Genomic DNA, 45900 nt, shown 5'->3' on the forward strand with positions numbered 1-45900 from the left:
CAGGACTGGGCGACCTGGATCGCCGCCAAGTCCATCGTCACCGCCTATGCCAAGGCCCGCTCCGACGATTACGCCAAGATCGCCGAATATATCCGTGGCTCGCGCTTGCGGTTGGACGGCTCCAAGGGCGTGCAGCTCAATTTCCGGCCTTGGGACGGCCAGATGCGCATGCCGATCGTGCTGGCGACCCACAACGCCGTCATCGCAGAGGCCCCGCTTGACGGGTTCCTGCACGAAACCAATACTCTCGACACCCTGGGCACTGACGAGCCGGAGCAGCAATGCCTCTAACCCTCAGCCATCTGTGGTTGGGGCTTTACGCCGTAACCTGGCGCGAGATCGCCAAATTCTTGCGCCAGACCGAGCGGCTGTTGTCGGCGATCGTTCGCCCGGCTTTATGGCTGCTGGTGTTCGCCACCGGCCTGCATGACCTGCTGGGCGTCTCCATCGTGCAGCCCTACAAGACCTACACGCCCTATCAGGAATATATCCTGCCAGGGCTAATGGGCATCGTGATCCTGTTCCAATGCATGCAGTCGGCGCTGTCCATGATCTATGACCGTGAGGCCGGCGTCATGCGGGTGATGCTGGTGTCGCCCTTGCCGCGCAGCTATCTGCTGTTCGCCAAGATCGCCGGGGCCACCATCCTCTCACTGCTGCAGGTCTTCGCGTTCCTCCTGCTAGCCCGCATTTTCGGTTATCAGTTCCCCGGCTGGGGCAGCCTTTATGCCGTCCCCGCGGTGGTGTGCGCCGGCCTCATGCTGGGTTCCATCGGGCTGCTGGTCTCGGTCTATACGCCGCAGATCGAGAACTTCGCCGGCATGATGAACTTCGTCGTGTTCCCCATGTTCTTCCTGTCCTCGGCGCTCTATCCTCTGTGGAAACTGCGCGAGGCGGGCGCCGATGTGGTGTATTACCTGTCGCTGGCCAATCCGTTTACCCACGCGGTCGAGTTGATCCGCTACGCCGCCTATGGCGAGATGAACTGGATTTCGCTGGCGGTGGTGACCGGATGTGGCCTCGCGGCGTTCGGATTGGCCGCGCACGGCTATGATCCACAGGCGGGCGCCATCAAGACGCTCAAGCGCAACTGATCGAGGCGGCATGGACGACGATAACGGCCTGATTGCTATTGATCCGCACGCCGAGCGCAGTGTGGAAACCTTGCTTTGGGACCGGCCCAGCCAGCCCAAGGCCGAAATCACGCTACATCAACTGCGTATCTTTTGGGCCATCGCCCGTTCCGACACGCTGACCAAGGCCGCCAAGCAATTGGGGCTGGCGCAGCCATCGTTGTCCCAGCAATTATCCAAGCTGGAGGCCACAGTCGGCGCGCGTCTGTTCCACCGCCGCTCCAATGAACTGGTGCTGACCGAGGCCGGCAATTATCTGCTGCCCAAGGCTGAAAACATTCTGCGCAGCATGCGCGAACTCGACGACGGCCTCGTTCATTTCAGCGAAGGCAAGCGGGTCACCTTGCGCCTGGCCGGGATCAATTCGGTGCTGCGCACAGTGCTGCCCAATGCCGTGGGGCACATGCACCAGCAATATCCGCAGACCGATTTTGACATCCAGGAAAGCGCACCGGCCGATATCCTGGAACTGCTGTATGCCCGGCGCATCAGCATCGGGCTGCTGGCCGCTAATTCCGTAGCGCAGGCCGGCGTCGGCTTCGTGCAGGTGCCGCTCTTCGAAGACCCCTACGTGCTGGTGGTGCCCGAGGCACTCGATCTCGGCCAGGTCAAAAACCCCGAGCGCGACCTGGCGCAGGCCCAGTTCGAACTGCTGAACCGATCGATCCAGTTCACCTTCGGCACCCAACATGCCAAGCGGGTTGAGGACTGGTACGCCCAGGCATTGCCGCAGCCCCGCACCGTCGCCCAATGCCGCAGTTTCGAGGTTGCGGTGGGCCTGGTGCGTGCGGGTTTGGGCGTTTGCCTCGCACCGGCCCTGTCCACCGTCGCCGGCGCGCAAGCGCCCGAAGGCGTCCGGCTCTATCGCGTCAATGCCGGGCGGCGCGATATCGTGGCTCTGGTCCCCTCGCAATATCGCCACGTGCAACCCTATGCGAGCCTCTTGGATGCCCTTCAGGCAACCGGCGCCGCGCTCACTCCGCCCACTATTCTGCCGACGCCGCCGTTTCTCGATCGCGAGCCGTTTGCCGAACTGTAAACACCTGACGGTGATAGACAAATCCTTGGCAAGGTATTGATGGACGCGATGGCTTTTTCGCGGTTCAACTCAGGCCAACATGATTGCGCTTTACCGGTTTCTTTTCCTCATTTTCCTGATTGTCCTATGGTGGGTGATTTCGCTCAATGTGCGGGCCAATTTCATCCCCAGCCCATGGGCCACGCTGCTTGCGGCGCAAAAACTGCTGGCCGACGGCAAGCTGATCGTCGCGCTTGGCGATAGCCTGATCACCTTTGCCGGCGGCTATGCACTGGGCATTCTGGTCGCGATTCCGGTTGGTCTGGTGATGGGCGTGTTCCTGCCGGTCGGCAAGACGCTCGAAATCTACGTCTATGCGCTGGCCGCCATGCCGCGCGTCGCCTTCATTCCGCTGATCATCGTGTTCCTGGGGCTGGGCTTTCCCGCCAAGATTTTCATCGTCTTTCTCGGGGCGGTGATGCCGGTCCTGATCAATACCTATGCCGGGGTGTTGGCGGTCGACCAGGAACTGATCGAAATGGCCCGTTCGGTGCGCGCCGGCCGGATGCAGATTTTCGCCCGCATCGTGCTGCCCAGTGCTGTGCCGTTCATCATTGTCGGCCTGCGGCTGGGCGCCACCATCGCGTTGATCAACACTGTGGTGGCCGAACTTTATACCGCCGTACGTGGCCTTGGGGGCCTGCTGGCCATCTACGGCAATACGTTCCGCATGGCCGAGTATTTCGTCATCGTGATCGTGCTCGCCATTATCGGCGTCATCGTCTCCGAAGGCCTGCGACATCTCGAAAAACGCCTGGTGCGCTGGAAGACCAGCGATTGAATTTTACGCATAAGCCCCGATGGGCAATGGAGGAGATGAACATGCACACCCCAATCAAGGGCCTGTTACGCACCGCGGCCGCGGCACTGCTGCTCGCCGGGATGAGCCTTGCCGCCCATGCCGATCCGTTTCGCCTGATCGTCACTCATCTGGAGCCGCCGCTGGTGCCCAATTCGGTGATGGATCTGGCCGTCGAGCTTGGCTATTTCAAGCGCGAAGGCGTCGATGTGGAACTGGTGCGCGTGCAGCAGACCCCATCGGCTATCGCCGCCATCCAGTCGGGTGAGGGCGAAATGGCCAATATCGGGCTCGATGCGCTGAGCCAGCTCGTCGCCACCGGCACCACCGATCTCAAGGCCGTCGTCTCGCCCAACAAGTCGCTGCCCTATCTGATCGCCTCCAAGGACAGCATCACCACCACCGCCGACCTCGCCGGCAAAAGCTTCGGCATCGGCCGTCCGGGGAGCCTCGATCATTCGCTATCAAGCCGCGTGCTGACCGCCGATGGCGTTGATCTCGCCAAGGTCGATTTCGTCGCCATCGGCCAGCCCGATATCCGCATTCAGGCGCTGGCCGCCGGCCAGATCGATGCCACCACGGTGTCGATTGGCGTCTGGCAGTCCTTGCCCGACAAGACGGGCCTGCATATCCTGGTTTCGCAGGATGATTATTACGCGGCCGCACCGGTGATCAACAAGGTCAACATCGTCAGCCAGAAAGCCCTCGAAGAGCGGCATGACGACGTGGTCAAGGTGATCACGGCTTTGGTCAAGATTTCGCGCGATTTCGCCAAGGACCCCAGCAAATGGGTTGATGCCATCGCGCCGTTCCAGCCCAATGTCAGCCGCGCCGATCTCGAAACGTTGGCCGCGTCCTTCGCTAAAAGCTGGAGCGTCAATGGCGGCATGAGCGCCAAGGAACTGCAATATTCAACCGACTGGCTCTACCAGACCGAGGACTTCAAGGACCTCAAGCCCGTCGAAATGTCGAGCTGGGCCGATCTGAGCCTGGTCGGCGATGTGCTCAAGTCTCTCGGCACCGACGCCAGCATGGATGCTCCATGACATCTGGGAATTCCTCCGGCGAGGCGGCCGCTGCCGCCTCCGCAAAGATCGTCCTGTCGGGCGTGTCCAAGGCTTTCGAACGGCGCAATTCGGGCACGCCCACCATGGCGCTGCAACACCTCGACATGAGCGTTCCAGAAGGCCATTTCGTCTCGATATTGGGGCCGTCCGGCTGCGGCAAGACCACGGTCCTGCGGCTGGTCGATGGCCTGGTGCCGCCCGATAGCGGCAGCGTGGTAGTCGCCGGCCAGGCGCCACGACCGGGCCCCGAGATGGGCTTTGTGTTCCAGGCCTTTCGCCTCATTCCCTGGGCCACGGTGCAGGCCAATGTCGAATTCGCCCTGACCGCGACGGGCCTCAATAAGCACGAGCGCGCTGAACGCGCCGCGCGCTATATCGCGCTGGTCGGGCTGCAACGTTTCGCCCAGTCCTATCCAGGTGAACTTTCGGGCGGCATGAAGCAGCGCGTGGCTTTGGCCCGCGCCTTCGCAAGCGAGCCGTCCATTCTGTTGATGGACGAACCCTTTGCCAGCATCGACGCGCAGACGCGCGAGCTGATGCAGGTGGAACTGATGAAGCTCTGGGCGCAGCATCGCGCCACCGTACTGTTCGTCACGCACAGCGTCGACGAGGCGATTATGCTGGCAGATCGTGTGGTGCTGATGAGCCCGCGTCCCGGCCGGGTGATCGAGGAAATCGAGGTCGATCTGCCCCATCCGCGCTGGCAATATGACATCCGCGCCACGCCGCGCTTCGTCGAATTGCGCAGCTATTTATGGGCGGCAATCAAAGATCTCGTGCTCAATGACCCGTCGTCGGACTTCTACGCGCCGACATCGGGGAACGCCGGTACGCCCGCCGATTAGTAGCTGTGTTCCAGCGCCGGGGTCAGCAACTCGGTCAGCTTGCGCTCCATGACCTCGCCCAGATCGCGATCATAGCGACCCATGCGGAACGCCTGCATGATCTCGGCGACCTTGTCGGCCCGGCGCCGATAGGCATCGAGGCTCTCGCCTTCGAACCGCTTGGTTTTGATCGGGGCCCATTCGTCCGTCACTGCACGTCTCCTGCAAGTAGCCGCCGCCAAAGGAGGCTGCGTTGAATGCAGGTTAGGCCGCTCGCATTAGATGGCGTTGAGCGTTTGGTTAGAATTTGGATAGAAAGCTCAGGCCCCGGCGGCGGGCGTCGCCGAAATCATGTAGCCGATGCCGCGCACGGTCTGGATCAGCGATGGCCCTTCGGCACTGTCGATCTTCTGGCGCAGGTAGCGCACATAGACATCGACGATTTTTGTGCCCGGATCGAAACCATATTCCCACACCCCATTGAGCAGCCGCTCGCGGCTGACGACGCGGTCGGCATTGATCATCAGATAGCGTAGCAGCTCGAATTCACGCACCGTCAGGCTGATCGGTGCGCCATTTCGCGCCACGCGCCGCGACTCCGAGTCCAGCGTCAGCGTGCCGACACGCAACAGGCTGCGCTCGTCCTGCCCGGGGCCACGCCGACGCATGGCAATGATGCGCGCCAGCAGTTCGTCGAAGGCGAACGGCTTGGTCAGGTAGTCGTCGGCGCCACCCTTGAGGCCATCGATCTTGTCCTGCAAACTGTCCTTGGCGGTCAGCATCAGGATCAGCACCGGAAAGCGCTCCTCACGGATCAGCCGGCAGATTTCGAGGCCATCAATGTAGGGCAGCATGCGGTCGAGGATCACGAGGTCGAAGGCGTCATTGCGCAGTCGGTCCAGCCCGTCGCGGCCGTCGGGCTCCAGCGTGACCTGATAGCCCTCGGCCACCAGCCCACGCTCTAGAAACCCGCCGATCCGGCGGTCGTCTTCGATGACGAGAATTTTCATTTGCCCGCCCCCAGCAGCGGCAGGGTGATGGTGAGCACCGCCCCGGTTTCCGCCCCATTGCCGATAGCGATGCTGCCGCCATGCCGCTCGACGATGTCCTTGGCGATGGAGAGGCCAATCCCCAGCCCCCCGCTGATCGGATCGCCGCCGTTGCGGCCGCGATAAAACCGGTCGAACACATGATCTTCATCGCCTTCGGCAAGGCCGGGGCCATGATCGATGATGCGGATCAGGACGTGATCGTTTTCAAGTTCGGAGACGATGCCGATGCTCTCTCCCGGCGGCGAATGCTTGATCGCATTGTCGATGCCGATAATGAACGCCTGCTTGAGGCGGCGGAAATCCGCATCGATATGGGCGGCAGCATCGGCGAGTTTGAGAGTGATGCTGACTTCGCGCGGCTCGGCCAAGGTTTCGCCCTCCTGCGCGGCGGCGGCGATGACGTCCTCCAGCCGGGTTTCGGCCAGCAAAAGGTCCTGAGGTTCGGCGTCCGAGCGGGCAAAGCTGATCAGGTCATCGAGCAATTGCCCTAGCTCCGCCGCCTGTCCCTGGATGCGTTCCAGCGACTGGCGCTGTTCTGTCGGATCCGCCTTTACCCGCAGCGCGACATCGGCCTCGCCACGCAGGATAGTCAGTGGTGTGCGCAATTCATGGCTGACATCGGCGAGAAACTGCGCCCGCCGGCGATCGAGGTCCCGCAGCCGCTCATTGGCCTGTTGCAACTGGCGTGTCCGCCCCTCCATTTCCGCCTGGAGATGCTCGTAAGCCTGGGCCGAGCGCAATTGCTGCTCTCTGGCCCGCAGCAGCCACGCTACGGCAAACCCAACCGAGCCGGTCGCCAGCACTGCGCTGACCAGTGCCAGCCAGAGCAGCGTGCTGCGCGTGCGTTCCGCCTGGGCCAGTTGCCCGGCCAGCTCGTTGCGCTCTCCCTGCATGCCGCCTTGCACCAAAGCCGCGAATTCGTTGTCAATGCGGAACTGCACATCGCGTTGAAACAGCGCCAAGCCCTCGGCGCCCCCGCCATCGCGCTGTGCCACCAGCGCCCGCGCGGCCGACAGGTCGATGGCGTGATAAAGCTCCAACATGCGCCGAGTGTCTTCGACCTCCGAAAGCTGGTCCTCCATCGCCTCCATCCCGGCCAGCAAGGACACCTGGTCGCGGGTGATCTGGGCCAGTTTCGCGAACGCCCGCTCCAGCCCCAGCCGCGCCGTTTGCAGCGCCGGCATCGCGGCGCGCCCAAACAGCAGCACTTCGGCCACCTTGCCGGAATAGCCGTTCGCCAAGCCGTCGACCTCGATCAGGCTTTGCAGCCGCTGGTGCAGGCTATCGATGCGCTGCACCGTTTGGCCCGCCTGGCCGAAGGCGATGACCCCGAGGCCGATAAAATAGGCCAGCCAGAGTAGCAGCAGCGTCACGAGGACCAGCGAGCGCTGGCGAAGCGTCATGCCCACTGCGCGGTCGCTCGCTCTGACATGTCCATTCCTTCAATGCTTGAAGCTGTTTAGCTGGCGCCAACCTAGTCCGCGGATGGTCGCTTGTCATCCAGCACGCTGGATAGCTTGCACCCGGCTGGGTTGAGCGCTAGACACTATCATTCGCCTCGGACCCGGTGCAATTCCGGGTGGCTCTTCCGGCCGCCAATCCGCCGGACAACGCATCGCCCGTACTGCCAATTCGCGACGGGTCTCTGCGGAATTCTCTCCATCATGATCACTATGTCCTCCATCCGGCGTGACTGGTTCGGCAATATTCGTGCCGATGTGCTGTCCGGCATCGTCGTTGCGCTGGCTCTCATTCCCGAAGCCATCGGCTTTTCGGTGATCGCCGGTGTCGATCCCAAGGTCGGGCTCTACGCCTCGGTGGTCATCGCCTGCGTGATCGCGTTTACCGGCGGTCGCCCGGCGATGATTTCGGCGGCTACCGCATCGACGGCGGTGCTGATGACGGGCCTCGTGCGTGACCACGGCATTCAGTATCTGTTTGCCGCCACCATCCTGATGGGCGTGATCCAGATCATCGCCGGGCTGCTCAAGCTGGGGCGGTTGATGCGGTTCGTCTCGCAATCGGTGATGACGGGCTTCGTCAACGCGCTGGCCATCCTGATTTTCCTCGCGCAATTGCCGCAATTGCTCAATGTGCCGCCCGCGACCTATGGGCTGATCGCCGTGGGTCTGGCGATCATCTACATCCTGCCGCGCTTCACCAAGGTGATCCCGTCCCCGCTGGTCGCCATCGCCGTGCTGACCATGGTCGCCTTCTTCTTTCATTTCGATGTGCGCACCGTTGCCGATCTTGGCGAATTGCCGTCGACGCTGCCCAGCCTTGGCCTGCCGGATGTGCCTTGGACCTTGGAGACCCTGCAAATTCTGCTACCGGTATCGCTGACCCTGGCGGCGGTGGGGCTGCTGGAATCGCTGTTGACGGCGCAGATCGTCGATGACCTGACCGATACGCCCAGTAACAAGAACCGCGAAAGCATGGGGCAGGGGGTGGCTAATATGGCCTCCGCCGTGTTCGGCGGCATGGGCGGCTGCGCCATGATCGGCCAGTCGATCATCAATGTCACCTCGGGCGGGCGCGGGCGGCTGTCGAGTCTGGTGGCCGGGGTGTTCCTCCTGATCCTCTTGGTATCATTGCAAGGCTTGCTGGCCATCGTGCCGGTCGCCGCGCTGACGGCGGTGATGATCATGGTGTCGATCAACACTTTCTCCTGGCAATCGGTGATCAAGCTGCGCGTCAATCCGTGGCAGTCCTCTATTGTCATGCTGGCGACGGTGGCCACGGTCGTCGTGACATCCGACCTCGCCAAGGGCGTGCTGGTCGGCGTGTTGTTGTCCGGCGTTTTCTTCGCGGGCAAAGTGTCGCGGTTGAGCCGGGTCACCTCGACCCTGTCGCCCGATGGGCTGACGCGAACCTATGCGGTGGAGGGCCAGGTGTTCTTCGCCTCGGCTGCTACCTTCACAGAGGCCGTGGACCTGATCGAGCCGGTCGAACGCATCGTCATCGATGTCGGCGCCGCCCATTTCTGGGATATTTCCGCAGTCGGCGCGCTGGATCGCATCGTGCTTAAGGGCCGTGCCCGCGGCAAGATCATGGAAGTCGCCGGCCTCAACGCCGCCAGCGCCACCATGGTCGAACGCTTCGCCACCCATGACAAGGTCGCTCCCTGATCCCCACGCCGGGTTAAACATGATCTTCCCGTTCACGTTCCGATGATCTAAGTTGACTTGAGTATTCATATTTTATTACCTGCCCGCACGTCCTGCGTCGGGACGCCTCAGGAGGCAAAATTGAAAACAACTTTCGCAGCACTGGCCAAGGGTCTGGCCGTTGGCGTGGCGTTCGCCGCCCTCTCCGTTTCGGCTTTCGCGCAGGATGCTGGCATCACCGTCTATAATGCCCAGCATGAATCGCTGGCGCAGGAATGGGCCGATGCCTTCACCAAGGAAACCGGCATTGCGGTGACCATCCGCCAGGGCAGCGACCTCGAGGTTGGCAACCAGCTGATCCAGGAAGGCGCCAATTCGCCCGCCGACGTGTTCCTCACCGAAAATTCGCCCGCCATGGTGCTGGTCGACAATGCCGGCCTGTTCGAGCCCCTGCCAGCCGACATCATCGAGCAGGTTCCCGCGCAATACCGCCCGGAAAACGGCCACTGGACCGGCATCGCTGCCCGTTCGACTGTGTTTGCCTACGACACGCGCAAGCTGACCGAAGATACTCTGCCCAAGACCATGGACGAGCTGGCCGATCCCGCCTGGAAGGGCCGTTGGGCTTCCTCGCCATCAGGCGCTGACTTCCAGGCCATCGTCGCCGCTTACTATGCGCTCAAGGGCGAAGAAGCGACCGTTGCCTGGCTCAAGGGCATGAAGGAAAATACCGTCGTCGTGCGCGGCAACCGCGCCGCCATGGCGGCTGCCAATAATGGCGAAGTCGAAGGCGCGCTGATCTATCATTATTACTGGTTCGGCGATCAGGCCGGCACCAAGGAAAGCAGCGCCAATGTAGCGCTGCACTACTTCAAGCACCAAGACCCGGGCGCGTTCGTCTCGATCTCGGGCGGCGGCGTTCTGGCCTCAAGCAAGCATAAGGAAGACGCGCTGAAGTTCCTCAAGTTCGTCACCGGTGCTGCCGGGCAGACCGTGCTGCGCGATGGCACTTCGTTCGAATACGCCGTCGGCGTCGATGCCGCGTCCAACGCCGCGCTGACCCCGCTCGCCGATCTCGATGCGCCCCATGTCGATCCCACCCAGCTTGACAATATCAAGGCCTCCGAGTTGATGACGGCGGCCGGTTTGCTGTAAGCCGGGCTGAAATTTACGATCAAACGCCGCCGGTGGTTTTAGCCTCCGGCGGCACTGTCTTTGAAAGGCGGGGCATTGAGCCTGGCAGTATCACCGGCGCAGACGATGGAGACGAAGCGGCACGCGCCGCTCCATCTGCCGATGATCATCCCCGCCATCATCATTTCGCTGCTGAGCCTGATCCCGCTCGGCTTCATCGTGTGGATCGCCATTGCCAGCGGCTGGGATACAGTTCGTGACTTGGTGCTGCGGCCCAAGGTCGCCGAACTGCTGTTCAATACGCTGATCCTGGTCGCGCTGACCCTGCCGATCGCCATTGCGCTGACGGTGAGTCTCGCCTGGCTGATCGAGCGCACCAATCTGCCCTTCGCGCGGGTGTGGTCGTGGCTGATGGTGGCGCCGCTCGCCATTCCGGCTTTCGTGCACAGTTATGCCTGGGCGAGCGTCATGCCAACTTTGCATGGCCTGTCGGGCGCGGTGATGGTGTCGATCCTCGCCTATTTTCCCTTCCTCTACCTGCCGATCGCCGCGCAATTGCGCCGGCTGGATCCGACTTTGGAAGAGACTGCCGCCTCGCTCGGCCATACGCCCATTGCCATTTTCGTCACCGTCATCCTGCCGCAACTGCGCCTCGCCATTTGCGGCGGCGCGCTGCTGATCGGCCTGCACCTGCTGGCCGAATACGGCCTGTTCGTGCTGATGCGCTTTGACACCTTCGCGACCGCCATCGTCGACCAGTTCCAGGCGGTTTATAACGGCCCGGCCGCTAATCTGCTCGGCGGCGTGCTGGTGCTGCTATGCCTCGTGCTGTTGCGGCTCGAGGTCTTTGCGCGGGGCGACGAACGCTATGCGCGCGTTGGCTCGGGTGCCGCGCGCCATGCGCCAAAATGGCGTCTCGGCGCCCTCACCTGGCTTGCCGCCTTGCTGCCGGCCGCGCTGACCCTGCTGGCCGTCGGCGTGCCCATTTTCACCCTGGCGCGCTGGCTGATCAGCGGGGGTGCCGGGGTGTGGCGGCTTGATGGCATCGGCCCGGCGCTGTGGCAGACGGCGTGCCTTTCGTTGGGCGGCGCACTGATCACCACGCTGGCGGCGCTCCCCATCGCCTGGCTGTCCATCCGGGCCCCCAGCCGGGTGCAGCGGTTGCTGGAGGCCTGCCACTATTATGTCGGCGCGCTGCCCGGCGTTATCGTCGCACTGGCGCTGGTCACCATCACCGTCCGCGTCGCCCTGCCGCTGTACCAGACCATGGCGACGCTATTGCTCGCCTACCTGCTGATGTTCCTGCCGCGTGCGCTTGTCGGCCTGCGCGCCAGCATTGCCCAGGCCCCGATCGAGCTGGAACGCGCCGCCGTCAGCCTCGGCAAGCCGCCGCTGGTGGCGATCTGGAAAACCACCCTGCGTCTTGCCGCGCCCGGTGCTGCCGCCAGCGCGGCCCTTGTCGCCCTCGGCATCGCCAACGAACTGACCGGCACGCTGATGTTGGCGCCCAATGGCACAAGGACCTTGGCGATGCGCTTCTGGTCCTATACCAGCGAGCTCAACTTTGCCGCCGCCGCGCCCTATGCGGTGCTGATGGTGGTGCTGTCCCTGCCGCTAGTCCTGCTGCTCCGGCTGGAATCCGATCGAGAATCCAAGCCATGAGTTTCCTCAAACTGGACAATGTCACCAAGCGCTACGGCAAGTCCGCCGCGGTGACCGGCCTCAATCTCACCGTGCCCGCCGGCAGCCGCACCGCCATTGTGGGTCCCTCCGGCTCCGGCAAGACCACGCTATTGCGCCTCATCGCCGGCTTTGAATCGCCCGACCAGGGCAGCATCGCGCTGGGCGATACGCTGCTGGCCCAAGGCACCATGTCCGTGCCTGCCCATCGTCGCGGCATCGGCTATGTGGCTCAGGAAGGCGCGCTGTTCCCGCATTTGACCTTGGCCGCCAATATCGGCTTCGGCATCGCCCGCAACAGCCCCAACCGCCACGCCCGCATTACCGAACTGATGCAGCAGGTGGGCCTCGCGCCCTCGATGCACGACCGCCGCCCGCATCAGCTTTCCGGCGGCCAGCAGCAGCGTGTCGCCCTCGCTCGCGCCATGGCGCGCCAGCCCAAGCTGATGCTGCTCGACGAGCCGTTCTCCGCCCTCGACGCCGGCCTGCGCGAAGCCATGCGCGACATGGTGGGCGACGTGCTCAGCACCGCCGGCATCACCACCATCCTCGTCACTCACGACCAGGCCGAGGCGCTGTCCTTCGCCGATCATCTGGCGGTGCTGCGTGATGGCGTCGTGGTCCAGGCCGGCCCGCCCCAGGATCTCTACCTGCGGCCCAAGGACGCACAAACCGCCCGGTTCCTGGGCGATGCAATCATCCTGCAGGCCCGCCTTGAGGATGGCTTCGCTCACACCATTCTGGGCAGCGTCCCCACCGATACGGTCAGCAGTCGCGGCAGCGCGACCATCATGCTGCGCCCCGAGCAGCTGGAGCTGACCTCGGCCAGCCAGACCGATCCCTCATCCACCACCAGCCTGGGCCGCATTGTCGGGCGTACCTTCCGGGGCTCGACTTGGCGGCTGCTGATCGAGCATTTGCCCGCCAGCAGCGCGGGCCTGCGCTTTCCGAGCCTCGCGCTCGAAACCTCGAGCATTTTCACCATCGAAACGCCCAGCCTGGCCCCGCTGGAGATCGGCGCGACCGTGGGCATTCAAATCGTTGGCACGGCTCATATTCTGGCCTGATCACGGCGAAGTTCGCCGCGCACCCCAACGTTACCGCAAATTAAATGTTCAGCGCCCGGCGCTTGAGGCATGATTGCGTCGTGGCCCCCTCCCGGCGCGCCGCAATGTCCATTGGAATAAGGATTTCCCCGCGTTGATCCGTCAATTGCTGATCTGTCTGGTTATCCTGGTGCTGGCCGTTGCCGGCTGGGTGCTGTTTGTCCCCGGCGCCGAGCAGACGCTTGCCAGCATGGGCATCACCCTGCCGATTTCGGCGCCGGCGCAAGGCGCCGAAACGCAGGTCGCCAGTGTTGCGCCACAAGGTGCGACGCCGGGCGCTCCAGGCCAGCAACCGGGCGCGCAGCCCGGGGCCCGGCCGGGCGGGCAGGGCGGTGGTCGTGGCGGATTTAGCGGCCGCGCCCGCACGTCCTCGGTCGTCACCAGCCCCGTCGTGATGGCGACCATCAACGATAGCCTCTCGGCCATCGGGCAGGGCAATGCCGTGCGCTCGGTTACAGTGGCGGCGCCTGCCGGCGGCACGTTGGAAGACTTGCTGGTCGCGCCGGGCGATCACGTCACGGCCGGCCAGATCATCGGCCGCCTCGATGCCGAAAGCGAACAGATCGCCTTCGACAAGGCCACATTGGCCGATACCGATGCCCAGGCCACGCTGACCCGGAACCTGGGCCTGGCCCAATCCAACGTGGTCGCCAACTCGGCCCTCGCCACCATCCAACTCGCCGCCGACAATGCGCGGCTCGAGCTGCGCAATGCGCAAGTCGCGCTGCAGAAACGCACCATCACCAGCCCCATCGCCGGCACCGCCGGCTTGATGCAGGTCACGCCGGGCAATTACCTTTCGGCGCAAACCGCCGTCACCACGATTGAGGATTCTTCCTCCATCCTCATCACCTTCTGGGTGCCCGAGCGCTATGCGACGACAGTCGTTGTCGGCATGCCGGTGACCGCCTCGGCCATCGCCCTGCCGGGCCGCTCCTTCGCGGGGGTAGTCAGCGCGGTGGATAACCGTATCGATCCGGAAAGCCGTACCCTGCAGATCCAGGCGCGCATTCCCAACGAGGACAATGCGGTTCGCCCCGGCATGTCCTTCACCATCGCGCTGCAATTTGCCGGCGAACAGTTCCCCGCCGTCAATCCGCTGTCGATCCAGTGGTCGGCCGATGGCTCCTATGTGTGGGCCTATGTGGAGGGCAAGGCCCACAAGGTCATGGCCGAGATCGTCCAGCGCAACAGCGATGGCGTGCTGGTGCGCGGCGACATCAAGCCGGGCGACGCCGTCATTTCCGAAGGCGTGCTGCAATTGAGCGAGGGCACGGCGGTCACCCTGCTCGATGGGCCCGGCAAAGAGGCGCCGGTTGAGGCCGCCGCCGCTCCCGCCAAGCCCAACAGTTAGGCCGCGCTCATGTCCATCCAGCAGCAGCAGAACCAACGCGGCGGCATGCTGGCGGCGCTGTTCGTGCGCCGTCCGGTCCTGGCTTTGGTTATCAATGCCCTCATCATGGTCGGCGGTCTCGCCGCCATTCTGGGCGTCGAAATCCGCGAACTGCCCAGCGTCGAGCAGCCGGTGCTCTCGATCAACACCACCTTCACCGGCGCTGCCGCCGAAACCGTCGATCGCGAAATCACCTCCGTGGTCGAGGGTGCCGTCGCCCGCGTTCAGGGTGTGGCGGGGATTTCCTCGACCTCCTCGACCGGCCAGAGCCGCGTCACGCTGGCCTTCAACGACGGCACCAATCTCGATGCGGCCACTTCCGATGTGCGCGACGCCCTCAGCCGCATCTCCCGCGACCTGCCCGATAGCGTCGACGACCCCACCATCGTCAAGGCCGACAGCAATGCCCAGGCCTCGATCCAGCTTGCGGTGACCTCCGACACCATGAGCATCGCCGATCTCAGCAAGCTGGTCGAAAACGATATCTCGGAGCGCCTCGCCGCCGTCCCCGGCGTCGCCGATGTGCAGGTCAACGGCACCCGCGATACCGTCTTCGAAGTCGACGTCGACCAGGACAAGCTGGCCAGCCTCGGACTGACGGTTGCCGATATCCACACCGCCCTGTCCACCATCGCCTTCGATTCCCCCGCCGGCTCGATCAATGGCGCCAACCAGAACATCTCCGTGCGCGCCGTTGCCGACGTCAACACGCCCGCCGAATTCGAAAACCTCATCATCAAGGGCAAGACCCGCCTGGGCGATGTCGCCACTGTGGTCTTTGACGCCGCCGCCAGCACATCGGGCCTGCGCTCGGATGGCAAGCCCGGCATTGGCCTGGGCATCGTGCGGCAGGCGCAGTCCAATTCGATCGAGATTTCCAACGGCATCAAGGCTGCCGTCGCCACGCTGAACGAAATCCTGCCCCCGGGCGTCGATATCAAGATTTCCAGCGACGACGCCGTCTTCATCGAAGGCGCGCTGCATGAGGTCGAGGTCGCGCTCGGCGTCGCGCTGATCGTGGTGACAGCTATTATCTACCTGTTCCTGCTCGATTGGCGCGCCACGCTCATCCCGGCGCTCTCCATGCCGATCGCCCTCTTGGGCGCTGTCGCCGGCATCTATCTCGCGGGCTTCTCGCTCAACATCCTGACCCTGCTCGCCTTGGTGCTCGCCACCGGCCTCGTGGTCGATGACGCCATCGTCGTGCTCGAAAACATCGTCCGACGACGTTCCATGGGCGTCGGCAACCGCGCCGCCGCTGTGCTGGGCACCCAGGAAGTGTTCTTCGCCGTCATCGCCACCACGCTGACCCTCGTGGCCGTCTTCGTGCCGCTATCGTTCCTGCAAGGCCAGACCGGCCGGCTGTTCCGCGAATTTGGTTTCACCCTGGCCATCGCCGTGCTGGCCTCCTCGGTCGTCGCCCTTACGCTGGGGCCGATGCTGGCCTCGCGCCTGCTCAAATCGGGGGAGGATACCAAGCACCACACCGGCGGCCCGCTCGGCTGGCTCGGCCGCAAGCTCGGCGGGTTTTATCGCCGCACGCTGCATCTGGCGCTCAACAACCCGATGGTGATCCTGCTGATCGCCGCGATCTTCGCCGCTGCCTCCTATGGCATTTTCACCCAACTGCGCCAGGAGATCACGCCCAACGAGGATCGCGCCCAGATCAACCTGCGTATTTCGGCGCCCTCCACGGTCAGCCTCGATTTCGTCCGCTCGCAGATGCAGCGGCTCGAGGGCCTGCTGCAGCCCTTCGTCAAGAGCGGCGAGGTCAATTCCATCTTCGTGCTGTCCGGCTTCGGCAATGGCGGCTTCATCAGCCTGCGCCTGGCGCCCTGGGATCAGCGCGCGCGCAGCCAGGCCGAGATCGTCACCGACATCAACAAGATCCTACCCCTCGTGCCGGGCATTCGCGCCTCGGTGCAGCAGGGCAATAGCCTGGGCATTCGCGGCGGCGGCAACGGCCTGCAATTCGCGGTGGTCGGCGACAATTACGCCGATCTGGCCACCACTGCCCAAACCGTGGCCGACAAGCTGGAGGAAAATCCGGCCTTTGGCGATGTGACCGTCAATTACGACACCACCCAGCCCCAACTCACCCTGACCGTGGACCGTGAGCGCGCCGGCGCTCTTGGCATCGACATCAATGGCCTTGCGACCACGCTGCAGGCGATGATCGACGGCGCCGATGTGGGCAATGTCTTCATCAACGACACCAGCTATGACGTGCGCATGGTCTCGACCAAAAGCCCGATCAACGACCCCCATGATCTGGAAAGCATCTTCGTCAAGACCGCCGACGGCCGCTACGTGCCGATGTCCACCATTGCCACCGTCGTCGAGGCCCCGATTTCGCCCAATCTGGGCCGCGAAGGCCAGCGTCGCGCCGTCACCGTTACGGCCAGCCTCGATGGGCTGGCGCTCGGCGATGCCTATACCCAGGCCGTGGAACTCGCCAAACCACTGCTGCCCGAAGGCACCGCCATCATCCCGCTGGCCGAGGCCAAGACCATCGGCGAGGCCAATAATGGCCTGCTGATCACCTTTGGCTTCGCCATCGTCATCATCTTCCTGGTGCTGGCGGCGCAGTTCGAAAGCGTCTGGAGCGGCATTATCGTCATGGTCACCGTGCCGTTCGGCATCGCGGCCTCGATCTATGCGCTGTTCCTCACCGCAGGGAGTCTCAATATCTATAGCGAGATTGGCCTCGTGCTGGTGGTCGGCATCATGGCCAAGAACGGCATCCTGATCGTCGAATTCGCCAACCAGTTGCGCGATCGCGGCTTCAGCGTACGCGAGGCGATCGAGGAAGCCGCCAATATCCGCCTGCGTCCGGTGCTGATGACCATGATCGCCACCATTCTGGGCGGCGTGCCGCTGGTGCTGGCCAGCGGGGCAGGGGCGGAGGCTCGCCAGGCCCTGGGCTGGGTCATCGTCGGCGGCCTCTCCATCGCCGCCATCTCGACGCTTTATCTGACCCCGGTTGCCTACCTGCTGATGGCCCGCTTCACCAAGGCCCATATCGAGGAACAGCAGCGGATCACCAACGAACTCGATGCTGCAAGTCAGATCGAGGCACCGGTGGCTGCCGCGGCGGAATAGCCCTTTCCGGGCTCTCGGCTTGTCGATAGTTACCCCCACCCTAGCCCTCCCCCTTGAGGGGAGGGCTAGGGTGGGGGGAGCTTCCAACGCGAGTGGAGCCAATCATAACCACCCCCATTAGAATGTCCTTCCAACAACACCCCTCATTACGCACAAACGTAACTCGACTGGATCGATAGAGTAATGGAAACTTAAGGAATGCAGGGCGGTCCCCGTCGCTCTGGAACGATCAATGTGGAGGAACTCGCAGTGATTCACTTTTTCGGAATTCTTGAGCTTGGCAACCGCCGTCGCGTGACCGATGCCGAAGCGCCCAATAAGACCAGCCTGTTCAGCTTCGGCGATGATGAACTGCCCACGCGCCATGAGCTGCTGTCGCCCGCCGAGCAGGATGCCCTTATCCTGACCGGCAAGCAGCCTGAAGACTCGGCCGAAGAGCGCCGCTTCACCTATTCGCTGGCTTTCCACGCGCATTGAAACCACTTATTGGGGCACCATGAGCGCCTCACAACACGGCCGTCCATCGGTCACCATTATCGGCGGCGGCGCCAGCGGCGTATTGCTGGCCGCGCACCTGTTGCGAGACCCGGATACCGATATCCGCGTCACGCTGATCGAGCGGCGCGGCCAGTTCGGGCAGGGGGTCGCCTATTCGGCCCGCTCGCGCGATCACCTGGTCAATGTCCCCGCCAGCGGCATGAGCGCTTTTGCCGATGATCCCGAGCATTTCTGGCGCTGGCTGCAAACCAAGGGGTTTCCGGCCCCGCAAGGCGCCTGGGTCTTTGCCCCACGCCGCCTCTATGGCGCCTATCTGGGCGATGTCCTCGCCGCCGCCGGCCAGTCGCATCCGGGCCGCCTGATCGTCCTCGCCGAGGAGGTCCTGTCGGTTCAGCAAACCAAATCCGGCGTCGAAACCGTTCTCGCCAATGGCACCAGCGTCATCAGCCACCACGCCGTGCTCGCCGTCGGCCACGAAACCCAGCCGGCACGCGGCCGTGGTCTCGCTGTCACCGTGGGCTCGGATCGCGATACGCCGCTCGATCGCGACGCCGAGGTGATGATCCTGGGCTCGGGCCTGTCCATGGTCGACGCCTGGCTGACCCTGGCGCAGGCCGAGCATCGCGGGCCCATTTTGGTGGTCTCGCGCAACGGCTTCCTGCCCAAGGGCCACAAGAACGTACCCCCGCTCAGCATCGACGCGGCCGACGTGCCCTTCGGCACCAATATCAATTATCTCCTGCGCTGGTTCCGCGACCTCGTCGCCACCACCATCGCCGAGGGTGGCGATTGGCGCCAGGTCGTCGATGGCCTCCGCCCCTACAACCAGCGGCTCTGGCAAAGCTGGTCGCTACACTCCAAGCGCCAGTTCCTGCGCCATCTGCGCCCTTGGTGGAATATTCACCGCCATCGCCTGCCGCCGGACCTGCATCAGCGCATGACCCGCGCCGTCGCCACCGGCCAGGTCCAGTTGATCGCCGGCAATTTCACCGGCATCGAGCGCCATGGCTCCGGCGTCCGTGCCACCATCCGCCGCCGGGGCACGACCGAACTGCAAACCCTCGACGTCGCCCGCGTCTATGATTGCGGCGGCGTCAGTGTCGATGTTGCGGCCAGCTCCAATCCTGTGATTCGCGACCTCGTCGCCACCAGCCATGCCCGGCCGGACACGCTGCATATCGGGCTCGATGTTTCCGACGACTGCGCCGTCATCGATGCCGACGGCAAAACCTCGCCGCGCCTGCTGGTCGCTGGCCCACTGACGCGCGGCAAATTCTTTGAAATCGAAGCCATTCCCGACATCCGCCTGCAATGCGCACGGATTGCGAAAAGGCTGTTGGAAGCCAAGCTGCAGGATGCTGGGTAGGCCGGGCAGGGCCGTCCTTACAACAGCGTCATCATCATCGCGCCGGCCACCGCCACGATGCCGAACGCCGTCAGCCCCGCCACCAGCACCATCAGCTGTGCCCGCTGCACATGACTGGCCACGCGTGCCTTGCTGCGCACCACCGCAATACCGTCGTCAATATCTGCCATCGGATTGTCCCCTCGTGCCGCCACAGAATGCGCCGGTCAATCGAATGGGGTAGCCGCCTTGAAAGGCTGTTTCTCACCCTGCCCAGGCAAGGTAGTCTGACCCCGGGGAGGTGCGGATAACTTCCCGGCAACGCAGTTAATTTACATAAAATGCCACACATCCAAATCTTGTATGGTAGATATTGATCTGCTTGCCCGTTCGTGCCACACCTTTGCCATGACCTTCCCAGCCCATCTGCATCCCGATCGCTTGTTCCCCGCCGCCGAGCCCGCCCGCTCCATCGCCCGCGAGCTTTATCCCGCGGTCAAGGACTTGCCGCTGATCAGCCCGCATGGCCATACCGATCCGGCCTGGTTCGCCAACAACCAGCGCTTTTCCGATGCCGCCAGCATGTTCCTCACCCCCGATCATTACGTGCTGCGCCTGCTGCGCAGCCGGGGACTGAGCTATGACGATCTCGGCGTGCCCCGCAAGGACGGCACGCCCGTTGCCGATGGTCGCGCCGCCTGGCACCTGTTCGCCGCCAATTATCACCTCTTCGCCGCCACGCCATCCAAGCTGTGGATCGATCACTCGCTGCAGTTCGCCTTCGGCATCGATACCGAACTGACGCCTGCCACCGCCGACGCCATTTTCGACACCATTGGCGCCCGCCTCGCCGATCCCGACCTCTTGCCGCGCGCCATTTTGGACCGCGCCAATGTCGAGGTCATCGCCACCACCGAATTCGCGCTCGACCCGCTCAAGCATCATCAGTCCATGTTGGCCGATGGCTATATCGGCCGCGTGCGCACTACCTATCGCCCCGATGACGTGACTGATCCCAGCCGCGCCGCCATCGTGGAAAACCTGCAGCGGTTTGGCGAAATCACCGGCGAAAACATCGCCACTTGGGCCGGCCTGATCGACGCCCACCGCAATCGCCGCGAATATTTCCGCCGCTTCGGCGCTGTCGCTACGGACCACGGTGTGCCGACCGCCATGACCGCCGACCTGCCGCTGGTAGAAAAGCAGGCATTGCTCGACAAGGTCTTGTCTGGCCGTCACGACGCCGCCGATGCTGAACTGTTCCGCGCCCAGATGATGACCGAAATGGCTCTACTATCGGTCGAGGACGGCATGGTCATGCAGATCCATGCCGGCTCGCGCCGTAATACCGATCCTCTTCTGATGAATGAACGCGGCACCGATCTTGGCGCCGATATTCCCGGCACCACCGACTACGTCAACGGGCTCCGCGCTCTGCTCGGCCGCGCCGGCAATGAGCCAAACCTGCGCCTGATCATGTTCGTGCTCGACGAAACCACCTACGCGCGCGAGCTGGCGCCGATGGCGGGGTATTGGCCGTCTTTGATGATCGGCCCGCCCTGGTGGTTCCACGATAGCCCGCAGGGCATTCGCCGCTATCTCGATCAGGTGGTGGAAACCGCCGGCTTCTATAACCTCGCCGGCTTCAACGATGACACGCGCGCTTTGCTGTCGATCCCCGCCCGCCATGACGTCTGGCGCCGCGAAGTCTGCGGCTTTCTCGCCAATTGGGTCGCCGATCACCGCCTGACGCGGTCATCTGCCGAAGACATCGCCAGGCACCTGAGTTATCAGGCGGCCAAGGACGCCTATCGGATCAAGTAGTTTAACGCGCCTTCCACAACACCACGATCAACACCACAATGCCGATCCCCAGCAGCGCCAGCAATCCGCCGGCGCTGGTGGCCACTTGCCGCCCGAACGAGCGGTGCACTTCGTCGGCGGCCAGAATATCCTTGTAGCGGCGTTTGGCGCCGTGCTCGTCCGCTGTCTGCTGCATCATGATCAGTCCCTCCCCTGGGCTCTGTCTTGCGTCAGCACAGGCTAGACCCGTCAGGTTAACCGGCGTCTTGTCCGTCCCGGCTTCCTGCCGTTAAGGTTGCCATCGTCCAAAAAGCTATCCTTACCCAAGTGCAAACAGGCCGCAGCCCGATCAAGTTTTGCGTGATATTGCCGGCAAAGGTCGACGGCGGGCGCCATTTTGCTTTAATGGCGCCATGATGAATCAGTCGCCCATCGAAACCGCCCTGAACCGCGCCATGATCCGCTGGTCGCTGACCAAGTCGACGCCGATTGCCGAAACACCGCGCAGCTGGATTTTCCGTGTCGAGCAGAATGGGCGCAATTTCGCCGTTCTCAAGATCCTCAAGCCCAGGGTCGCGGTCGAGGAGGGGCGCGGCGCCAAACTGATGAGCTGGTATGGCGGCGATGGCGCGGCCACCATTTTCGACATCCATGGCGATACCATATTTATGGAATGGCTCGATGGCGGCACCCTGGGTGACGCCGCGCGAAACGGTCATGACGACGAGGCGAGCATCGCCATCTGCACCGTTGTCGCCAATCTGCATCGCCCCAGGACCGACGCTGCTCCGGATGGCCTTTTGTCCGTCCGCGAGCGCTTCGACGCGCTGTTCACCACCGACATCCGGATCTGGCCCCACACGGCGCGCGACCTCTACGCCCGCGCCAGCGGCATCGCCTACAAGCTGTTCGACAAGCCGACGGCGGCAATCCCCCTGCATGGCGACCTGCATCACGACAACATCCTGAGCTCGGACCGGGGCTGGTTGGCGATCGATCCCAAAGGGCTGCTGGGCGATCCAACCTACGATGTGGCCAACGTCTTCCTCAACCCTTTCGGGGCCACCGAACTGTCGGCCAACCCGCGCCGCATCAATGCGCTGGCCGATATATTTAGCGCCCGCCTTGGCTTTGACCGCAAGCGCGTCCTGGGCTTCGCCGCCGCGCATTCGGGCCTCAGTGCCTGCTGGAATCTGGCGGATAGTCTGCCGATCACTCACGAACTCGCCCTCCTGCCGCTCCTGCTTAGTGCCTACGATCAAGCCTAGTCCCAACCGGATGCCCCCATGCTCGATTTAACCCGCCGCAGTTTCCTCGTCCTCGGTGCAGCCACCGCACTCAGCGCCTGCGCCTCCACCATGCCCTTGCTGCCAGCGTCCGCCAGTGCGCACCCCGCTGAACTCACCCGCGAGCAGATCATTGTGGCCATCAATGCGGTGCGCGCCGCCAATGGCGCTCCCGCCTGGAGCTACAATTCGCAGCTGGAAGACGCCGCCCGCTCGCAGGCGCGCCTGATGGCCTCGAAAAACACCATGAGCCACAATCTCGGTGTCACCCTGCGCGAGCGCGTCACCACCGCCGGCTATATGGGCGCCGTGGGCGAAAATGTCGGCAAGGGTTATGCCAGCCTGCAGGATGTCATCCAAGGCTGGATGAATTCCCCCAGCCACCGCAAGACGCTGCTGTCATCGAAGTTCGTGGAATTCGGCCTCGCCACCACGACCGCCTCGAGCGGCAAACGCTACTGGGCCATGATCGCCGGTGGCAGTTTTGATGCCTGGCGGGTGTATCAGTAGGGGCGGCTCGACGGCGGACATGCCGGCGTTCGCGGCCGTCACCCCCTCCCAGCCTCCCCCATCAAGGGGGAGGTGTCTGCCGATGGGTTGACCGAATTTGGTCAAACGAGTGGAGCGGCCACCTCCCCCCTTGATGGGGGATGAGGGAGGGGTGGCGTTTAGCCCCGATCCGTCACCTCAGCTCAACAACGTCCGCCTCACCGCCAAATCCCAACCCTTCACCTTCCGCTTGCGCTCGGCAGCCGCCATCTTCGGCTCAAACCGCTCATCGCGCGCCCAGCTTTCCCCAAACGCCTTCGCGTCCGGCCACACCCCGGCACGATACCCCGCCAACCACGCCGCCCCCAGCGCCGTGGTTTCCAAAATCACCGGCCGGTCGACCGGCGCGTCGAGAATGTCGGCCAGAAACTGCATGGTCCAGTCCGACGCCACCATGCCGCCATCCACCCGCAGCACCGTCTCGCCGCCGGCCTTCCAGTCCTTGCGCATGGCCTCCAGCAGGTCGCGCGTCTGGTAGCAAACCGCCTCCAGCGCCGCCTTGGCGATTTCCGCCGGCCCCGAATTGCGCGTCAGCCCATAGATGGCGCCGCGCGCTTCAGCGTCCCACCACGGCGCACCCAGCCCGACAAAGGCCGGCACCATATAGACATTCTGGCTCGGGTCGGCGGTCAGCGCCAGCGGCCCGGTTTCCTTGGCCTCTTTGACCAGCTTCAGCCCATCGCGAATCCACTGCACCGCCGCTCCGGCGATGAAGATCGAGCCTTCCAGCGCATATGTTGTCTTGCCATCCAGCCGATAGGCGATCGTCGTCAACAGCCGGTTCTTGCTCCGCACCAGGTCCGCCCCGGTATTGAGCACCGCAAAGCACCCCGTGCCGTAGGTCGATTTCAGCATCCCCGGCGCAAAGCATGCCTGTCCGATGGTGGCTGCATGCTGGTCGCCCGCCACGCCCAAAATCGGGATCGCCGCGCCGAACAACTCCGCCTCCGTCACCCCAAAGTCATCGGCACAATCCTTGACCTCGGGCAGCAGCGCCGCCGGCACGTCCAACAGCTTCAGCAGCGCCTTGTCCCACTCATTGCTCTCGATGTTGAACAGCAGCGTCCGGCTCGCATTGGTGGCGTCCGTCGCGTGCACCTTGCCGCCGGTCAGCTGCCAGATCAAAAAGCTGTCTATCGTCCCGAATGCCAGCTCGCCCGCCTCGGCCCGTTTGCGCGCACCCTTCACATTATCCAGCAGCCATTTGATCTTGGTGCCCGAAAAATACGGGTCGAGCAGCAGCCCCGTTTTCTTGCTCACGATCTTCTCGTGCCCGGCCTTGCGCAGTTTCGCGCATAGCCCCGCCGTCCGCCGATCCTGCCACACGATGGCGTTATGAATGGGCTTGCCCGTCGCCCGGTCCCAGATCAGCGTCGTTTCGCGCTGATTGGTGATGCCGATCGCCGCGATATCCTTGGCCGTCAGCTTGGCACTCTTGAGCGCGGTTTTCACCGCCCAGACCACTGAGTCCCAGATTTCCTCCGGATCATGCTCCACCCAGCCATCCTGCGGAAAATACTGGGTAAATTCCTTCTGCCCGCTCCCGGCAATGGTGCGGTCCGGTGCAAACACGATGGCCCGGGTCGATGTGGTGCCTTGATCGATTGCCAGAATGTATTTGGTCATCAAATTCTCCTCCGAGGCCGGCTTCCCGGTTCTGTCGTCTCCCTTCCCCTTGTGGGGAGGCTCGAGGGCGAGGGCATTTCCGAGCTCTACTCTCGGCCCCACCCCCTCCCATCCTCCCCCATCAAGGGGGAGGTGCCGTCTTGTGGGTTGAACCCTATCGAGTTCAAAGAGTGGAGAGAAACCTCCCCCTTGATGGGGGAGGTAGGAGGGGGTGATGGGTTAGCCCTGACCTAGGTGGCACTGGCCAAATATCCCTCCAGCCGCGCCACATCCTCCGGCCCGACCCTCAGCCCCACCTTCGTGCGCCGCCAGAGCACATCCTGCGCCGTGCGCGCCCATTCATTGGCGACTAGGTGATCCACCTCGCGCCCATAAAGGTCCGCCCCGAAATGCGGCTCCAGTTCCTCCAACGACCCGGCATTCCCCAAAATCACCCGCGCCCGCGTGCCGTACAACCGGGTCAGCCGATAGGCCAGCTTCGGCGGCAGCCACGCATAATCCTTCACCAGCCGCCGCACTTCGGCATCGAACGCCAGCGGCCCGAAATCCCCACCCGGAAACTTCGCCACCTTCGTCCAAGCCGGGCCCTTCTTGCCCAGCACCTCCTCGATCTTCTCCAGCACCGACTCCGCCAGCCGCCGCGAGGTCGTCAGCTTGCCGCCGAACACGTTGATCGCCGCGCCCTCGGCCATGCTGCCATCTACCTTGAGCACATAGTCGCGCGTCGCTTCCTGCGCAGCGCTGGCGCCATCGTCGAACAGCGGCCGCACGCCCGAATAGGTCCAGACGATCTCGGCCCGCGTCACGGGCTTGGTGAAATATTCGCTGGCCGCCGCGCACAGGTAATCGATCTCGTCTTCGCTGATTTTGACGTCTTTCGGATCGTCCTTGTAGTCGAGGTCGGTCGTGCCAATCAGCGTATAATCCTGCTCATAGGGGATGGCGAAGATGATCCGCCCGTCGGCATTCTGGAAAATATAGCAGCGGTCGTGGTCATAGAGCTTGTTGACGACGATGTGGCTGCCCTTGACCAGCCGCACATTGTGGCCGCCATTCTTGCCCATCACGCCATTGATGACGCCATCCACCCACGGCCCCGCCGCGTTGACGATCAGGCTGGCGCGTACCTTGGTCACGACGCCGGCCTCATCGCGCATCTCAATCGCCCATTGCCCGCCATCACGGCGCACGCTGGTCACCTTGGTGCGCACCCGCACCTCTGCCCCTCGGTCGGCCGCGTCGCGGGCGTTCATCACCACGAAGCGCGCATCGTCGACCCAGCAATCGGAATATTCGAAACCGGTGCGATAGTCACCCTTGAGCGGCTTGCCGGTCACATCGGTGCGCAGGTCCAGCGTCTTGGTGGGCGGCAGCAGCCGGCGCCCGCCCATATAGTCATACATCGCCAGCCCGGCGCGCAGCACCAAGGCGGGCCGCAGCCCCTTGTGATGCGGCAGCACGAAGCGCAGCGGCCGGATGATATGCGGCGCATTGGCCCACAGCACTTCGCGCTCCGCCAGCGCCTCATGCACCAGGCGGAATTCGTAATGCTCCAGGTACCGCAGCCCGCCATGCACCAGCTTGGTCGCCGCCGACGAGGTGCCGGAGGCGAGATCGTTCATCTCCGCCAGCATCACCGAATAGCCACGGCCCACTGCGTCGCGCGCCACGCTGGTTCCGTTGATGCCCCCGCCGATGACGAAAATATCGAAGGTTTTGCCAGCGGCCATCTGCATCTGCTCCAAGGAGTTATGTTTCGTTTTATACGCGAACTGAGATTAATCCGAAAGATTTTAGTTTCGTTATCCGGCGTCGGCCGGCCTATGCACTAACCACAACGTATCTTCCATACTAGCGCCATTGACCCAATTGTCTGAGGGGGTTAGGGCAGGGCGTCTTTCGGCCCCGGATCCCGGCCATGCTCAGCATCCTCAGCGTTATTGCACCGATTTTTGCGCTGATGGCGTTCGGCTTTGGCGCGGTGCGCTTCAAGCTGTTTCCCGCCGAGGGCATTAAAAGCTTAATCGCTTTCGTGAACAACTTTGCGACGCCCTGCCTGCTGTTCCACTCCATCCTCACCAGCGATTTCCGCTCGGCGTTCAATCCCGCGATCATCGGCCCGTTCTATATCGGCGCGCTGATCTGCTTCGCGGTTGGCATCGTCATCGCGATAAAACTGTTCGGCAACCGTCCGGGCGAGGGCGTCTCGGTCGGCTTCTCCGGCACCTTCACCAATACGGTGCTGGTCGGCCTGCCCATCATCCAGCGCGCCTATGGCACCGATGCGCTGCCGGTGACGCTCTCCATCATCGGGCTGCATGGCGCCATCCTGCTCACCATGGGCATGGTCACCATGGAACTGGTGCGCCGCGACGGCCAGCCCTTGGGCAAGACACTGATCGTCGCCGCGCGCCGCGTGTTGTCCAATCCCCTGATCTGGGGCATCGCCGCCGGCTTCATCGCCTCGGCAATCAACCTTCAACTGATCGAGCCCGCCGAAGCTTTCTTCGTCATGATGAGCCAGGCCGTGGTCCCTGCCGCTCTGTTCGGCATCGGCGGCGCGCTAAACGAATACAAGCTCTCCGAAAGCTGGAAGCAGGCTCTGGTCGCCTCGCTGATCAAGCTCGTCCTGCACCCGGCGCTGGCCTACATCCTGATGATCTGGGTGCTGCACGTCCCCATGGACATCGCCCGCTACGGTATCCTGCTGTCCGCCATGCCCGCCGGCGTCAACGTCTACATCTTCGCCACCTACTACCAGCGCGCCGAAAGCGTCGCCGCCAACACCATCCTGATCGCCACCATCGCCTCGGCCGCGACGATCACCGCGTGGCTGTACGTTCTAAGTTTATGAAGCCGCCCCCTATGCAAGTTTACCGCCGGCGCGAATGGTCGGATGCTGCAGTTCTGTTCCTACTCGGACCCGGTGGCGCCGGCAAATCGACCTTGGGCAAAGCCCTGTCCGCGCATTTGGGCTGGCCGAAATGGCCGAGATGCTGGCGCGTGAGCTCGGTATTCAGACGCCAACCTAGCTGACGACCTCGACGCTGACGCCGATTTCCTTCGGCCCGTCCCCGGCCGGAACAGCGCGCAGCGGCTGCGCCGATAGCCCGTCCAATCCTACCGCCAGCCGCACGTGCCGGTCGGTCGGGCACAGCCCAAGCATCGCGTCGAACCCGACCCAGCCCAGCGCCTCGTCATAGGCCTCGGCCCAAGCGTGAAAGGCGGCCGGGTCGTCCTCGTCGCCCACCAGATAGCCGGTGATATAGCGCGCCGGAATATCCAGTGCCCGCGCCGCGCCTATAAAGGCATGGGCATAATCGGTCGCCGGCGGCCGCGGCAATTCCGGGGCAACTTCTTCGCCTTCCGCCGCGGTCGGCCCGCCCTGCGACTGGCTCTGCGATTGCCCGTCTTGGCTCTGGCTTTGCACCTGCGCCGGGCTGTGCAAGACCTCGCCCACCCGCGCCATCAGCGCATGCAGCACGTCGATCCGGCTATCCTTGCTGCCGCGAAATTTCCCATAGAGCGATACCGGCGCCTTGGTCAGCGGCGTCACCCGCTTGAACAGCGCCGGCACCGGGCCGGGTCCCACGCGCCCGAACACGCCGTGCCGGTCCACCGTGGTCACCACGCCCTCGATCGTCACCACCAGCTCGCCCTCGGGTGGCCTCTGGTTCACCAGGTGCACGCTATTGCCATAAGCGTCGGTGAACCGTTCGGCATTGCCGATGCCCGCCATCTCCACGCTCCAGCTCTCCACCGTCTGCGTCGGCCCGCTCTGCGGCGTCAGTAGCAATTGCAGCACCGCATTGGGGCTGCCTGCAGGAGGCGTGGTGCTCAATTGGTGGCGAATGGAAATGCGCATGGGTCTCAATAAAAGTTGTAGCTGGCCGACAGGCTTTCGGAGACCGCATTGTTGCGCGCGATGAATTCGGTCAAAAACTCATGCAGCCCATGGGCAAAGATGGTCTCCATATTGGTCCCCTCCACCATGGCTCGCAACTTCGTCGCTGCCTCGTGGCACCCCTCGCGCTTGCCGTAAATGTCCGCGAGGCTATCCAGCGTCTCCTCGATATAGCGCGCGCAAAAGATCAGCGAGCGCGGCATTTCCGGCCGCAACATCAGGAAATCGGCGATATTATGCGCCTTGTAGCGGTCGTGATAAACGTGCCGATAGGAGCGATGCGCCGACGCCGCCCGCAGGATCAGCGTCCATTGCTGGATGTCGAGATCGCCCCCCACCATCTTGGCGCGCGGTAGCAGGACGTAATATTTGACGTCGAGAATGCGCGCCGTGTTGTCCGCCCGCTCGACGAAATTGCCCGCCTGCGAAAACGCGAAGCCGTCATCGCGCAGGATCGTCCCCAGCAGCGCGCCGCGGAACTCGTGGCTCAATTGCTTGACCCAGCTCAGCAGCCCCAGAAGCTTGGCCCCGCGCACGTCGCGCGGCTTGATCTGGGAAAACTCAAGCCAGCCGGCATTGAGGCTTTCCCACATATCGATCGTGATGGCCGTGCGCACCGAACGCGCATTGGTCCGCGCCGCCAGGAGACACGAATAGACCGAGGACGCATTGCCCGGATCGAACATCATGTAATGGGCGACCGTATCGAGATCGGCCTGCCGCCCAGTGGCCTCGAACGCCTCATCCACCTCCGCCGCCCGCATCATCGAGACCAGGTGTTCGCTCGCCCCGCCTTCACGGCGGGATGTGAGACTCATCCGATAGCCCACTTCAAGCAGGCGAGCCATGTTTTCGGCCCGCTCGACATAGCGCGAGAGCCAGAACAGATTTTGTGCCGTCCGTCCGAGCATGCTCAATCTTCCAGCACCCACGTATCTTTCGTGCCGCCGCCCTGGCTGGAATTGACCACCAGAGAGCCCTTCTTCAGCGCCACGCGCGTCAACCCGCCGGGGGTGATCCGCACTTCCTCGCCCATCAGCACATAGGGCCGCAAATCCACATGCCGTGGCGCGATCCCCGCATTGACGTAGGTGGGGCAGGTGCTCAGCGCCAGCGTCGGCTGCACGATGTAATTGTCCGGCCGCGCCTCGATCTTGCGCTTGAATTCGGCATGCTGGGCCTTGGTAGAGGTCGGCCCCACCATCATGCCGTAGCCGCCCGAGCCGTGCACTTCCTTGACCACCAGGTCGGCGATATTGGCCAGCACCCAGTTGCGCTCTTCCTCGTCGACGCAGTTGTAGGTCGGGACATTGTTCAACAGCGCCTTCTCGCCGAGATAAAATTCAATGATCTCAGGCACATAAGTATAAACCGCCTTGTCGTCCGCAATCCCGGTGCCCGGCGCATTGACCAGCGTCACATTCCCCGCCCGATAGGCGTTGAACAGCCCGGGTACGCCCAGCATCGAATCCGGCCGGAACGTGAGTGGATCGATATAATCGTCATCGATCCGGCGATAGATCACGTCGACCCGCTCCGGCCCGGTCGTCGTGCGCATGTAAACCTTGCCGCCATCCACAAACAGGTCCGGCCCTTCGCACAGCTGCGCGCCCATCTGGTCGGCCAGGAACGAATGCTCGAAATAGGCCGAGTTATAAATCCCGGGCGTCAGCACGGCGATATTGGGCGTGCCACTGACCCCGGCCGGCGCTACGCTTTCCAGCGTCCGTCGCAGATTTTCCGGATAATTCTCGACCGGCGCCACCTTGATGCGTGAAAACAGGTCCGGCGCCAGTTGCATCATCGCCTCGCGGTCCTCCAGCATATAGCTGACCCCCGAGGGCGTGCGCAGGTTGTCTTCCAGCACGTAGAATTCATCCGGCCCCACCCGCACGATATCGGTGCCGATAATGTGGGCATAAACCCCGCGCGCCGGCTCCAGCCCCATCATTTCGGGACAGAACGCCGAATTCTGCAGGATCAGCTTTTCGGGGATTCGCCCGGCTTTGAGAATTTCCTGGCGGTGATAGATGTCATAAAGGAAGGCGTTGAGCGCGCGCACCCGCTGCTCGATCCCCTTGCTGAGCTTGCGCCATTCCATGGCCGAAATGATCCGCGGGATCACATCGAAGGGAATGACCTTTTCGGTGCCTTCCTCCGAGCCATAGACCGCGAAAGTGATGCCCAGCTTGCGGAAAATCGCTTCCGCATCCGATTGCATCAGCGTCAGCGCCTTGTCGGGCTGCTCGTCGAGCCATTGGGCCAGGGCCCGATAAGGTTCACGGACCGAACCGTCCGCATTGTGCATTTCGTCAAACGGCGTTGTATCGCCCATTATGCTCCGAAGGTAATACGGCTCATCCCATCGCCTTCACATTGCTACACATTTGTGGGGCGGCGTCCAGCGCCTCCCGCATGCAACAGCCCGGCTTTTTCCGTAAACGGGTCGACTTGAATGGTAGTGCAGGCTATTTCTTTGGCCCCGCCGCCTTCCAATGCCCGCGAGTCCCCATGCCCATCGATATCCTGCAGACCGGAAAACTCCACGCCAGTTGCGAGGCAGCCCTCGCCGAACGCTATACCGTCCACAAGCTGCATGAGGCGACCGACAAGGAGACGTTTTTGGCCGGAGTCGCCCCCCGCATTCGCGCCCATGCGGGCAGCGGCGTAGGAGCCGATCTCATCGCCAAACTGCCCAAGCTCGAAATCATCGCCGGCTTCGGCGTCGGCACCGACAGCATCGATCTCGCTGCCGCCAAGGCCGCCGGCGTTCGCGTCACCAATACCCCCGATGTGCTCAACGACGCGGTGGCCGAACTCACGATCGGCATGATGATTTCGCTCGCGCGCCGCATTCCCCAGGGCGATCGCTTCGTGCGCGACGGCAAATGGCTCAAGGGCAATATGGGTCTGTTTTCCGAACTCACCGGCAAGACGGTGGGCATTTTGGGCCTCGGCCGTATCGGCAAGGAAATTGCCACCCGCGCCCAGGCCATGAAGATGCGCGTTGTCTATCACGGTCGCCACCGCCAGGAAAACGTGCCCTATGTCTACTACGACAAGCTCATCGACATGGCCCGCGACGTCGATTGGCTCGTGCTCATCGCCCCCGGCGGCAAAAGCACCGACCGCATCGTCTCGCGCGAAGTGCTCGAAGCGCTCGGCCCCCAGGGCATGCTCGTCAACATGGCCCGCGGCACGCTGGTGGATGAGCCGGCTCTAGTCGATCTCCTCGTCAATGGCGGCCTCGGCGGCGCGGCGCTCGACGTTTTCGAAAAGGAGCCCCAGGTCCCCGAAGCCCTGTTCGCCCTCGACAACGTCGTCCTCGCCCCCCACCAGGGCAGCGCCACAAACCAAACCCGCGACGCCATGGGGGCCACCTTGGTCGCCAATCTCGACGCCCACTTTGCCGGTAATCCGCTGATCAGCCCGGTGGTTTAAGGCCGGCTGACCCCGTCAGCACGACTTTACTGCGCAGGGCGGACCATTTTCGTGAGCGTTCCGTCCTTGAGCCAAAACTGATGAAACAGTGCGGCAGCGGCGTGTATGGCGATTAGAATGATGAAGGCTGGCCGGTTCAGCATATGGATTGGGCCATAGGGGTCGCCGAAATAAAAGGCGAGCAAGCCCAGGATCGGCGTTGCAATCAGCAGGACATAGAATGCGAAATGAGAAATCTTCGCTGCAATCTGCATGATATTGGGCGCGCTGGCAGCAGGTGCGGGCGCGCCGGCCCTCAGCCGGACGACTAGTCGCGCCAGCACGAGGACAAGGATCGCGATGCCGATCCAGTAATGGGACGCGCCAAGCGCCTGATCGGTCGCCGATGGCGTGCTGCCTTCTTCGGCGGCATCGATAGTCGTCGTTATGCTCCCTGCAAACAGCAACTGGAACACGACCAGCGCCGCGATGAGCCAGTGCAGCAAGATTTGTACGCGATTGTAGCCCGAAGCTGATTCTTGACTCATTGTGTCGCCCTCGTTCCCGCGCCTTTTTCTGCTGCGGATGGGGATGAATGAGGCGAACAATAAGTTCGGATCGTGATCATTACATATTTGTAAAATAGGCCGAATTGCCTGGAAGAAGAGGCGGCTTGCTCCGGCGGCCTCCGCAAACTCGATGATCTCCCTTCGACGGCTCGGAGTCAGCCGGGCAGCGCCTCGTAAACCCCAAAACTTGCCATTTGCCTTATTCCCACCCGCCCGCCACTCTACCCATGGCAAATCAGTTTAGGAGCGGACGATGCGGGAATGGTGGCGTGGCGCGGTAATCTATCAGGTCTATCCGCGCTCGTTTCAGGATAGCAACGGTGACGGCATCGGCGATCTGGCCGGCATCATGCAGCGGCTCGATCACATTGCCAGTCTCGGCGTTGATTGCATCTGGCTCAGCCCCATCACCCAGAGTCCACAAGCCGACATGGGCTATGACGTGTCCGACTATACCGAGGTCGACCGCATCTTCGGCTCGCTCAACGATTTCGATAGCCTGATCGCGCAGGCCCATGCCCGCGGCATCAAGGTCATCATGGACCAGGTGATCAGCCATTCCTCCGATCAGCATCCCTGGTTCCAGGAATCGCGCCTCAGCCGCACCAATCGCCGTGCCGACTGGTATGTGTGGGCCGATCCGCTGCCCGATGGCTCGCCACCCAATAACTGGCCCGCGGTGTTCGGCGGCCGGGCCTGGGAATGGAACCCGACACGCGGGCAATATTACCTGCACAATTTCCTGGCCAGCCAGCCCGACATGAACTTCCACAATGTCGAAGTGCAGGACCAGATGCTCGACATCATGCGCTTCTGGCTGGAGCGCGGCATCGATGGCTTCCGCCTCGACACCGTCAATTACTACTTCCACGACAAGAAGCTGCGCAACAATCCGCCCAATCGGAAGCGCGACGAGCATCTGCCCTATGCGGTCAATCCCTATGACATGCAGGAGCATAAGTTTTCCAAGAGCCAGCCCGAGAACGTCGATTTCCTCAAGCGCGTCCGCGCGCTGCTCGACAAATTCCCCGGCACCACCACGGTCGGCGAGGTCGGCGACAGCCATAAATCGGTGCCGCTGATGGCTGAATACACCTCCGGCGGCGATAAGCTGCACATGTGCTATTCGTTCGATTTTCTCGGCCACGAATTCACCGCCGCCCACTTCCGCAGCCGCATCGAGCAGTTCTTCAAGGCCGGTCCCGACGGCTGGCCGTGCTGGAGTTTTTCCAACCATGACGTGCCGCGCCATATCACCCGCTGGGCGCCGCACAGCCTCAATGCCGCCGATCTGGGCCGCCAGGCCGCCGCACTGGTGCTCTCGCTCAAGGGCTCTGTCTGCCTTTATCAAGGTGAGGAATTGGGCCTGCCCGAAACCGACCTGCGCTTTGACGAACTGACCGACCCGCGCGGCATCCGCTTCTGGCCCGAGGACAAGGGCCGCGACGGCTGCCGCACGCCTATTCCGTGGGATCAGGGCGAGGCGCCCAACGGTTTCACCACCGGCACGCCGTGGCTGCCGGTCAAGCCGGCCCAGTCGGCGCTCAATGTTGCATCCCAGAACGCCGATCCAGATTCGACCCTGGCCTTCTACCGCCGCATCCTCGCCTGGCGCCGCACCCACGACGTGCTCTACGACGGCGACATCGAATTCTTCCGCGTCGCCGAACCGGTCCTCGCCTTCCGCCGCTTCAGCAGCGCCGGGACTATGACCTGCGTGTTCAACTTGTCAGCTGAGTCTCAAACCGTGGCGCTGACCGGCCTGCCGGATAACGCACCGCTCGATCCAATGTCGCAGAACGCCACGCTGACGCGAAAAACCCTGAACCTGGGCGCCAATGGCTTCGCCTTCCTGGCATTGCCGGCTGACGCTCCGGTTATCAGGGTCAAAAATAGTGCTCGCTAGGAATAGCTGGCGCTCGAGGGCTTCAGGCTGATTTACCCCACCGCTTTCTTCCCGCGGGCCTCCAACAATGGCCCGCGGGTCAAGCCCGCGGGAAGGACGAGAGCGGGGCAGATCAGGCTGCGTGCTCGATGCCCAAACCCGTCCTACTGTAGGCGGCGCAGAGTCGCGGGGTCGTAGAACTCCATGGTCTGCCCGCCATTGCCATTATCGACGAAGGCGCGGATGCAGCCGTTCCAACGCTCGACCGAGTTGGCATAAACGCCAATATCGCGTAGCCGGGCGATGTCGAAGTCCTTCTGAAAGTCAGAATCGTCGATCCGGAAGCCGCCGCCGGAGTTGAATTCATAGTCGATCCCGGCGCTCGGGCCCTCGTCGGTGCAGAACAGCGCAAACGCCGGTGTGCTGGTCAGCCCGACGACGACCAGCGTCCCCAAAATCGGTAGCAGTTTCATGGCAGAATCTCCTTTTGCGCCACCCTCGCGCCCGATTGTGGCAAGCTTAAGCGCTCAACGGCAGGGCCCGCTCGGCTAGTCTTACCCAGTAACTTGTCCCGAGCGGTATGGCGTCGTCATTGAAATCGTAATTGTCCGTATGCAGTTCCGAGCTGTCGCCATTGCCGAGGAAAATATACGCCCCCGGTCTTTGCTCCAGCATGAAGGAAAAATCTTCGCCGCCCATTGATGGCGCGACATCGGTGTCGACCCGATCCACGCCCGCGATTTCGCCGGCAATCGTGGCGGCAAATTGCGTCTCGCGCGGGGTATTCACCGTCACCGGATAGCCGCGCAGGTAGTTCACGCTCGCCTTGGCGCCAAACGCCGCGGCAAACTCGGGCACGAAGGTATTGAGCTTGTTCTCGATAAAATCCTGCACGTCACTATCCAGCGTGCGCACCGTGCCCTTGAGCCGCGCGGTCCGGGCAATCACATTGTCGGCCTCGCCGGCTTCCATCACAGTCACCGAAACCACGGCGCTTTTGAGCGGGTCGACATTGCGCGACACCAGGGTCTGCAGCGCCCCGATCAATTGCGCCGCGATCACCACCGGATCGATCGTCGTATGCGGCCGGGCCGCATGGCCGCCCAGCCCTTCGATATCGATGCTGAAGCGGTCCGTGGCGGCCATGATGCCGCCCTCGCGGATGCCAAACTGCCCCACCGGCATGCCCGGCCAGTTGTGCATGCCATAGACTTCGTCGATGCCGAACCGGTCCATCAGCCCGTCGGCCACCATTTCGCGACCACCGCCACCGCCCTCTTCGGCCGGCTGGAAGATGACCGCGATCTGCCCGTCGAAATTGCGCGTTTCCGCCAGATATTTCGCCGCGCCCAGCAGCATGGCGGTGTGCCCGTCATGCCCGCAGGCGTGCATATTGCCCGGTGTCTTGCTGGCATAGGGAGCGCCGGTTTTTTCGGTAATCGGCAGCGCATCCATATCCGCCCGCAAGCCGATTGTGCGGCCGCTCGTGTTGGTGCGGCCCTTGATGATTCCCACCACGCCGGTGCGACCCATGCCCGTGACGATTTCATCGCAGCCAAATTCAGCCAGCAGCGCTTCCACTTTGCCAGCCGTGCGCTGCACGTCGAACAGGATTTCGGGATGCGTGTGGAAGTCGTGTCGCCACCCGGCGATTTCAGCTTGGAATTCGGCAATACGGTTCAAAACAGGCATAAATCACTCGAACTGGACGGTGCTGGGTCAGTCTCGCTGCCACAATCGCTCCCGTCAACCATAGCACAGCGCGTTGACCATTGCGGTGACGATCCGATTGCGGCGAAAGGCCGATGGACTTTCCTTGCCGCCCGCCTATAAAGGCGGCGATTTCCGTCCCGCTCCCAACCGCGTAAGTCCATCCATGTTCGATACCCTGACCAAGGCTCCCGGCGACAAGATCCTGGCCCTCATGGGCGAATACGCCGCCGATTCCCGCTCCGACAAAATCGACCTTGGTGTCGGCGTCTACAAGGACGAGCAGGGCACCACCCCGATCATGTCCTCGGTCAAAAAAGCCGAAGCACGCATCCTGGCCGCCGGCAAGACCAAGACCTATCTGGGCATTGCGGGCAACAAGGGCTACGGCACCGCCGTGCTGGACCTGGCTATTGCCGACACCGTGGACCGCAAGCGGGTGCGCATCGCGCAGGCACCGGGCGGCACCGGCTCCCTCTGGGTGCTGATGCAACTGGTCAACCGCGCCCGTCCCGGCGCCACGATCCATTTGTCCGACCCGACCTGGCCCAACCATAACCCCATCGCCGAGAACGCCGGCCTCAAGGTCGCGGTCTACCCCTATTTCGATACCGAAACCCGCGGCGTCAAATTCCCCGAAATGCTGGCGGCGCTCGATAAGCTCGGCAAGGACGACGTCGTGTTGCTGCACGGCTGCTGCCACAACCCGACCGGCGCCAACCTCACCGATGCCCAGTGGGACCAGGTCGCGGCCAGCCTTGCTCGCACCGGCGCACTGCCGCTGATTGACCTAGCCTATCTGGGCTTTGGCGACGGCCTGCTCGAAGATTCCTACGGCACCCGCAAGGTCATCGCCGCCGTCCCCGAGGCCCTGATCGCCTTCTCAGGCTCCAAGAATTTCGGCCTCTATCGCGAGCGCATCGGCGCCGCTATCGTCATTGCGCGTGACGAAGCCCAAGCCGACATCGTCAATTCGCAACTGCTCAACGTCATTCGCTCGTCCTATTCGCAGCCGCCCGATCATGGCGCCGAAATCATCCGCGTCATTCTCGAGGACAAGGAACTGCGCGCCGAGTGGGAGACCGAGCTGAACGCCATGCGCGCCCGCATGATCGGCCTGCGCCAGAAGCTCAGCGACGCCATTCGGCAACGCTCGAACTCCAAGGATTTCGACTTCATCGCCGCCCATCGCGGCATGTTTTCGCTGCTGGGCCTGCCCAATAGCGTGGTCGAGCATTTAAAAGCCACCAATGGTGTCTATATGATTGGTGATAGCCGCATCAATGTCGCCGGCATCCCCGAAGACCGCGTCGGCGATCTGGCCGATGCCTTGCTTGCAGCCATCAAATAACGTTCGTCCGACGGGTTGCGGCGCGGGAACCTCGTGCTACATCTTTGGTCTAACGAGCAGAACACGCATTCTAGGAGGGAACCATGAAGTTCTTCGTCGATACCGCAGAAATCAAGGACATCAAGGAACTCTACGAGACGGGCCTCCTCGATGGTGTCACCACCAATCCGTCGCTGATCGCCAAATCCGGCCGTGACTTCAAGGAAGTCATTGCCGAAATCTGCGCGCTCGTGCCCGGCCCGGTGTCCGCCGAAGTTGCCTCGCTCGAATATGACGGCATGGTCGCCGAGGGCGAACGCCTCGCCAAGATCGCCGAAAACGTCGTCATCAAGCTGCCGCTCACCATGAACGGCCTCAAGGCGACGAAGTACTTCCATGACAAGGGCATCAAGACCAACGTCACGCTGTGCTTCTCGGCCAATCAGGCACTGCTCGCCGCCAAGGTCGGCGCGACCTATATCTCGCCCTTCCTGGGTCGTCTGGATGACATCAATCTCGACGGCGTCGAGCTGATCGAGAACATCCGCCAGATCTACGACAACTATGGCTATGAGACCCAGATTCTGTCGGCTTCGATCCGCTCTGCCAACCACGTGACCCAGGTCGCGCTGGCCGGCTCCGACGTCGCCACCATCCCGCCCGCCGTCATCCGCAAGCTTGCCGAACACCCGCTGACCAATGCGGGTATCGAAGGCTTCCTGAAGGACTGGAAGGCGACGGGTCAGAGCATTCTCTAAGCATCCAATGCCTCAACAAATGCGGTGTCACCCCGGCGTAGGCCGGGGCCCATCCTGAGACCTCAAGATGGATCCCGGTGTGCGCCGGGATGACACCGTGGATGCGGCAATGCCCGAGCCAACAGGGGCAAACAAATGGCCGATCCCGACCTTTCCGCCGCCATCAAAGCCGCACTTGCCGCCGTTGAAATTCCCGGCGGTGGCGATCTGGCCGGCTACGGGGGCCTTTCGGAAATCATCGTCACCCCCGGCGCCGTCGCCTTCGCGATCGCCGTCGCACCAGGCATGGAAGCCGCCTTCGGCCCCGCCCGCGAAGAGGCTGTCGCCGTCACGCAGAAAGTCGCCGGCGCCCGCAAAATCCTGGTCTCACTGACCGGCGGCAAGCCCCCAGCCGGCCCCACCTTCTCCCACGGCAAGCCGGTCCCGGCCGGCAAAACCGCCGTCCCCGGCATCAAGCGCATCATCGCTGTCGGCTCCGGTAAGGGCGGCGTCGGTAAATCCACCGTCGCCGTTAACCTGGCTTTGGCGCTCCACGCCGAGGGTCTGCGCGTCGGCATGCTCGACGCCGACCTCTACGGCCCCTCACTGCCCAAGCTGCTCGGCCTCGAAGGCCGGCCCGCCATCCGCGAAGACGGCATCTTCACCCCGCACGAAGCCTTCGGCATCAAGGCCATGTCGATCGGCTCCATGCTCACCCCTGATCAGGCCGTAGTTTGGCGCGGCCCGATGGCCACCTCGGCCCTGCGCCAACTCCTCCGCGAAACCGATTGGGGCGGGCTCGATATCCTAGTCGTCGATCTGCCGCCCGGCACCGGCGATATCCACATTTCCCTGTTCCAGCAGGCCGAAGTCGATGGCGTCGTTATCGTCTCCACCCCGCAGGAACTAGCCCTGATCGATGCTAAGAAGGCCATCGACATGTTGCGCCGCCTCAACGTGCCGCTGCTGGGTCTCGTCGAAAACATGAGCTACTTCATCGCCCCCGATACCGGCGCGCGCTACGACATTTTCGGCACCGGCGGTGCTGAAGCCGCCGCTCAAAAACTCGACATGCCCTTCCTCGGCGCCGTCCCGCTGGTCATGTCCATCCGCGAAACGTCCGACGCCGGCCGGCCGGTCGTAGCGTCCGATGGCGCCGGGCCGGAAGCAGGGGCGTTCAAGGCGATTGCGCAACGTATTCTTGCCGCTACGCCAGCACTACGCGGTTAGCTGCCGCCACTGCAATCGATTGCATAACCCCCGTTCCTGCGCTACGTCCTCTCCGCCACTCGAGGAGGAGCGTCCATGTTTTCCATTTCCCGTTCGGATTTCGGTCCCGATTTTACCTTCGGCGCCGCCACGGCCGCCTATCAGATCGAGGGCGGCCAGACCGATGGTCGCGGCCCCTCGATCTGGGATAGTTTTTCGGCCACCCCCGGCAATGTCCAGAATGGCGATACCGGTCGCGATGCCTGCGATCATTACAATCGCTGGCCCGCCGACCTCGACTTGATCCGCGATGGCGGCTTTGATGCCTATCGTTTCTCCTTCGCCTGGCCGCGCCTGATTCCCGAGGGCACAGGTGCCGTCAACCAGGCCGGGCTCGATTTCTACGATCGTCTGATCGACGGCATGCTCGCTCGCGGCATCAAGCCCTATGCCACGCTCTATCACTGGGACCTGCCCTCCGCCCTGCAGGATAAGGGCGGCTGGATGAACCGCGACATCGCGGGTTGGCTCGGCGATTACGCGTCCCTGATCGGCCAAAAGTTCGGTGATCGCCTCCATGCCACCGCCACCATCAACGAGCCGTGGTGCGTCGCCTTCCTCAGCCATTTCCTGGGCATTCACGCCCCTGGCTACCGCGATATCCGCGCCGCCGCCCGCGCCATGCACCATGTCCTGTTCGCGCACGGTACCGCCATCGACGCGCTCCGTGCCGAAGGCGTCAAGAACCTTGGCATCGTCCTCAATCTGGAAAAATCCGAGCCCGCCACGCAGAGCCCCGAGGACATCGCGGCCACCGATATTGGCGACGCGCTATTCAACCGTTGGTATCTCGACGGCGTCCTCAAGGGCAAGTATCCCGAGGCATTGACTGGCAATGATTTCTTCGCGCGCCACCTGCCCGCCGGCTATGAAAAGGACATGGAGGTCGTCTCCCGTCCGCTCGATTGGCTGGGCATCAACTATTACACACGCGGCATCTACAAATCGGCGCCGGATCAGCTCGGTTTCCCCATTGCCCAGGTCAAAGGCGACCTAGAAACCACCGAAATGGGCTGGGAAATCTACCCCCAGGGCCTCACCGACCTGCTGGTCCGGGTCTCCAACGACTACACCAAGATCCCGCTTTTCGTCACCGAAAACGGCATGGCCGAAGTCGAGGGCGACAGTGATCCGCGGCGCGTCGACTATTACGAGGCCCATCTCAAGGCGGTGCTCAATGCCCGAGCAGCCGGCGCCGATGTGCGCGGCTATTTCGCCTGGTCGCTGCTCGATAATTACGAATGGGCCGAGGGCTACAACAAGCGTTTCGGCCTGGTCCATGTCGATTACGCCACCCAGGAGCGCACGCCCAAGGCAAGTTTCCGAGCCTTCCAGGGACTGCTGCATAATACCAAGTAGGCATTCGCGCCATCCGGCATCGAATTGGCTTTGGCGGCGTTTGAGCCTGATGCTATTCAGGCATGAACAACTTCCGGAGCGCGCCGATGTCGATGACCATGACCGAGCCCAAGAGCGAACTTGAGCCCGAGGTCGATGCGGATTGGTGGCGCGGCGCGGTGATCTACCAGATCTACCCGCGCTCCTTCCAGGACCAGAACGGCGATGGCGTCGGAGATCTCGTCGGCGTCACCAGCCGCCTCGATTACGTCAAGGATCTCGGCGTCGACGCGATCTGGCTGTCGCCGGTCTTCACCTCGCCGATGAAAGACTTCGGCTACGACGTCTCCAATTACCGCGACATTGATCCGTCTTTCGGTACCCTCGAAGACTTCGACCACCTCGTGCAGAAAGCCCATTCGCTGGGCCTCAAGGTCATCATCGATCAGGTGATTTCCCATTCCTCCGACAAGCACGCCTGGTTCTCGGAAAGCCGCTCCTCGCGCACCAATGCACGCGCCGATTGGTACGTCTGGGCCGATCCCAAACCCGATGGCACCCCGCCCAACAACTGGCTCTCCATTTTCGGCGGCTCGGCCTGGGCCTGGGACAGCCGGCGCATGCAATATTACCAGCACAATTTCCTGGTTTCGCAGCCCGATCTGAACTTCCATAACGCCGACGTGCAGGACGCGCTACTGGGCGAAATGCGCTTCTGGCTCGAACGCGGCGTCGATGGTTTCCGCCTCGATACCGTCAATTTCTATTTCTGCTCGTTGGGGCTGGAGAGCAATCCGGTGGTGCGCGCCGAGGACTTCAACGCCTCAACCGCCCCCGCGGTGAACCCCTACAATTTCCAGGAGCACATCTACGATAAGTCGCGCCCTGAAAATCTCGGCTTCCTCAAGCGCCTGCGGGCCCTGATGGACGAATACCCCGGTAAGACCACCGTCGGCGAAATCGGCGACAGCCAGCATCAGCTTGAAATCATGGCCCAATACACTTCGGGCGATGACCACCTGCACATGGCCTATACGTTCGATTATCTCGGCGGCGAATTCTCGGCAAAACACTTCCGCGACTCCATCCGTGCCACCGAATCCAAAGCCCCCGATGGTTGGATTTGCCTGGCCTTCTCCAACCACGACGTGGTGCGCCATGTCAGTCGCTGGGCCACCCACGGCCAGGAAGCCGCCTTCACCCGCCTCGCGGTCACGCTGATCCTGTCCATGCGCGGCTCGGTCTGCCTCTACCAGGGGGAAGAGCTGGGGTTGAAGGAAGCCGAACTGTCCTTCGCCGACCTGGTCGATCCCTACGGCATCGAATTCTGGCCCGAGTTCAAGGGCCGCGTCGGCTGCCGCACGCCTATGGTCTGGCAGACCCATGTCCGCAACGGCGCCTTCTCCACCGCCGAGCGCACCTGGCTGCCGGTCCCCGCCGAGCACCTGACCCACGCCGTCGACACCCAGGACGGCGTCGAAGGCTCGGTCCTCGAATTCTACCGCGCCATGCTCAAGTTCCGCCAAGCCAATACCGCCCTGGCCAAGGGCGAAATCACGCTACTGGATTCGGCCGAGAACGTCCTCGCCTTCACCCGAAACTTCGGCAATGAGCGCGTGCTCTGCGTCTTCAACATGAGCGCCGAGTCCGAGGAGTTCGTCATTCCCGCCGACATGACCCCCCGCGGCCTCGATTGTCCCGGCGTCACCGCTGCGCCGATGGACGGTGAGATCGATCTGGAGCCGTTTGGCAGTTATATTGGGCGCTTGGACTAAGCGCGTTAGGCATCCTAATGTCCCTTAGTGAGATAGAGCAGCAATAGCATCAATGCTGACCAGCCGATCCATGTTGACATTATGATCGCGTAGTTTGACCGAAGACCGGGCGGACATTTCGGGTCCCAGATATTGACATACAGGTACCCGCCGCCGCCGCCACGGAAGTGTGGCCGATATGCCGGAACACGCCACAGCGAGACGCAGAGCACCATCATGATGACGTAGCCGCCAACGAATCCGATTAAGAGCGCTGCTATCACCCACTGGGTAGAGGTCATTGCTCGTCCATATCTTGCTTTGAATCGTTGAGTTACCCCACCTCCGGCAACCGTGCCGCCATCAGGTTCTGCGTCAATCGATGCTGCGGCCGTGCGAATATCTCGTGCGGATTGCCTTCCTCGACGATCCGCCCAGCCTCCATCACCAGCACCCGGTCGGCGATCGCCCGCACCATGTCGAGATCATGGCTGATCACCAGATAGGTCAGCCCGAAGTCCGCCTGCAACCGCGCCAAGAGCGCCAGTACTTCGCCCCGTACCGACACATCCAGCGCCGATACCGGCTCATCCAGCACCAGCAGCTTCGGCCGCGTCACTAGCGCCCGCGCAATCGCCAGCCGCTGCCGCTGGCCGCCCGAAAACTCATGCGGGTAGCGCCGCAGCATCTCCTGGCCCAGCCCCACGGCCTGCACCGCCTCGATCAGCCGGTCCACATGCGTGCCGGCATCCAGCTTTTCCAGCCGCAACGGCTCGCCCAGTGATTGCTCGATGGTCAGCCGTGGATCGAAACTGCCGAATGGGTCCTGGAACACCAGCGAGATATCGCGCCGCCGCGCCTTGGGCAGGTCGCTGCCGTGATACAATTCGCCGGCAAAACGAATTTCGCCTCGCGTCGCCCGGTCCAGCCCCACAATGATCCGGGCCAGCGTGGTCTTGCCGCATCCTGACGGCCCCACAATCGCCACGCATTCACCGGCGTCGACATTCAGGCTCACCCCGTCCACCGCCCGCAGCGCCTTGCCACCAAACGGCCAAGGCCCGCCCTGCTTGTAGTCCCGGCCGATCCCGCGCACGTCCAGCAGCGTCTTGCCGACCGGCGGCCGCGCCAATGGCCGCACGTCGAACCGCGACGCTGCCACCAGCTTTTGCGTATAGGCCTGCTTGGGCGCGCCCAGCACATCCTGCACCGGCCCGGTCTCCACCAGCTTGCCGCGATGCATCACCGCCACCCGGCTGCACAGCCACGCCACGGCCTTCAAATCATGGCTGATGAACAACAGCGCCATATGCCGCCGCGTGCAGATTTCCGCGATCAAATCGAGCACGCGCCGCTGCGTGATCAGGTCCAGCGCCGAGGTTGGCTCGTCGGCGATCAGGATATCGGGCTGGCTCGCCAGTGCCATGGCGATCATCACCCGCTGCCGTTGCCCGCCTGAAAGCTGGTGCGCAAAGCGGTCGCCGTGCCGCAATTCCAGCCCCACTTCCTTGAGCAGGTTGGGCACATCTACCTGTGGCGCACCGGCGACGGCATTGATGCCGATGGCCTCTTCTATCTGGTCATTGATCCGCATCAGCGGATTGAGCGCCGTCATCGGCTCCTGGAACACCATGCCGATGCGCTTGCCCCGTAACCGCGCCATCTCGCGTTCCGAGTGGGGCAGGGGCTCCCCGTCGATCTTGATCGAGCCGCTGACCTGCGCCCCGTCCGGCAACAGGCCGGTGATCGCCAGCGCCGTCAGGGTCTTGCCCGATCCGCTCTCGCCAACGATACCGAAACGTTCGCCGCGCTCCAGCACTAGGTTCATATCGCTCAGCGCCGTTGCGTCGCCGAATTTGACCGTTAGCCCCGAAACCTCAAGCAGCATTCTGCTGCGCCCCCTTGAGCCGCGGATCGATCGCATCGCGCAAGCCATCGCCTGCCAGGTTGAGCGCAATCACGATCAAGACGATGCTGAGGCCCGGTACCAACGTCAGCCATGGATGGATCAGGAACAGCCCTTGCGCATCCTTCAGCATCAGCCCCAGGCTGGTTGACGGCGGTTGTGTCCCCAGTCCTATATAACTCAACCCCGCCTCCGACAGGATGCCCAGCGACAATTGGATCGTACCCTGCACGATGATCAGGCTCAGGATATTGGGCAGCAGATGCCGATAGGCGATCGCCGCATTGCCCAGCCCGGCCAGCCGCGCCGCGGCCACGAAATCCAGCGTCTTGATACTCATCGCCCCGCCCCGCGCGACCCTGGCGAAGATCGGAATATTGAAAATCCCGATGGCGATAATGGCGTTGGTTGCGCCTGGCCCATAGAGCGAGGTGATCAGGATCGCCACGATGATCGCGGGGAAGGCGAAGATGAAATCGCTCAGCCGCAGCACCAGCCATTCCAGCGCACCGCCCCATGCCGCCGCCGCCAGCCCCAGCGGTACACCGATGCCCGCGCCGATCAGCACCGACAACGATGCCACCACGAAACTGGTTAGCGTTCCCGACATCACCAGCGAAGCCATGTCGCGCCCCAGATTGTCGGTGCCCAGCCAGTGGGCCGCGCTCGGCCCCAGGAACCGGTCGCCGATTTCGATATTGGCAATCGGGTAGGGCGTCCACACCAGCGAGATCAGCGCCAGCAACGTGAACACCAGCGTCGCCGCCAGCCCCAGCCACAGGCTGGGATGGGTGAACACGAACCGCCGCGCTGTCATAGCGCTCATTGCCCGCCTCCCTGCCGCAGCCGTGGGTCGACCACCGCATAAAGCAGGTCCATCGCCAGCATCACCGCTGTCACCGCCACGATCAAGACGATCACCGCGCCCCGCACCAAAATAAGGTCGCGCTGCGAGATCGCCGTGGAGATCAGCTTCCCCAGCCCCGGCAGGTAAAACACGTTCTCGACGATGATCGTGCCCGCCACGAGGAACGCAAACTGCAGCCCCAGCACTGTCAGCACCGGCAGCAGCGCATTGCGCACGCCATGCCGCCACACCGCCTCGCCCATGGTCATGCCCTTGGCCCGCGCGGTGCGGATGAAGTCGGCGTTCTGCACGTCGACCAGCGCCGTGCGCATCACCCGGGCGAGGATAGAGGCCTGCGGCAGGGCGAGCGCGAGGCCAGGAAGGAGCAGCGAACGGAGCGCGGCCAGCGGGTTCTCCCGCCACGGCACAAAGCCGCCCGGCGGCAGCCAGTGCAGGCCCACCGCGAACAGCAGCACCAGCAGCATGCCGAACCAGAAATTGGGCACCGCGATGCCGAACTGCGCCAGCGTCATCAACCCGGCATCAGCTGCCGAACCGCGACGGCGCGCCGCGAGAATGCCGATCGGCAGGCCGATGGCCATCGACAACCCCATTGCGATCATCGAGAGCGGCAGGGTCACCCACAGCC

General features: G+C 63.1%; 41 protein-coding genes and 1 other annotated feature (1 of these 42 running past the window's edge). Of the genes, 25 read left to right on the plus strand and 16 right to left on the minus strand.

Going from position 1 to position 45900, the window contains the following annotated elements:
* From JWP26_RS13680 to JWP26_RS13705, 6 genes are all read left to right on the plus strand, one after another.
* A protein-coding gene (locus JWP26_RS13680; RefSeq protein WP_299728567.1) for an amino acid ABC transporter substrate-binding protein crosses the window boundary here: on the plus strand, positions 1-291 show its final stretch. It extends 879 nt beyond the left edge of the window; 291 of the gene's 1170 nt are visible here — the last part of the coding sequence; the start codon falls outside the window, past its left edge; its stop codon occupies positions 289-291.
* Positions 282-1094 carry an ABC transporter permease gene (locus tag JWP26_RS13685; protein ID WP_299728570.1) on the plus strand — a complete coding sequence of 271 codons (813 nt, stop codon included), beginning with the start codon at positions 282-284 and terminating at the stop codon, positions 1092-1094. The genes JWP26_RS13680 and JWP26_RS13685 overlap by 10 nt, the downstream gene beginning before the upstream one ends.
* Positions 1095-1104: 10 nt before the next feature.
* Complete coding sequence (locus JWP26_RS13690; RefSeq protein ID WP_299728573.1) at positions 1105-2172, plus strand: LysR family transcriptional regulator; 1068 nt, start codon at positions 1105-1107, stop codon at positions 2170-2172.
* A 79-nt stretch (positions 2173-2251) separates the two neighbouring features.
* Complete coding sequence (locus JWP26_RS13695) at positions 2252-2992, plus strand: ABC transporter permease (protein WP_299728576.1); 741 nt, start codon at positions 2252-2254, stop codon at positions 2990-2992.
* 41 nt (positions 2993-3033) lie between these two features.
* Entirely contained in the window at positions 3034-4056 is a 1023-nt protein-coding gene (locus tag JWP26_RS13700; protein WP_299728579.1) for an ABC transporter substrate-binding protein, read from the plus strand.
* On the plus strand, positions 4053-4922 hold the full coding sequence (locus JWP26_RS13705; protein WP_299728582.1) for an ABC transporter ATP-binding protein: 870 nt from the start codon (positions 4053-4055) through the stop codon (positions 4920-4922). Before JWP26_RS13700 ends, JWP26_RS13705 begins: the two co-directional genes overlap by 4 nt.
* On the opposite strand, the gene JWP26_RS13710 is transcribed toward JWP26_RS13705, so the two are convergent.
* The 3 genes from JWP26_RS13710 to JWP26_RS13720 form a co-directional block, all read right to left on the minus strand.
* Positions 4919-5113, minus strand: a complete 195-nt coding sequence (locus JWP26_RS13710) for a hypothetical protein (RefSeq protein WP_299728585.1) — start codon at positions 5111-5113, stop codon at positions 4919-4921. The two genes, JWP26_RS13705 and JWP26_RS13710, sit on opposite strands and share 4 nt — an antisense overlap.
* A 108-nt stretch (positions 5114-5221) precedes the next feature.
* On the minus strand, positions 5222-5911 hold the full coding sequence (locus tag JWP26_RS13715) for a response regulator transcription factor (protein WP_299728588.1): 690 nt from the start codon (positions 5909-5911) through the stop codon (positions 5222-5224).
* Complete coding sequence (locus JWP26_RS13720) at positions 5908-7356, minus strand: HAMP domain-containing sensor histidine kinase (RefSeq protein ID WP_299728590.1); 1449 nt, start codon at positions 7354-7356, stop codon at positions 5908-5910. The genes JWP26_RS13715 and JWP26_RS13720 overlap by 4 nt, the downstream gene beginning before the upstream one ends.
* A 154-nt stretch (positions 7357-7510) precedes the next feature.
* Positions 7511-7566, plus strand: a sequence feature (sul1 is cis-regulatory element that is thought to sense ions involved in sulfur or methionine metabolism; They are found in Alphaproteobacteria).
* Between the two features lie 51 nt (positions 7567-7617).
* On the opposite strand from JWP26_RS13720, the gene JWP26_RS13725 reads away from it, so the two are divergent.
* The 8 genes from JWP26_RS13725 (at position 7618) to JWP26_RS13760 (ending at position 19339) form a co-directional block, all read left to right on the plus strand.
* Positions 7618-9081 carry a SulP family inorganic anion transporter gene (locus tag JWP26_RS13725; protein WP_299728592.1) on the plus strand — a complete coding sequence of 488 codons (1464 nt, stop codon included), beginning with the start codon at positions 7618-7620 and terminating at the stop codon, positions 9079-9081.
* 120 nt (positions 9082-9201) lie between these two features.
* Positions 9202-10215 (plus strand): iron ABC transporter substrate-binding protein, encoded by a 1014-nt coding sequence (locus JWP26_RS13730; RefSeq protein ID WP_299728595.1) that lies wholly within the window; start codon positions 9202-9204, stop codon positions 10213-10215.
* Positions 10216-10320: 105 nt separating this feature from the next.
* Entirely contained in the window at positions 10321-11856 is a 1536-nt protein-coding gene (locus tag JWP26_RS13735; protein ID WP_299728598.1) for an iron ABC transporter permease, read from the plus strand.
* A complete protein-coding gene (locus tag JWP26_RS13740) occupies positions 11853-12941 on the plus strand; it encodes an ABC transporter ATP-binding protein (protein ID WP_299728601.1) in 1089 nt (362 codons plus the stop codon). The genes JWP26_RS13735 and JWP26_RS13740 overlap by 4 nt, the downstream gene beginning before the upstream one ends.
* 133 nt (positions 12942-13074) lie before the next feature.
* Positions 13075-14334: an efflux RND transporter periplasmic adaptor subunit gene (locus JWP26_RS13745; protein ID WP_299728604.1), complete on the plus strand. Its 1260-nt coding sequence runs from the start codon at positions 13075-13077 to the stop codon at positions 14332-14334.
* 9 nt (positions 14335-14343) lie between these two features.
* Positions 14344-17475 (plus strand): efflux RND transporter permease subunit, encoded by a 3132-nt coding sequence (locus JWP26_RS13750; protein WP_299728606.1) that lies wholly within the window; start codon positions 14344-14346, stop codon positions 17473-17475.
* Positions 17476-17724: 249 nt separating this feature from the next.
* Positions 17725-17952 carry a hypothetical protein gene (locus JWP26_RS13755; RefSeq protein ID WP_299728609.1) on the plus strand — a complete coding sequence of 76 codons (228 nt, stop codon included), beginning with the start codon at positions 17725-17727 and terminating at the stop codon, positions 17950-17952.
* A 19-nt stretch (positions 17953-17971) separates the two neighbouring features.
* Positions 17972-19339, plus strand: coding sequence for an FAD/NAD(P)-binding protein (locus tag JWP26_RS13760; protein ID WP_299728612.1), 1368 nt, complete (start codon positions 17972-17974; stop codon positions 19337-19339).
* 17 nt (positions 19340-19356) lie between these two features.
* Here JWP26_RS13760 and JWP26_RS13765 read toward each other — a convergent pair whose 3' ends face one another.
* Entirely contained in the window at positions 19357-19509 is a 153-nt protein-coding gene (locus JWP26_RS13765; RefSeq protein WP_299728615.1) for a hypothetical protein, read from the minus strand.
* A gap of 217 nt (positions 19510-19726) precedes the next feature.
* On the opposite strand from JWP26_RS13765, the gene uxaC reads away from it, so the two are divergent.
* Positions 19727-21142 carry a glucuronate isomerase gene (gene uxaC / locus JWP26_RS13770; protein ID WP_299728678.1) on the plus strand — a complete coding sequence of 472 codons (1416 nt, stop codon included), beginning with the start codon at positions 19727-19729 and terminating at the stop codon, positions 21140-21142.
* A gap of 1 nt (position 21143) precedes the next feature.
* On the opposite strand, the gene JWP26_RS13775 is transcribed toward uxaC, so the two are convergent.
* On the minus strand, positions 21144-21320 hold the full coding sequence (locus tag JWP26_RS13775) for a hypothetical protein (protein WP_299728618.1): 177 nt from the start codon (positions 21318-21320) through the stop codon (positions 21144-21146).
* A gap of 217 nt (positions 21321-21537) precedes the next feature.
* Here JWP26_RS13775 and JWP26_RS13780 point away from each other — a divergent pair, with 217 nt between their 5' ends.
* A complete protein-coding gene (locus JWP26_RS13780; RefSeq protein ID WP_299728621.1) occupies positions 21538-22389 on the plus strand; it encodes an aminoglycoside phosphotransferase family protein in 852 nt (283 codons plus the stop codon).
* A gap of 18 nt (positions 22390-22407) precedes the next feature.
* Positions 22408-22917, plus strand: coding sequence for a CAP domain-containing protein (locus tag JWP26_RS13785; RefSeq protein WP_299728624.1), 510 nt, complete (start codon positions 22408-22410; stop codon positions 22915-22917).
* A gap of 177 nt (positions 22918-23094) precedes the next feature.
* On the opposite strand, the gene glpK is transcribed toward JWP26_RS13785, so the two are convergent.
* Complete coding sequence (gene glpK, locus JWP26_RS13790) at positions 23095-24582, minus strand: glycerol kinase GlpK (protein WP_299728627.1); 1488 nt, start codon at positions 24580-24582, stop codon at positions 23095-23097.
* 230 nt (positions 24583-24812) lie between these two features.
* Positions 24813-26312 (minus strand): glycerol-3-phosphate dehydrogenase, encoded by a 1500-nt coding sequence (glpD, locus tag JWP26_RS13795; RefSeq protein ID WP_299728630.1) that lies wholly within the window; start codon positions 26310-26312, stop codon positions 24813-24815.
* A 188-nt stretch (positions 26313-26500) separates the two neighbouring features.
* Between glpD and JWP26_RS13800 the strand changes: the two genes are divergently transcribed.
* Positions 26501-27436, plus strand: a complete 936-nt coding sequence (locus tag JWP26_RS13800) for an AEC family transporter (RefSeq protein WP_299728633.1) — start codon at positions 26501-26503, stop codon at positions 27434-27436.
* Positions 27437-27610: 174 nt separating this feature from the next.
* On the opposite strand, the gene JWP26_RS13805 is transcribed toward JWP26_RS13800, so the two are convergent.
* From JWP26_RS13805 to JWP26_RS13815, 3 genes are read right to left on the minus strand one after another with little or no spacing between them, the layout of a single operon-like run.
* On the minus strand, positions 27611-28447 hold the full coding sequence (locus JWP26_RS13805; RefSeq protein ID WP_299728636.1) for a transglutaminase family protein: 837 nt from the start codon (positions 28445-28447) through the stop codon (positions 27611-27613).
* Positions 28448-28452: 5 nt separating this feature from the next.
* A complete protein-coding gene (locus JWP26_RS13810; protein ID WP_299728639.1) occupies positions 28453-29397 on the minus strand; it encodes an alpha-E domain-containing protein in 945 nt (314 codons plus the stop codon).
* 2 nt (positions 29398-29399) lie between these two features.
* Complete coding sequence (locus tag JWP26_RS13815) at positions 29400-30821, minus strand: circularly permuted type 2 ATP-grasp protein (protein WP_299728642.1); 1422 nt, start codon at positions 30819-30821, stop codon at positions 29400-29402.
* Between the two features lie 176 nt (positions 30822-30997).
* Between JWP26_RS13815 and JWP26_RS13820 the strand changes: the two genes are divergently transcribed.
* Complete coding sequence (locus JWP26_RS13820) at positions 30998-31927, plus strand: 2-hydroxyacid dehydrogenase (RefSeq protein WP_299728645.1); 930 nt, start codon at positions 30998-31000, stop codon at positions 31925-31927.
* Between the two features lie 26 nt (positions 31928-31953).
* Here JWP26_RS13820 and JWP26_RS13825 read toward each other — a convergent pair whose 3' ends face one another.
* A complete protein-coding gene (locus tag JWP26_RS13825) occupies positions 31954-32454 on the minus strand; it encodes a cytochrome b/b6 domain-containing protein (RefSeq protein WP_299728648.1) in 501 nt (166 codons plus the stop codon).
* Positions 32455-32728: 274 nt separating this feature from the next.
* Here JWP26_RS13825 and JWP26_RS13830 point away from each other — a divergent pair, with 274 nt between their 5' ends.
* The gene (locus JWP26_RS13830; protein ID WP_299728651.1) at positions 32729-34381 is read left to right on the plus strand and encodes an alpha-glucosidase; all 1653 of its coding nucleotides are present in this window, start codon (positions 32729-32731) and stop codon (positions 34379-34381) included.
* Between the two features lie 143 nt (positions 34382-34524).
* Here the strand turns inward: JWP26_RS13830 and JWP26_RS13835 are convergent, their stop codons facing one another.
* Together JWP26_RS13835 and JWP26_RS13840 are read right to left on the minus strand one after the other, a co-directional pair.
* Positions 34525-34833 carry a hypothetical protein gene (locus JWP26_RS13835; protein WP_299728654.1) on the minus strand — a complete coding sequence of 103 codons (309 nt, stop codon included), beginning with the start codon at positions 34831-34833 and terminating at the stop codon, positions 34525-34527.
* Between the two features lie 46 nt (positions 34834-34879).
* Entirely contained in the window at positions 34880-36052 is a 1173-nt protein-coding gene (locus JWP26_RS13840; RefSeq protein ID WP_299728657.1) for a M20 aminoacylase family protein, read from the minus strand.
* A 184-nt stretch (positions 36053-36236) separates the two neighbouring features.
* Between JWP26_RS13840 and JWP26_RS13845 the strand changes: the two genes are divergently transcribed.
* The 5 genes from JWP26_RS13845 to JWP26_RS13865 all read left to right on the plus strand — a co-directional run bounded on the left by JWP26_RS13845 (position 36237) and on the right by JWP26_RS13865 (position 42519).
* Entirely contained in the window at positions 36237-37421 is a 1185-nt protein-coding gene (locus JWP26_RS13845) for an amino acid aminotransferase (RefSeq protein WP_299728660.1), read from the plus strand.
* 83 nt (positions 37422-37504) lie between these two features.
* Positions 37505-38158, plus strand: a complete 654-nt coding sequence (fsa, locus tag JWP26_RS13850) for a fructose-6-phosphate aldolase (RefSeq protein WP_299728662.1) — start codon at positions 37505-37507, stop codon at positions 38156-38158.
* Between the two features lie 135 nt (positions 38159-38293).
* Positions 38294-39367, plus strand: coding sequence for an Mrp/NBP35 family ATP-binding protein (locus tag JWP26_RS13855; RefSeq protein WP_299728664.1), 1074 nt, complete (start codon positions 38294-38296; stop codon positions 39365-39367).
* Between the two features lie 75 nt (positions 39368-39442).
* Positions 39443-40765 (plus strand): GH1 family beta-glucosidase, encoded by a 1323-nt coding sequence (locus tag JWP26_RS13860; protein ID WP_299728666.1) that lies wholly within the window; start codon positions 39443-39445, stop codon positions 40763-40765.
* A gap of 92 nt (positions 40766-40857) precedes the next feature.
* Positions 40858-42519, plus strand: a complete 1662-nt coding sequence (locus JWP26_RS13865) for an alpha-glucosidase family protein (RefSeq protein WP_299728679.1) — start codon at positions 40858-40860, stop codon at positions 42517-42519.
* A 313-nt stretch (positions 42520-42832) separates the two neighbouring features.
* Here the strand turns inward: JWP26_RS13865 and JWP26_RS13870 are convergent, their stop codons facing one another.
* From JWP26_RS13870 to JWP26_RS13880, 3 genes are all read right to left on the minus strand, one after another.
* Complete coding sequence (locus tag JWP26_RS13870; protein ID WP_299728668.1) at positions 42833-44386, minus strand: ABC transporter ATP-binding protein; 1554 nt, start codon at positions 44384-44386, stop codon at positions 42833-42835.
* Positions 44376-45230 (minus strand): ABC transporter permease, encoded by an 855-nt coding sequence (locus JWP26_RS13875; RefSeq protein ID WP_299728670.1) that lies wholly within the window; start codon positions 45228-45230, stop codon positions 44376-44378. Before JWP26_RS13875 ends, JWP26_RS13870 begins: the two co-directional genes overlap by 11 nt.
* Positions 45227-45900 (minus strand): ABC transporter permease (locus tag JWP26_RS13880; protein ID WP_299728672.1); only part of this gene is annotated, 674 nt, incomplete at its 5' end. The genes JWP26_RS13880 and JWP26_RS13875, both read right to left, overlap by 4 nt.

The organism is Devosia sp., from assembly GCF_028290435.1.
Lineage (GTDB): Bacteria > Pseudomonadota > Alphaproteobacteria > Rhizobiales > Devosiaceae > Devosia.

Bases quoted from the DNA above. Each gene is read 5' to 3' on its own strand.
- JWP26_RS13785 (WP_299728624.1), top strand. From the start codon at position 22,408: ATGCTCGATTTAACCCGCCGCAGTTTCCTCGTCCTCGGTGCAGCCACC.
- JWP26_RS13805 (WP_299728636.1), bottom strand. From the start codon at position 28,447: ATGCGCATTTCCATTCGCCACCAATTGAGCACCACGCCTCCTGCAGGC.
- JWP26_RS13775 (WP_299728618.1), bottom strand. From the start codon at position 21,320: ATGATGCAGCAGACAGCGGACGAGCACGGCGCCAAACGCCGCTACAAG.
- JWP26_RS13820 (WP_299728645.1), top strand. From the start codon at position 30,998: ATGCCCATCGATATCCTGCAGACCGGAAAACTCCACGCCAGTTGCGAG.
- JWP26_RS13800 (WP_299728633.1), top strand. From the start codon at position 26,501: ATGCTCAGCATCCTCAGCGTTATTGCACCGATTTTTGCGCTGATGGCG.
- JWP26_RS13705 (WP_299728582.1), top strand. From the start codon at position 4,053: ATGACATCTGGGAATTCCTCCGGCGAGGCGGCCGCTGCCGCCTCCGCA.
- JWP26_RS13695 (WP_299728576.1), top strand. From the start codon at position 2,252: ATGATTGCGCTTTACCGGTTTCTTTTCCTCATTTTCCTGATTGTCCTA.
- JWP26_RS13720 (WP_299728590.1), bottom strand. From the start codon at position 7,356: ATGACGCTTCGCCAGCGCTCGCTGGTCCTCGTGACGCTGCTGCTACTC.
- JWP26_RS13780 (WP_299728621.1), top strand. From the start codon at position 21,538: ATGAATCAGTCGCCCATCGAAACCGCCCTGAACCGCGCCATGATCCGC.
- glpK (WP_299728627.1), bottom strand. From the start codon at position 24,582: ATGACCAAATACATTCTGGCAATCGATCAAGGCACCACATCGACCCGG.
- JWP26_RS13870 (WP_299728668.1), bottom strand. From the start codon at position 44,386: ATGCTGCTTGAGGTTTCGGGGCTAACGGTCAAATTCGGCGACGCAACG.
- JWP26_RS13815 (WP_299728642.1), bottom strand. From the start codon at position 30,821: ATGGGCGATACAACGCCGTTTGACGAAATGCACAATGCGGACGGTTCG.
- JWP26_RS13760 (WP_299728612.1), top strand. From the start codon at position 17,972: ATGAGCGCCTCACAACACGGCCGTCCATCGGTCACCATTATCGGCGGC.
- JWP26_RS13865 (WP_299728679.1), top strand. From the start codon at position 40,858: ATGACCATGACCGAGCCCAAGAGCGAACTTGAGCCCGAGGTCGATGCG.
- JWP26_RS13845 (WP_299728660.1), top strand. From the start codon at position 36,237: ATGTTCGATACCCTGACCAAGGCTCCCGGCGACAAGATCCTGGCCCTC.
- fsa (WP_299728662.1), top strand. From the start codon at position 37,505: ATGAAGTTCTTCGTCGATACCGCAGAAATCAAGGACATCAAGGAACTC.
- JWP26_RS13875 (WP_299728670.1), bottom strand. From the start codon at position 45,230: ATGAGCGCTATGACAGCGCGGCGGTTCGTGTTCACCCATCCCAGCCTG.
- JWP26_RS13740 (WP_299728601.1), top strand. From the start codon at position 11,853: ATGAGTTTCCTCAAACTGGACAATGTCACCAAGCGCTACGGCAAGTCC.
- JWP26_RS13810 (WP_299728639.1), bottom strand. From the start codon at position 29,397: ATGCTCGGACGGACGGCACAAAATCTGTTCTGGCTCTCGCGCTATGTC.
- JWP26_RS13750 (WP_299728606.1), top strand. From the start codon at position 14,344: ATGTCCATCCAGCAGCAGCAGAACCAACGCGGCGGCATGCTGGCGGCG.
- JWP26_RS13765 (WP_299728615.1), bottom strand. From the start codon at position 19,509: ATGGCAGATATTGACGACGGTATTGCGGTGGTGCGCAGCAAGGCACGC.
- JWP26_RS13855 (WP_299728664.1), top strand. From the start codon at position 38,294: ATGGCCGATCCCGACCTTTCCGCCGCCATCAAAGCCGCACTTGCCGCC.
- JWP26_RS13715 (WP_299728588.1), bottom strand. From the start codon at position 5,911: ATGAAAATTCTCGTCATCGAAGACGACCGCCGGATCGGCGGGTTTCTA.
- JWP26_RS13735 (WP_299728598.1), top strand. From the start codon at position 10,321: ATGGAGACGAAGCGGCACGCGCCGCTCCATCTGCCGATGATCATCCCC.
- JWP26_RS13690 (WP_299728573.1), top strand. From the start codon at position 1,105: ATGGACGACGATAACGGCCTGATTGCTATTGATCCGCACGCCGAGCGC.
- JWP26_RS13860 (WP_299728666.1), top strand. From the start codon at position 39,443: ATGTTTTCCATTTCCCGTTCGGATTTCGGTCCCGATTTTACCTTCGGC.
- glpD (WP_299728630.1), bottom strand. From the start codon at position 26,312: ATGGCCGCTGGCAAAACCTTCGATATTTTCGTCATCGGCGGGGGCATC.
- JWP26_RS13685 (WP_299728570.1), top strand. From the start codon at position 282: ATGCCTCTAACCCTCAGCCATCTGTGGTTGGGGCTTTACGCCGTAACC.
- JWP26_RS13840 (WP_299728657.1), bottom strand. From the start codon at position 36,052: ATGCCTGTTTTGAACCGTATTGCCGAATTCCAAGCTGAAATCGCCGGG.
- JWP26_RS13835 (WP_299728654.1), bottom strand. From the start codon at position 34,833: ATGAAACTGCTACCGATTTTGGGGACGCTGGTCGTCGTCGGGCTGACC.
- uxaC (WP_299728678.1), top strand. From the start codon at position 19,727: ATGACCTTCCCAGCCCATCTGCATCCCGATCGCTTGTTCCCCGCCGCC.
- JWP26_RS13830 (WP_299728651.1), top strand. From the start codon at position 32,729: ATGCGGGAATGGTGGCGTGGCGCGGTAATCTATCAGGTCTATCCGCGC.
- JWP26_RS13725 (WP_299728592.1), top strand. From the start codon at position 7,618: ATGATCACTATGTCCTCCATCCGGCGTGACTGGTTCGGCAATATTCGT.
- JWP26_RS13825 (WP_299728648.1), bottom strand. From the start codon at position 32,454: ATGAGTCAAGAATCAGCTTCGGGCTACAATCGCGTACAAATCTTGCTG.
- JWP26_RS13700 (WP_299728579.1), top strand. From the start codon at position 3,034: ATGCACACCCCAATCAAGGGCCTGTTACGCACCGCGGCCGCGGCACTG.